Annotated in this window: 51 protein-coding genes, 1 pseudogene and 2 riboswitches (1 of these 54 running past the window's edge); of the genes and pseudogenes, 39 read left to right on the forward strand and 13 right to left on the reverse strand. The window is 37.6% G+C overall.

Going from position 1 to position 57,671, the window contains the following annotated elements; translation table 11 throughout:
- From ABH968_RS21130 to ABH968_RS21140, 3 genes are all read left to right on the forward strand, one after another.
- Window positions 1-318: hypothetical protein (locus ABH968_RS21130; protein WP_370047176.1), on the forward strand; the 318-nt coding region annotated here is incomplete at its 5' end.
- Between the two features lie 228 nt (window positions 319-546).
- Window positions 547-1,884: an AAA family ATPase gene (locus ABH968_RS21135; protein ID WP_370047178.1), complete on the forward strand. Its 1,338-nt coding sequence runs from the start codon at window positions 547-549 to the stop codon at window positions 1,882-1,884.
- On the forward strand, window positions 1,877-2,608 hold the full coding sequence (locus tag ABH968_RS21140; RefSeq protein ID WP_370047180.1) for a hypothetical protein: 732 nt from the start codon (window positions 1,877-1,879) through the stop codon (window positions 2,606-2,608). The genes ABH968_RS21135 and ABH968_RS21140 overlap by 8 nt, the downstream gene beginning before the upstream one ends.
- Before the next feature lie 637 nt (window positions 2,609-3,245).
- Here the strand turns inward: ABH968_RS21140 and ABH968_RS21145 are convergent.
- Entirely contained in the window at window positions 3,246-8,339 is a 5,094-nt protein-coding gene (locus tag ABH968_RS21145) for a DUF4132 domain-containing protein (RefSeq protein WP_370047182.1), read from the reverse strand.
- An 11-nt stretch (window positions 8,340-8,350) separates the two neighbouring features.
- Complete coding sequence (locus tag ABH968_RS21150; RefSeq protein WP_370047183.1) at window positions 8,351-8,770, reverse strand: hypothetical protein; 420 nt, start codon at window positions 8,768-8,770, stop codon at window positions 8,351-8,353.
- A gap of 156 nt (window positions 8,771-8,926) precedes the next feature.
- On the opposite strand from ABH968_RS21150, the gene ABH968_RS21155 reads away from it, so the two are divergent.
- The 8 genes from ABH968_RS21155 (at window position 8,927) to ABH968_RS21190 (ending at window position 16,488) form a co-directional block, all read left to right on the forward strand.
- The gene (locus ABH968_RS21155; protein WP_370047185.1) at window positions 8,927-9,184 is read left to right on the forward strand and encodes an RNA polymerase sigma factor; all 258 of its coding nucleotides are present in this window, start codon (window positions 8,927-8,929) and stop codon (window positions 9,182-9,184) included.
- A gap of 301 nt (window positions 9,185-9,485) precedes the next feature.
- Window positions 9,486-10,658: a glycosyl hydrolase family 18 protein gene (locus tag ABH968_RS21160; RefSeq protein ID WP_483308128.1), complete on the forward strand. Its 1,173-nt coding sequence runs from the start codon at window positions 9,486-9,488 to the stop codon at window positions 10,656-10,658.
- 135 nt (window positions 10,659-10,793) lie between these two features.
- Complete coding sequence (locus ABH968_RS21165; protein WP_370047186.1) at window positions 10,794-13,016, forward strand: YcdB/YcdC domain-containing protein; 2,223 nt, start codon at window positions 10,794-10,796, stop codon at window positions 13,014-13,016.
- 264 nt (window positions 13,017-13,280) lie between these two features.
- Window positions 13,281-13,457 carry a YusW family protein gene (locus ABH968_RS21170; RefSeq protein ID WP_370047188.1) on the forward strand — a complete coding sequence of 59 codons (177 nt, stop codon included), beginning with the start codon at window positions 13,281-13,283 and terminating at the stop codon, window positions 13,455-13,457.
- 248 nt (window positions 13,458-13,705) lie between these two features.
- A complete protein-coding gene (locus tag ABH968_RS21175; protein WP_370047190.1) occupies window positions 13,706-14,140 on the forward strand; it encodes a MarR family winged helix-turn-helix transcriptional regulator in 435 nt (144 codons plus the stop codon).
- 50 nt (window positions 14,141-14,190) lie between these two features.
- Entirely contained in the window at window positions 14,191-15,174 is a 984-nt protein-coding gene (locus ABH968_RS21180; protein WP_370047192.1) for a ring-cleaving dioxygenase, read from the forward strand.
- 90 nt (window positions 15,175-15,264) lie between these two features.
- Complete coding sequence (locus ABH968_RS21185) at window positions 15,265-15,882, forward strand: nitroreductase family protein (protein WP_370047194.1); 618 nt, start codon at window positions 15,265-15,267, stop codon at window positions 15,880-15,882.
- A 63-nt stretch (window positions 15,883-15,945) separates the two neighbouring features.
- Window positions 15,946-16,488, forward strand: a complete 543-nt coding sequence (locus ABH968_RS21190) for an NADPH-dependent FMN reductase (protein ID WP_370047195.1) — start codon at window positions 15,946-15,948, stop codon at window positions 16,486-16,488.
- A gap of 608 nt (window positions 16,489-17,096) precedes the next feature.
- On the opposite strand, the gene ABH968_RS21195 is transcribed toward ABH968_RS21190, so the two are convergent.
- Window positions 17,097-17,693, reverse strand: a complete 597-nt coding sequence (locus ABH968_RS21195; RefSeq protein ID WP_370047197.1) for a biotin transporter BioY — start codon at window positions 17,691-17,693, stop codon at window positions 17,097-17,099.
- A gap of 172 nt (window positions 17,694-17,865) precedes the next feature.
- Window positions 17,866-18,058, forward strand: a riboswitch (cobalamin riboswitch).
- Between the two features lie 145 nt (window positions 18,059-18,203).
- Here ABH968_RS21195 and ABH968_RS21200 point away from each other — a divergent pair.
- Together ABH968_RS21200 and ABH968_RS21205 are read left to right on the forward strand one after the other, a co-directional pair.
- The gene (locus ABH968_RS21200; protein WP_370047199.1) at window positions 18,204-19,250 is read left to right on the forward strand and encodes a FecCD family ABC transporter permease; all 1,047 of its coding nucleotides are present in this window, start codon (window positions 18,204-18,206) and stop codon (window positions 19,248-19,250) included.
- A 5-nt stretch (window positions 19,251-19,255) separates the two neighbouring features.
- Complete coding sequence (locus ABH968_RS21205) at window positions 19,256-20,050, forward strand: heme ABC transporter ATP-binding protein (protein ID WP_370047201.1); 795 nt, start codon at window positions 19,256-19,258, stop codon at window positions 20,048-20,050.
- Between the two features lie 455 nt (window positions 20,051-20,505).
- Here ABH968_RS21205 and ABH968_RS21210 read toward each other — a convergent pair whose 3' ends face one another.
- From ABH968_RS21210 to ABH968_RS21220, 3 genes are all read right to left on the reverse strand, one after another.
- Window positions 20,506-20,820 (reverse strand): DMT family transporter, encoded by a 315-nt coding sequence (locus ABH968_RS21210; protein WP_370047203.1) that lies wholly within the window; start codon window positions 20,818-20,820, stop codon window positions 20,506-20,508.
- Window positions 20,820-21,173, reverse strand: coding sequence for a DMT family transporter (locus ABH968_RS21215; protein ID WP_370047204.1), 354 nt, complete (start codon window positions 21,171-21,173; stop codon window positions 20,820-20,822). Before ABH968_RS21215 ends, ABH968_RS21210 begins: the two co-directional genes overlap by 1 nt.
- A 62-nt stretch (window positions 21,174-21,235) precedes the next feature.
- Window positions 21,236-21,814 carry a TetR/AcrR family transcriptional regulator gene (locus ABH968_RS21220; protein WP_370047206.1) on the reverse strand — a complete coding sequence of 193 codons (579 nt, stop codon included), beginning with the start codon at window positions 21,812-21,814 and terminating at the stop codon, window positions 21,236-21,238.
- Window positions 21,815-21,960: 146 nt separating this feature from the next.
- Between ABH968_RS21220 and ABH968_RS21225 the strand changes: the two genes are divergently transcribed.
- The 4 genes and pseudogenes from ABH968_RS21225 (at window position 21,961) to ABH968_RS21240 (ending at window position 25,977) form a co-directional block, all read left to right on the forward strand.
- Window positions 21,961-22,131 (forward strand): hypothetical protein, encoded by a 171-nt coding sequence (locus ABH968_RS21225; protein ID WP_370047208.1) that lies wholly within the window; start codon window positions 21,961-21,963, stop codon window positions 22,129-22,131.
- 72 nt (window positions 22,132-22,203) lie between these two features.
- A pseudogene (locus tag ABH968_RS21230) lies at window positions 22,204-23,366 on the forward strand (endonuclease Q family protein).
- A gap of 291 nt (window positions 23,367-23,657) precedes the next feature.
- Window positions 23,658-25,280: an S-layer homology domain-containing protein gene (locus tag ABH968_RS21235; protein ID WP_370047210.1), complete on the forward strand. Its 1,623-nt coding sequence runs from the start codon at window positions 23,658-23,660 to the stop codon at window positions 25,278-25,280.
- Window positions 25,281-25,593: 313 nt separating this feature from the next.
- Window positions 25,594-25,977, forward strand: coding sequence for an ion channel (locus tag ABH968_RS21240; RefSeq protein ID WP_370047212.1), 384 nt, complete (start codon window positions 25,594-25,596; stop codon window positions 25,975-25,977).
- 37 nt (window positions 25,978-26,014) lie between these two features.
- On the opposite strand, the gene ABH968_RS21245 is transcribed toward ABH968_RS21240, so the two are convergent.
- Window positions 26,015-26,302, reverse strand: coding sequence for a DUF2653 family protein (locus tag ABH968_RS21245; protein ID WP_370047214.1), 288 nt, complete (start codon window positions 26,300-26,302; stop codon window positions 26,015-26,017).
- Window positions 26,290-26,751: a hypothetical protein gene (locus tag ABH968_RS21250; protein ID WP_370047216.1), complete on the reverse strand. Its 462-nt coding sequence runs from the start codon at window positions 26,749-26,751 to the stop codon at window positions 26,290-26,292. Before ABH968_RS21250 ends, ABH968_RS21245 begins: the two co-directional genes overlap by 13 nt.
- Window positions 26,752-27,067: 316 nt before the next feature.
- Here ABH968_RS21250 and ABH968_RS21255 point away from each other — a divergent pair, with 316 nt between their 5' ends.
- From ABH968_RS21255 to ABH968_RS21305, 11 genes are all read left to right on the forward strand, one after another.
- Complete coding sequence (locus ABH968_RS21255; RefSeq protein WP_370047218.1) at window positions 27,068-28,081, forward strand: YdcF family protein; 1,014 nt, start codon at window positions 27,068-27,070, stop codon at window positions 28,079-28,081.
- A 59-nt stretch (window positions 28,082-28,140) separates the two neighbouring features.
- Window positions 28,141-29,427 carry an SEL1-like repeat protein gene (locus tag ABH968_RS21260; RefSeq protein ID WP_370047220.1) on the forward strand — a complete coding sequence of 429 codons (1,287 nt, stop codon included), beginning with the start codon at window positions 28,141-28,143 and terminating at the stop codon, window positions 29,425-29,427.
- Window positions 29,428-30,068: 641 nt separating this feature from the next.
- Window positions 30,069-31,358 (forward strand): protoglobin domain-containing protein, encoded by a 1,290-nt coding sequence (locus tag ABH968_RS21265; RefSeq protein WP_370047222.1) that lies wholly within the window; start codon window positions 30,069-30,071, stop codon window positions 31,356-31,358.
- Window positions 31,359-31,618: 260 nt separating this feature from the next.
- Complete coding sequence (locus ABH968_RS21270; protein WP_370047224.1) at window positions 31,619-33,007, forward strand: protoporphyrinogen oxidase; 1,389 nt, start codon at window positions 31,619-31,621, stop codon at window positions 33,005-33,007.
- A 125-nt stretch (window positions 33,008-33,132) separates the two neighbouring features.
- Window positions 33,133-33,232: riboswitch (SAM riboswitch) on the forward strand.
- Window positions 33,233-33,457: 225 nt separating this feature from the next.
- Window positions 33,458-35,305: a bifunctional homocysteine S-methyltransferase/methylenetetrahydrofolate reductase gene (locus tag ABH968_RS21275; RefSeq protein ID WP_370047226.1), complete on the forward strand. Its 1,848-nt coding sequence runs from the start codon at window positions 33,458-33,460 to the stop codon at window positions 35,303-35,305.
- Window positions 35,298-38,729, forward strand: coding sequence for a methionine synthase (gene metH / locus ABH968_RS21280; protein ID WP_370047228.1), 3,432 nt, complete (start codon window positions 35,298-35,300; stop codon window positions 38,727-38,729). Before ABH968_RS21275 ends, metH begins: the two co-directional genes overlap by 8 nt.
- A gap of 65 nt (window positions 38,730-38,794) precedes the next feature.
- Window positions 38,795-39,295 (forward strand): GNAT family N-acetyltransferase, encoded by a 501-nt coding sequence (locus ABH968_RS21285; RefSeq protein WP_370047274.1) that lies wholly within the window; start codon window positions 38,795-38,797, stop codon window positions 39,293-39,295.
- A gap of 760 nt (window positions 39,296-40,055) precedes the next feature.
- The gene (gene desA, locus ABH968_RS21290; RefSeq protein ID WP_370047276.1) at window positions 40,056-41,087 is read left to right on the forward strand and encodes a Delta(5) desaturase DesA; all 1,032 of its coding nucleotides are present in this window, start codon (window positions 40,056-40,058) and stop codon (window positions 41,085-41,087) included.
- Window positions 41,088-41,391: 304 nt separating this feature from the next.
- A complete protein-coding gene (locus ABH968_RS21295; protein ID WP_483308127.1) occupies window positions 41,392-42,540 on the forward strand; it encodes a sensor histidine kinase in 1,149 nt (382 codons plus the stop codon).
- 15 nt (window positions 42,541-42,555) lie between these two features.
- The gene (locus ABH968_RS21300; RefSeq protein WP_370047230.1) at window positions 42,556-43,167 is read left to right on the forward strand and encodes a response regulator; all 612 of its coding nucleotides are present in this window, start codon (window positions 42,556-42,558) and stop codon (window positions 43,165-43,167) included.
- A gap of 173 nt (window positions 43,168-43,340) precedes the next feature.
- On the forward strand, window positions 43,341-43,883 hold the full coding sequence (locus tag ABH968_RS21305; RefSeq protein WP_370047232.1) for a methyltransferase: 543 nt from the start codon (window positions 43,341-43,343) through the stop codon (window positions 43,881-43,883).
- A gap of 237 nt (window positions 43,884-44,120) precedes the next feature.
- Here ABH968_RS21305 and ABH968_RS21310 read toward each other — a convergent pair whose 3' ends face one another.
- The 3 genes from ABH968_RS21310 to ABH968_RS21320 all read right to left on the reverse strand — a co-directional run bounded on the left by ABH968_RS21310 (window position 44,121) and on the right by ABH968_RS21320 (window position 46,656).
- Entirely contained in the window at window positions 44,121-45,095 is a 975-nt protein-coding gene (locus tag ABH968_RS21310) for a proline dehydrogenase family protein (protein WP_370047234.1), read from the reverse strand.
- 80 nt (window positions 45,096-45,175) lie between these two features.
- Complete coding sequence (locus ABH968_RS21315; protein WP_370047235.1) at window positions 45,176-45,928, reverse strand: ABC transporter permease; 753 nt, start codon at window positions 45,926-45,928, stop codon at window positions 45,176-45,178.
- Window positions 45,925-46,656 carry an ABC transporter ATP-binding protein gene (locus ABH968_RS21320; protein WP_370047236.1) on the reverse strand — a complete coding sequence of 244 codons (732 nt, stop codon included), beginning with the start codon at window positions 46,654-46,656 and terminating at the stop codon, window positions 45,925-45,927. The genes ABH968_RS21315 and ABH968_RS21320 overlap by 4 nt, the downstream gene beginning before the upstream one ends.
- A gap of 110 nt (window positions 46,657-46,766) precedes the next feature.
- Here ABH968_RS21320 and ABH968_RS21325 point away from each other — a divergent pair, with 110 nt between their 5' ends.
- Entirely contained in the window at window positions 46,767-47,267 is a 501-nt protein-coding gene (locus tag ABH968_RS21325; protein WP_370047238.1) for a methylated-DNA--[protein]-cysteine S-methyltransferase, read from the forward strand.
- A gap of 91 nt (window positions 47,268-47,358) precedes the next feature.
- Here the strand turns inward: ABH968_RS21325 and ABH968_RS21330 are convergent, their stop codons facing one another.
- Together ABH968_RS21330 and ABH968_RS21335 are read right to left on the reverse strand one after the other, a co-directional pair.
- Window positions 47,359-48,654 carry an ammonium transporter gene (locus tag ABH968_RS21330; RefSeq protein WP_370047240.1) on the reverse strand — a complete coding sequence of 432 codons (1,296 nt, stop codon included), beginning with the start codon at window positions 48,652-48,654 and terminating at the stop codon, window positions 47,359-47,361.
- Between the two features lie 15 nt (window positions 48,655-48,669).
- Entirely contained in the window at window positions 48,670-49,011 is a 342-nt protein-coding gene (locus ABH968_RS21335; protein WP_370047241.1) for a P-II family nitrogen regulator, read from the reverse strand.
- Between the two features lie 311 nt (window positions 49,012-49,322).
- On the opposite strand from ABH968_RS21335, the gene ABH968_RS21340 reads away from it, so the two are divergent.
- The 10 genes from ABH968_RS21340 to ABH968_RS21385 all read left to right on the forward strand — a co-directional run.
- Window positions 49,323-50,783, forward strand: coding sequence for a nicotinate phosphoribosyltransferase (locus ABH968_RS21340; protein WP_370047243.1), 1,461 nt, complete (start codon window positions 49,323-49,325; stop codon window positions 50,781-50,783).
- Between the two features lie 22 nt (window positions 50,784-50,805).
- On the forward strand, window positions 50,806-51,630 hold the full coding sequence (nadE, locus tag ABH968_RS21345; RefSeq protein ID WP_370047245.1) for an ammonia-dependent NAD(+) synthetase: 825 nt from the start codon (window positions 50,806-50,808) through the stop codon (window positions 51,628-51,630).
- 546 nt (window positions 51,631-52,176) lie between these two features.
- Window positions 52,177-52,500, forward strand: coding sequence for an NAD synthetase (locus tag ABH968_RS21350; RefSeq protein ID WP_370047246.1), 324 nt, complete (start codon window positions 52,177-52,179; stop codon window positions 52,498-52,500).
- A 279-nt stretch (window positions 52,501-52,779) separates the two neighbouring features.
- On the forward strand, window positions 52,780-53,145 hold the full coding sequence (locus ABH968_RS21355) for a hypothetical protein (RefSeq protein WP_370047248.1): 366 nt from the start codon (window positions 52,780-52,782) through the stop codon (window positions 53,143-53,145).
- Between the two features lie 44 nt (window positions 53,146-53,189).
- Window positions 53,190-53,828: a nitrous oxide reductase accessory protein NosL gene (locus ABH968_RS21360; RefSeq protein ID WP_370047250.1), complete on the forward strand. Its 639-nt coding sequence runs from the start codon at window positions 53,190-53,192 to the stop codon at window positions 53,826-53,828.
- A 60-nt stretch (window positions 53,829-53,888) separates the two neighbouring features.
- Window positions 53,889-55,160 (forward strand): NosD domain-containing protein, encoded by a 1,272-nt coding sequence (locus ABH968_RS21365; protein ID WP_370047252.1) that lies wholly within the window; start codon window positions 53,889-53,891, stop codon window positions 55,158-55,160.
- Window positions 55,157-55,609: a nitrous oxide reductase accessory protein NosL gene (locus ABH968_RS21370; protein WP_370047254.1), complete on the forward strand. Its 453-nt coding sequence runs from the start codon at window positions 55,157-55,159 to the stop codon at window positions 55,607-55,609. The genes ABH968_RS21365 and ABH968_RS21370 overlap by 4 nt, the downstream gene beginning before the upstream one ends.
- Window positions 55,609-56,421, forward strand: a complete 813-nt coding sequence (locus tag ABH968_RS21375; RefSeq protein WP_370047279.1) for an ABC transporter permease — start codon at window positions 55,609-55,611, stop codon at window positions 56,419-56,421. The genes ABH968_RS21370 and ABH968_RS21375 overlap by 1 nt, the downstream gene beginning before the upstream one ends.
- Window positions 56,422-56,686: 265 nt before the next feature.
- Complete coding sequence (locus ABH968_RS21380) at window positions 56,687-57,364, forward strand: ABC transporter ATP-binding protein (protein WP_370047256.1); 678 nt, start codon at window positions 56,687-56,689, stop codon at window positions 57,362-57,364.
- Window positions 57,365-57,604: 240 nt separating this feature from the next.
- Window positions 57,605-57,671, forward strand: partial view of an AAA family ATPase gene (locus tag ABH968_RS21385; protein WP_370047257.1) — the start only. 878 nt of this gene lie beyond the right edge of the window; the window shows 67 of its 945 coding nt (coding positions 1-67); it begins with the start codon at window positions 57,605-57,607; its stop codon lies beyond the right edge, outside the window.

A 57,671-nucleotide genomic window follows, 5' to 3' on the forward strand; every position in this document is an offset into this window, starting at 1 on the left:
GGACGTGGTGGATATGGCTGTGGCGGATATGGCTGCGGAGGACGTGGTGGATATGGTTGTGGCGGATATGGCTGCGGAGGACGTGGTGGATATGGTTGTGGCGGATATGGCTGCGGAGGGCGCGGTGGATATGGTTGTGGCGGATGTGGATGCGGAGGACGTGGTGGATATGGCTGTGGCGGACGTGGTGGATATGGCTGTGGCGGATGTGGATGTGGAGGGCGCGGTGGTTGTGGTGGATATGGCTGCGAAGGGCGTGTTGGATACGGTGATGGGTTTAAAGATGGATATGGGCTACCAGAAGGCATAGTAGGGTGAAACGGAATGTTAACATCTACATCTTCGGGATTAAATCCAGGATTGACCAATGAAACACACCTTTCTTCGTTTTTTCTTTTCTAACATATGCCCACTATTATGATTATCATAGGCATTAAACTCGGTGAAAGAGCAATACTTGTGTAATTCATTAAAGTATAAAATGTTATAAAATATATCAAATTTAATTATAATAGAAGAAAATATCATTAAAGGATGTTTAAATAAATGGCCATTATAAAAATCAAGAAAATAAAAGTACAAAATTTACGAAATGTACGACATGGTGAAATTGTGTTAGCGGTAAATTTCGAGACGTTTCTTAAGGCAAATGTTGTAGGTCTATACGGACAAAACGGTTCCGGGAAAACAACTATTGTTGATGCATTTGGCTTGTTAAAGGCACTTATCTCCGGCTGGATTGCTGAAATTAAATTACCATCTCAGGAAAAGAGATTAATTATGGCAGGGGAGGATACGGCAAGTATTGAATTCGAGTTTCTAGTAGAAAATCAATTTGGCACATTTTTTCTCAATTATTATGTAGAGTTACAAGAAGATGAAAATAGACTGTACACAACGGTTGAACGTATAGCTTACAGAGAAAACGAGAAAGGGAAGCGTTCAAAGGTTCTAATTAATGTGACAAAGGAAGACATACAACTACGTAAAGCAAATCTTTCTGATATGAATGAAAAAACGCGTATCCAATTACTAGTCATTCATCAACTATCTAAAAAACAATATATGTCCTTTGTCTTTCATAAAGATTTAAAGCCATTATTACAGGACAGGCTGTCAGAACTAGAAATGCAATTGCTTCATAATTTAGCAATAGATTTTAATCGGGATTTACATGTCGTTAATAATCAAAATATCGCACCATTATTTGAAGAGCGCAGTATGCCCTTTAGTATCCATTTAGAAAAAACTCGTGGTTCTATCCCTTACAATTTGAAGGGGCCAGCGTTATTGCCAGAGGATACGTTTTATGTGTTATGTGAAGTAATAGAGCAAAGTAATCGTGTATTATCAGCGATTATTCCAGGCCTGACTATAAAGATTAATGTACTAACAAAACAAACTATGGATAATGGGGAAAAAGGAATTCGTTTTGAATTTTTATCGCAGCGAGGGGAGCGCGAATTACCACTACGGACAGAGTCAGAAGGAATTTTGAAAATTATTTCTGTACTCAGTGTTCTAATCGCAGTTTATAATAACCCAAATGCTTGTGTAGTAATTGATGAATTAGATTCTGGTGTTTTTGAATATTTGTTAGGCGAGTTGTTAACAGTGATTGATGAGGACGGAAAAGGCCAGCTTATTTTCACGTCTCATAATTTACGTGTGTTAGAGGTGCTAGCTATTAAAAACTTATGGTTTACGACAACGAATGAGGATCGTCGTTATATGCAGCTAAAGGGTATTAAAGAGGTAAATAATGCTCGAGATGTTTATTTACGTGCAATTCAGTTGGGCGGACAGGATGAAGAGGTTTATAAAGAAACGAAGATATTTAAAATTAAGCGTGCCTTTAGAAAAGCGGGTGTCCAGCGTGACTAAAAAGGTTCTTTTAATCATTGTAGAGGGACAGACGGAGCAAATTGTTTTAGAGGATTATCTAGATGAACATTTTGCAAAGTCTACGATTCGCTTCGATGTACAACGGGAGGATATTTTAACGAAGTGGGATGCTAATAAACGGATACCTAATATTAAAAATAGTGTTGCGCGAGTGATTCAGAACTATTTGGAGAAGTATAAGTTTTTAGCGAAGGATTTAACCGCTGTCGTTCATATTACTGATGCAGACGGTTGCTTTATTGCCCCCGAATTTGTCAAGGTAAGGGAAGATATTGAGCGAAATTTATATTATACAGAAGATGCCATATTGGTGAAATCTGAGAAGCGCAAGGAGCAAATCGAACAACGAAATGAAATGAAGGCGAATAATGCCAAAATCCTTATGGCGAATGATCATTTTAGTATTCATCGATTAAAAATACCGTATCAGCTATTCTATTTTTCTACAAACTTAGAGCATGTACTATGGAATGAGCGTAATGAAGTAGCGACGGAAAAGGTGCAAAAGGCTGAGGAATTTATGGAAAGTTTATCGAGCTCCATAGAAGAATTTTTAAAAGAATATCTCCCAGTTAACTCAGCGCTGCCATATAAAGAAAAAATGAAAATGAGCTGGTCATTTTTAATGGAGGGCTGTAATTCGTTACAGCGCGGAACGAATGTACCATTATTATTTGAAATGATTAAATCAGATGTACAATAAAATGCCCTCCGATGTTCAGTGGAGGGCATAGATGTTGACTATCATTTCGATGAGATTAAGGTGTCATAGTATAGCGCTTCGGCAAAACGAGGGGTTGATTTCCGTTCCGACTGGGCGCTTTGTAGCTGCCGCTTCGCTTTCGCGCAGATAAAACATTTGTAGCTGCCGCTTCGCTTTCGCGCAGATAAAACATTTGTTGCTGACGTTTCGCTTTCGCACAGAGCAAAGCTTCCTGGGGGCATCCGATGAGCCGCTTGGGCCAACACGATGTTGGTCACGAAGGCGTTATCACAGGACGTGATGCTTTTAGCCTTCGTTCCTCTATCGCTGATCCCCAAGGAGTCGCCCTGTCTCCACTCCAATCAACCACTTCACTTAGCATGTCACTCTAATTCATAGGGAACTTCAGCAACAATTCTGTGCGAAAGCGTAGTGCAAGCAACAACAAATGTGCGAGTAGCCTGGGACGGAAATCACCTTTATTTAAAGAGCCACAACATTCACAAAGAACTCTCTGACCATTTTGTTTTCAACACTATAAATGCCCTCCAATATTAAAACGGAGGGCATTGGAAATTTAAAAACTGGGGAGGAAAATCAACTAGCGGCCGTTCCCTGTTTTTATGCACAAATGTCTTTAGCGCATTTGCTCATAACTGCGAATATGTCCTAAAATAGCAGGATCTTTTATTTTTGTATCTTCACTTAGCAGTAAAAGCTTTGACATGATTTCGGCTGTGCGTGGGTCGTCATCTACCATTGGTAAGAAAATGCGTCCACGGTGCTGAGAGGGTACGGCGATTATTGGAATCATTGAGCCGCCCACTTGATGGACAACACCACTACCTAAGTGCAGTGTATAGCTAGCAAGTTTGCCTTCAATAAGCGCATGTTGTTTTTTCACTTCAACATTCGTTAGCTTTAATAATTTCGCTAATTCCTCCACAATGAAACTGCGCATATCAATTGTAGAATGGCTTGCCTCAGGGTCGACACCGCCAACATGTGCAATACTTACAACGAGGTCAATATCCCGCATCACTTCAGAGAATATCGTTGCAGGAATATCATCTAATGCTATGTCTTTACCTGTTAAACGATTGTAGAAATAGACCCCCTCAATTGCTGGTGCTTCAATATCTGCTGGCGTAAACCAATCTGCTTGCGTATACAAGGAGGCAACGATGTTTTCCTTGTAATACACTTTTCGTGGTCCTTCATTATGACTAATTTGCCATCCTCGTGTTTTTAGAAGTGCAACCGTTTGAGACGGATTGACTTGATGTCCCGCATAGCGCAATGATCTTTTTTGCCCTTTTTCATCTGCATTCATCACATACAGCTCGCGGAAAATTTGCTTAAATGGCTGTTTTATTTTCTGTTCAAACATAGAAGTTTGCCATTGACGCCATTGACCGCTTTCGAGTAGGTGATATGGATGGGCAATCGTTAATGTTGCTGTCGGAGCAAGTGAAACTATCTCATTCGATAGTAGCTTTAAACCATCCGCAGTTAGTAGTCCGAAATGCTCTTCATTTTTAAAGACGAGTTTTTGAAGAAGCGGTGCTAAAATCGGATGCTCTAATAAATTGATCAGTTCTTCGGCAGAGAATTTAGTTTCAAGCTCCATCGCCTGTTCAAGTGCTGGGCGTGCTCGTTTATATTGCTCCAGCAATTCTTTTCTCGCCTGTTGTAATGCTAAAACTTGCTCCTGCTTTTTCAGTGCAGCAGGAATATTTTTTAATTGTTTTCCGTTTTTTTCGACGATAATCGTAACATTTGCATTTTCTTCAATTTGCAGATGTGCAGTAATATATTCGATCTGTTGTGCATGGAATAAATGTTTTATATCGGTAAAGGCTGATAGCTCCATACGCCATGTGAATCGTGTTGTTTCACCATCTCCTGCATTTCTCGCTAAATTTTCAAGCGCAATGCTAGCTGCACGTGCTTCGCTCGCACGACGCTGTGCTCCAAACTGTTTGCTGTCCTTTACAAATTGCTGGATGAATTGATAGCGTGTTAATGCATCTTTTTGATCCGATTTTTTTAATGGAATAAGACCGAGCGCACGTAATTTATCTTTATTACGTTTATCACGAATTTCTTCCATTAACGGTTTAGGGCTAAGTTTACCTATTGCTGTATCTGCATAAAGCTGTGCTCGACGGTGGTTAGCTCCCTCCGATGCGTATTTTGCTGCATCATAGACGAGTTTGAATTGTTTAGCACCTAGTGTTTGATATGCACTTTGGAACCAAGCTAAATCAAAGGCACCATCACGAAAATCATCAGCAGTAATACTTGAGAAAAGGGCAATCTGATCTTTAGCAAAATCCGATAAATAGTCGGTCGTATGGGCGATAAAGTACCAAGCTGATTCTTTTAATCCTTCCCAGCCAATTACTTCACTAACAAGGTCTATCCAATGCTGGTTATACATCATTGCTTCAATTAGGCGCTCTTTTGAAATATCTGTTTTTTCCCATGCATTTTTTAATTGCTGTACAGTTTCATCTTTTTTAGGATAGCAGCTTGCAAGGAGACGAGAAAAAACATCCTTCTTCGTTTCAGCCTGCCAAATATAGCCACGAGCAAGCTTTTCACCGTCAAGTGCTTGTAAAATTTTTAAGAAATAATCAATACCCTCGACATAGGAAATGCTACTAGTGAGCTCCGTTACTGCTGTAGGAATATCACCGCGCATAAGCTCTATTTCTAAAATTCGATCAATGGCCTGCTCACGAACAGCAAAGAATTTCGATAAGTCTTCAAATGACTCTTTATAATGCTCTATTAATTTGTTTGGAGCAACCAATATCTCAGACGCTAGCGTATTCGTGAAGATGGCTTCAAATAAATGATCCTGAGTGAATAAACCTACATTAAAAGCATCTAAATATTGGGATAATTTTAGATTGAAAATACTCGGGCTATATTGCTCTTTCTGCATCCTCTTTGATAACTCTTCATTAACGGCCAGCATTTTGACATATTCACCGTAAGTCGTATAGGCTAAGAAACATCGATCAACAAAGGTATCAATAACATCTAAATCTACTAATGTTGAAGTAGAGCGATAAAAATAGTCCTTATCTCGTACCTCTAGCTTCCACTGTTCAGCAGGTATTTGCGTTAAAAGCTGAAGCATAATACCGATGGCTTGCTCAAAAGCATTAAATTCTGGCGAATGCTCTTCAAGTAATGCGACAGCCTTTTTATGAAGCGCCTGTTCGCCAACAATATTATTTAAATCAAGTGTGAGGACAGTAAAAATTTGTTTCATTGTTCGCTGATATTTTATTGCATGGAACTTAGTAACGAGATCTTTTATTTCTACATAATTAAAGAATGGCGTGATTAAGGTTTGTGCTGCTTCGCTCAGCTCGTGTGCCGCAGGATATTCAGAGAGATTGTTGTAAAAGTTAAAATAAGCTAAATCCTCTGCACTCAATTTTGATGTCTTGATCCACTGAAGAATTTTATCTGGTATCGGATATACATCAAGACTTGCGTTTCGATTATTTTCTGCTTTTGACGCAACGACATTAAATGTTTGTCCTAATGTTGTTGTGATTGGCGTATCATCCCATTGATATTGATATGTCTCATACTCATATTGGGCATTAGCATCTAATAGTTGAATGAGCTGCTCGAGCTTTAATAAAAGCTTCTCTATATCATAATCAAAGAATTTTTCTAGTGGCATTGTTTCTTGTAAATATAAAGGAACTAGTTGCTGCCATGCTTCCACGCCATTCATCTTTATATCTGTTTTTGAAATGTTGTCATATTGAATAGGAGGATGTGGCGTATATAAACCAAAGCCATTGTCTTCGTTATATTCTGGTACATCACTAGTTAACAATTGATCTAACAACACTTGCTCAGTTTTTGTTATTTTTGGAAGCTGGTCGCATAATGCTGTTATTTGCTCGCTATTTAGGTGATATTCTTTAGAGGCCTCTAACAACAATTCTAGCCCTCCAAGTCGCTTCAACTGCTTCTTGTCCTGAATAAGTCGCTCAGCACATTGTAATATTTTCTCCTGCGACTGTAGCTTTAAGAGGGAAATAGCTTCCTTACGAAGTGAACCTGATTTATTCGCTAAAAGGTCCTCAATTTTTAAAATTTCATCGTCTGTTGGTGTTAGTGATTGTATTTTTTTCAATGCAAGGGAACGATTAATGGAGCTTCGATCTCGTAGAGCGCTAAATAGAAAATCACGTCTTCCTTGCGTAGTATTATCAAGACAATAAATATTAAGAAGGCCGATTCTACTTGTAGGAGAGTAAGAATCTGCATTCGCAATTATACGTTGAAATAGCTCTTCATCTTGTAAATGATTGGCCAAAATTATTTGTGTGGAAATTAAATCTTCTAATGACAAGTGTGCATAGACGAATGATAAAGGTTTTCCTGCAATCGTTATACCATCTTTCGTAAGTTCACTCTTTGCCCATTCAAGCTGTTCAAATAGAAGGTATTCAGTGCCTTGCAGCTGGGTATTTTCCTGCAAGAACTTTTGTATATCCGTAATCCAATCGTTAGCCCAAGCATATTCACTATTAATATAGTTATTTGCGTTTAGGAAATTCCCCCAAGCAAATGTAAATAGCTCAATATCCTTTGTTGTTAAAATGAGACCCTTAACAAACGGAGCAGTGAAGGAAACTTTCCCTAGATTTTTCATAAATGCGAGTGTTGTCAGCTGAATATGCTTTTCGCGTTGTAACAACTCTGGCAAAATAGTATCGAGCTTCGAATAATCCTTCGTTGAAATTGTCCATAGTGCTACGTAAATATCAATCGTTCGTTCACTTTTTAATAGCTCAAAGGTGAAATGATCGTCTTCAATTGCTCGAATCGCTAACGACAATACTTCCTCTGTTACTTTTTGATTTTCAAAGCTATTGTAGCCAAGCCCCATCCAAGTATCGACTGCGCGAATAACTGAGGAGAAACGAGTTAGCTGATGCTCCTGAATAAGCTTCATAATGGTAAGCTGTGCCTCTAATGTGCCATGATCAATATTTTCAACAATGGCTTGGCGTAGTCCCTCTTGACGTGCAGCAGCAACTAATAGTTTACCGAGTGCCTCATGAAGACGAGTATTTGTCGATTTGAAAATACCTCTTATTAGTGGATATCCAAAAAAGCTGCCCTGATGCTCGTCAAATAATATATGTTCAATGGCTTCTTCCATAGCGGGGTTTTCTAATGACAGTTCTTCAGCAAGCATTTGTTCAAAAACATTAAAAGACATTACCCTCGTATTCTCATTTTTAACCACAAAGCAGCTGTAGTTAGGGTATGAACCATGCTCATATTGATTGTGATTCATCAATAATTCCTGTAGATTCATTTCTTCAAATGTCAGCATTTCTTCAATTAATCGTAAGCATTGAAAAAGGTGGTCCTGTATTTGTTGTGTAGATCGAAATGATCTACGCATAATGTCAGTCTGAAACATTGTTGTATCGTAACGTAATACCAATTTCTTAATAGTTAGTGCACGTTCTTGCGATGAAAATAGCGTTAGTACATCGAAAAGGGGTCCGGTAAATAGCTCCTCAAGTGTCGTGATCTTCAAATCAGCAATTTGCTGCTCAATGTCACGATCACGATCATCCATATATTGAAGTAATGCTGTAGCCATTGGTTGAATGGCTTTTGGTGCAGTATCTATTTTACTTTGGAATTGTTTTTTTTGATCGTTTGATAGTGTCATGGAAATCCTCCTTACCAAATTCGTCCTGCTAGCATTGTCAGTTTAATAAATGTAAAAACATCATCTTCTCGTATTGCTAAAGGTTCATTAAGTGAATTTAACTGTTCTTCGTTCTGTAATACTAAAAAAAGTTCGTCTTCAAAGGCTTGAAAAACTATGGATATTGCTTGATCTACAGACTGCGTAGAGGCATTTTTTTTCTCACCAAAATGTACTTTGCCGTGCTGTGCTGCATCCTCCAACTGCTGATCAGTTATATAAATATGAAGCGGAGTATCCACGGCCTTTTCGTTATAATTATGAACCTCTTGTGTGACGAGTTGCTTAAGTAAATCTTTTAAAGTATGGACAGGTTCTTCAATCGTAAATGGGATCTTTTGAAGTTTACGCGATTTTTTGCCGATCATTTTTTGTTGGTAAAATAAACGCAACCTAACACCTCCTTATAGTAATTTCATTATACAAGAGAGTACACAATGAAAAGAATGAGGCGTTTTACACTAGTTGTGTAAAAGAAAAATTGGGAAAAGTGTAACAAATAATTTGTTGCGACGACTTATTAGGGAGTGTAGAAAGTGGTGTGAAGTTTGCATCATGATATATCAAAAATAGAACGTTTGTACGATTGTTATCATCGTGATGTGTATCATTTTGCGCTGTATTATACAAATAGCAAACAAGAGGTAGAGGATATTACGCAAGAAACGTTTTTTAAAGCAATGAAGAAGTTAGACAATTTAAAGGATAAAGATAAAGTAAAAACTTGGATTTTATCAATTGCACGAAATACAGCAGTGGATATACATAGAAGGCAGAAAATAAAGCGTCTATTTTATTATTTATAAACCTTTGTCGAACGTGTCATAAATATTATAAGAAAATTAAAGAAAATAAGGTCCATTCGCTAGAATAAGCGATGGATCTTTTTTGTTTCAGGGAATTTGTTCTTGCTGAGCAATGACATCTTTTCCTTTCCTAATTCATAAGCTTTACAGGTGTGATTTTATCAAGCTAGAAGGAGGCACTGACATTCAAATACATGTTGTACGGGCAGGAGAGTCCTTATGGGGTATTGCGCAGGCATATGGGACAACAGTTCAAAGTGTTGTAGATGCCAATAAAATTCCTGAACCAAATCGATTAGTTATAGGGCAAGCGCTTGTGATACCGATTGTCGGAAATTTCTATTATGTGCAGTCAGGAGATAGTTTATATTCAATTGGCCAACGCTTTGGCATTAATTATTTAACACTTGCTCAGGTGAACAATATTAGTCCGAGTCAACCTTTATCGATTGGTATGCGACTTTATATTCCACCTCAAGCCAAAACAAGGGCTGAAACATTGGCATATTTAGAGCCGAAAGGGACATTCGTTAGTGAGGCATTACTGAGTCAAGCAAGAGAAGCAGGTCCATTTTTAACTTATCTTGCTCTATTTAGCTATGAGGCAAGGCGAGATGGAACGCTTAAGATACCTCCGAGTCAAGGTGTGACACAAATTGCAAATGATACAGGAGCTTCTCTAGCGATGGTTGTTTCAAATTTGGAGAATTTTAGTTTTAGCGGTGATTTGGCGAGAGATATTTTTCAAAGTATAGCAGTACAGGATCTGCTTTTTAATAATATTCTTGAAGAGGCAAAGCGCTTAGGAACCGTTAAAGATATTCATTTTGATTTTGAGAATTTGCCGGGCGATCAACGACAAGCGTATAACAACTTTTTAAGGCGAGCTGTGAGTCGATTCCATCCACAGGGATATACCGTATCGACAGCGCTAGCTCCCAAAACAAGTGCTAGTGAGCGAGGTCCGTGGACAGAGGGGCATGATTATAAAGCACATGGAGAAATAGTGGATTTTGTTATGTTAATGACTTATGAATGGGGGTATTCAGCAGGTCCGCCTATGGCAGTATCGCCACTTCCAGAGGTAGAAGCGGTTGTTAAATATGCAATAAGTGAGATACCTCGGAACAAAATTATACTTGGACAGAATTTATATGGGTATAACTGGACACTGCCTTTTGTACAGGGGGGGCCAAATGCAGAAGCAGTTAGTCCACAAAGAGCAATCGAGATTGCTAAGAAATATAATGCTGCTATTCAGTTTGATTTGAGATCTCAAGCACCGTTCTTTGAATACTATGATGAGCAAGGTAAAGCACATGTGGTGTGGTTCGAGGATGCAAGATCCATTCAAGCGAAGTTTAATTTAATCAAACGGTACAAACTCCGAGGAGTAGGCTATTGGAAGTTGGGTCTACCATTCCCTCAAAATTGGTTATTAATCGGGTCAAATTTTGATGTAGTGAAGAAATGAGAATCTTCTGGAGCAATAAAAAGTTGCTCTATGTCCATTCTATTTTCTTAAAAACATAAATAATACGAAAACATCATTTCCATTTCTGGTAATCTATATTATAATTATGGTAAATGATAATCTAGGAGGGATATTTTGGTAAAGTTTAAAAAGTTAGGTATCATACTAACATCTACTGCATTTTCTGTTAGTGTACTTTCGCCAATGGCACAAGCTTCAGCAAACGTAAAAGAACCGCAAGAGAGAGTTGCAATTCAAGTTTCTTCAACAGAAACAAAAGTAACAAAAAGTATGCTTATTAAGCAATTGAATACAATATTCCCAGACAAGTTCAATTTTGTAACAGAGAATGATTTCGATATGGGACAAGGGCATTACTATAATGATGATAAAACGGTACGCTATGAATTAGGCTTCCATAAGAAAGTCAATGGCAAAGATGTTTATGGTGGTTTTACTTTTAAAGGCGACGATTTAGCATTAGAAAGCTTCCACTATCAACCTGCCAATATAGCGGATGCAATTTATCCTGCTAACTATTCAAAGGCTGAGGCAAAAAAAGTTGCCGAAGACTTCTTGAAGAAAATGCCTAATACTGCCAATTACAAGCTTCGTGAAGATTTAGGGGATGATGATTTTAGTTTCAGTAGACCGATATCTGAACCAATTTCGTATTCATTCGCTTATTCGCCAACTCATAATGGTGTGCCATTTAGTGATGAGAGTATGTCTATTGAAGTTCTAGCAAATGGTGAAGTTGTGAGTATGTATCGTAATACTGGGTCAACTAGTAAAGCAACATTTGACAGCTTAGAACAGAAAAAGAATGAGGCAGACATACTTGCACAGATTCGTGAAAACTTGTCAGTAGAGTTACGTTATTTAATTGACTATAACTACCGAACAGATGAAGCAATTGCTAAGCTTGTGTACATGCCGACAAGCTTCATGGGTGTAAATGCTTTAAATGGGCAATGGCAAACAACAAATGGTTTTACTTCACAAGTACCAAAGACAAAAGGTGTGGAAAAACTTTCAGCACAACCGCTTGAGCCTAGAAAGAAAAATATGACATTAGCTGAAGTTGAAGATTTAGCAAAGTCTCTCTTAAAAGTTGATTCAGACAAAGTAAAGCTGCGAATTGAATCGATTGATGAAGGAGAAAATGAAAATGGCGAGCCAATTTATTCAGTATATTACATGTACGAGTATAGAGATGGTGGAACAGGTACCAGATTTGTAGTGAACAAAGCAACAGGCGAGATTACAGACTACTGGGATATAAGCAGAGAGTTTTCAGAGACAAATGATAAAGTAGAGCCAATCTCAAAAGATGCTGCGTTAGAAAAGGCAATAGGCTACTTAAAAGAGTGGGCTCCGTCATATCTTCATAACTATTCAAAACCATTAGAAGATGCAATATATGATAAGCGTAGTGAGCAATATTACTTCTCGTTCCCACGTATTGTTAATGGCATTGCTGTAATGGGGGATGAAATTTCTGTTAATATCAGTACGGATGGGAAATTACGTGGTTTAACTGTAAATAATCACAAGATTGATAATTGGCCGTCTGTAAACAAGGCTGTTTCTGCTGATAAAGCAAAAGCAATGTATAGCGATGGGTTAAAATTGAATCTACAGTATTCAAAACAGGGTGAAGAGGATAAAAACCATTATGATTTAGTATACTCTCCAGTTTATAACGGAAGCTTGTTCAATCAGATTGATGCAACAACTGGCGAATGGCTACAGAAAGCGAATGATACTAAAGAAAAACCAGCCATCTCACATCCAACAGCTGGTGAAGAACTAACTTATTTACTACGCCAAAATGTGTTAGACGTTAAAGACCCAGCAAACTTTAATGCTGATACAGCTGTAACAAAAGGAGAAGCTTTGAAAATTTTAGTTAAATCATTATCATATGGATATTCTGATTTTGGTCCTTATGGTAGAGAAAATGAGAAGCAATCCTTCAATAATATTGACAAAAAGCATCCATTATATGGAGCCGTTGAACAAGCTGTACGAATGGGTATGTTACAACCGGCGGATCAATTTGCAGTAGATGCAACATTGACTCGTCAAGAGCTTGCAGAATGGTTAGTACGTGTACTGGATTTGGAAAAAGTAGCGAAACATGGTGACATTTATAAGTTAAACTTCACTGATGCAGGCTCGATTGATCCAGCGTATGCAGGCTATGTTGCTTTAGTAAGCGCAATGGGATTAATGGATGCACAGCAAAATAAATTTAATGCTACTGAGAAAGTGACATATGCAGATTTAGCTGTTTCAACAGTTCGTTTAGCAAAAGTTATTAACGAAAATAACAGTGGTCGTAATTACTGGTAATCGATAATGAAAAGGGTATCTCCTATTAGTTGGGGATACTCTTTTTTGTTTGTAGGCGATTTGGGAAATAATATTTAAAGAAAGGAGTGTCAAGATGAGAATGAAATTAGCATTAGTTGTTTCGTTAATGACAGTAGGACTCTAGGGTTGTAATAAGGAAAAAGTACAAGACGTCACTGCCAATGCTCCGACTAACAAAATGCTGGACAGCAGGTGGGTGATACTGCCACTGAACAAATAACATTTAATTTTTTGGAGTTTTCATTGGCTGTTGATTATTCTGCAACTGAGTCTTATGAGGTGGAATATGAAAATAAAAAATCTGGCGTAGAGGCGAAGTTAAAGGATGAACGTAAAAATGAAAAGCTTAAAGGTGATGCTTCCTATACAAAATTAGAACCATTGTTCAAGCAACTGGCATTACTCCAAACGCTGAGGTAATAGATCAGATAATATTAGTATTTAATATTGCTTAAGACTTCCAATCGATTGAGGTTGAAGTGGAGTTTGCTGGCTCTTTTAATTTCGCTAGATTATCGTCTCTCATGTAAGGGCACGAATAAATGAGCCAACATTGTACTTTAGATGATTACAGTAAAACAAAAGGATTGCTGTTTAGAAGCTTATATGTTATTATTATCTCGAATTAAAGATAATTGAATTCGAAGTAAATGAAAAGAGGGAGTCGTATGAAGGAAGACAATCGTAATTTAAAAGCTTTTACGGTAATGTTCCGGGCGTATCAAACGATTCAGGATGCAACAAAGAGAGATTTACTTCAATACGAATTAAATCAAACCGAATTTTCGGTACTTGAGTTTTTATATCACCATGGTGAGCAGCCAATTCAAGTGATTGGAAAGAAAATTTTAATCGCGAGTAGTAGTATTACGTATGTTATTGATAAGCTTGAACAAAAAGGTTTTGTGTATCGACGTGCTTGCCCGAAGGATCGTCGTGTGACATATGTTTTATTAACATATGAAGGACAGACGTTGATGGAAGAAATATTTCCAAAGCATGAACAAAAAATTAACGAGATTTTTGAAGTATTAGATCAACAGGAGATGGACACAATGATTCTGTCTCTGAAAAAGGTTGGTTTGAACGCAGTTAATAAATAAAAAATTTTACGCAAATATCTCGAATTCGAGATAAATAGGAGGAACAGAAAATGAATCATTTAAAAGGAATTCACCACGTTACTGCTATTACAAGCAGTGCTGAAGAGAATTATAAATTTTTTACTTATGTGTTAGGGATGCGGTTAGTGAAAAAAACGGTTAATCAGGATGATATCCAAACATACCATTTATTCTTTGCAGATGATAAAGGTAGCGCTGGTACCGATATGACATTTTTCGATTTCCCAAACATTCCAAAAGGTGTGCATGGAACAAATGAAATTTCCAAAACTTCATTCCGCGTGCCAACAGATGCGGCATTGGACTATTGGGTAAAACGTTTCGATCAATTAAATGTTAAACATACAGGTATTAAAGAGCAGTTCGGCAAGAAAACTTTATATTTCGTCGATTTTGACGATCAGCAATATCAACTTATTTCTGATGAAAACAATACAGGTGTTGCATCAGGAACTCCATGGCAAGATGGACCGATTCCTCTTGAATATGCAATTACAGGCTTAGGTCCGGTTTTTGTGAGAGTTGCTGAATTTAAATATTTCAAAGAGATGCTAGAAAAAGTGATGCTCTTTACAGAAATTGCGGAAGAAGGGGATTTCCACCTATTTGAGGTTGGCGAAGGTGGAAACGGTGCACAAATTGTTGTAGAACTTAACACAGTTTTACCAGTAGCTCGTCAAGGCTTCGGTACAGTACATCATGCTGCATTCCGCGTAGAGGATCGAGCAGTACTAAATGAATGGACTGAACGATTTGAAAGCTTTGGCTTCCATACTTCCGGTTACGTAAATCGTCATTTCTTTGAATCCCTTTATGCACGAGTTGCACCACAAATTTTATTTGAGCTAGCTACTGATGGCCCAGGATTTATGGGGGATGAGCCTTATGAAACTTTAGGTGAAAAATTATCGTTGCCACCATTTTTAGAGCCAAAGCGTGCACAAATTGAAAAGCTTGTTCGCCCTATTGACACTGTAAGAAGTACGATTAAGTTCGATAAAGAATATGAGTAATATTTTTTATTTCATTCAGCAGAGATACACAAGCCTCTGTTGAATGGAAATTACATACTCTTAACAGAAAAATGATTGGAGGTCAGTTAGATGGAATTTGCAAAGGTAATAGATAAGCGTCGTTCTGCTAATAACTTTATAGAGGGCATCAAGATGAGCGAAGAAGATATGCGTCCCATTTTGGAGGATGTTAAACTTGCTCCATCAGCCTTTAACTTACAACATGCCAATTACATCGTTGTATTAGATGAAGAAAAAAAAGAACAAATAAGAGAGGCGGCATACGGGCAGTATAAAGTGCACTCTGCCTCAGCAGTTATACTTGTTTTAGGAGATAAAGAAGCCTATAAAAACACCGCTAACCTTAATCAAGGGATGGTAGACTTAGGCATTATTAATGCTTGTGAGTTAGAAAATATTGTCGATGAAAATACTAAATTTTATGAAGAACGTGGCGAGGAATTTAAGAAGGAGGAAGCTATTCGTAACGCTTCACTTTCAGCTATGTTATTTATGTTGGCAGCTAAAAATCGTGGATGGGATACATGTCCAATGATCGGCTTTGATCAACAACAAATGAGAGCACTTTTTAACGTGCCAGAAACACATGAAATTGCACTAATGATTACTATAGGTAAAGAAAAAGAAACTAGTCGCCGTTTACGTGGTTATCGTAAACCAGTTGAGGAATTTGCAACCTACTATTAGGTCGGTATAAAATAAAAGTGCTTTACAAAAAATAAATTTAATGCACATTTAGGAGGAAATATTGTGAAAGTAGTAGCAATCGTAGGTAGTATCCGTAATGAATCTTATAATTTGCAATTAGCGAAATTTATTCAAAAGCGTTATGCAGAGAAATTGGATCTTGAAGTATTAAGCTTAAAAGACCTACCAATGTATAACCAAGATATCGAAAATGAAGCACCGCAAACAGTATTAGATTTTAAAGCAAAAGTAAAAGAGGCAGATGCAGTTCTTTGGCTGACTCCAGAATATAATGGCACAGTGCCAGGTGTTATGGTTAACGCCATCGATTGGTTATCTCGCGTTGATAAAGTAATGATTGGCAAGCCATCATTCATGATGGGGGCATCAATGGGTAACTTAGGTACTGTTAAGGCACAATTACATTTACGAGATATATTATTCTCACCTGGAGTAAATTCACCATTACTTAGTGGTAATGATGTTTATATTGGCGCAGTACACACTAAATTTGATACTGAAGGCAATTTAACAGATGAGGGTACTATCAAATTCCTAGATGTAGTTATTGATAACTTCTTAAACTGGGTGAAAAAATACGTTTAACTTTTTTCAGCATTCATCTCCCACCTCTGTAGGTGGTGAGATGAATGCGGGTTTAATTTACTTTTTCAGTGGGTGTCCAAACACCTGCTGAAATAGAGGAACTCAGTCTAAGAACGCCACGTCCTGTGGCAACGACTGAGTGACCAACATCATGTTGTTGCCGCTGCCGCTACGCTTTCGCGCAGATGAAACCCTTTTGCTGTCGCTTCGCTTTCGCATAGATGAAACCCTTTTGCTGTCGCTTCGCTTTCGCACAGATGAAACCCTTTTGCTGTCGCTTCGCTTTCGCACAGACAAAACACCTTGCTGTCGCTACGTTAGCACTACGCTTTCGCACAATAAACATCTGTTGGCCCAAAGCCTCTGGCGGATGTCACGGAATTATGCCGAGGTATAATTGATAAATAAAAAATGTCCCATAAGTATGCAATATACTTATGGGACATTTTTTTATTTATTGGGTTTAAGATAGAGGTTAATACCCCGACACTCCTGCAGAAAAACTAGTTAGTCAACTGAAGCGACGGATAGAAGAGCCATAGCGACAGAAAGAACAGGAGAGCGCCCAGTCGGAACGGAAATCAACTACATGTTATGATGATGACCCTTTATTTAATCGGAATTATTTTTAACACCTTTTGAAGGCGATGTGCAAAAATACCCGCAAATATAGCTAAAATAATATCCTTTGGTAAAGGAGGCATCATCCAAAGCCATGCTACCTTATAAGTGAAAGCATCAGGAGCACTAGCCCATAGCTTGTAGGCAAAGTACATCCAATTTGTGCCTAGTAAATAATTAATAGCTGTTGCAACTAATGCTGCAACTACATAGCTTTTCTTCGTTCCACTGCGTTCTACAATAAGCCCTGCGACAAATGCAGCTATTATAAAAGAGACAATAAAACCAAATGTAGGACTTATAATTTGTCCAAAGCCTCCATTGAATCGTGAAAATACAGGTGCACCTGCTAAACCGATACACATATAAACAGTACAAGCGAGTGCCCCTTTTCTACTACCAAGAATAAGCCCTGCTAAAATAGCAAAAAATGTTTGTAATGTGATAGGTACTCCACCAACCATCATGAAAGGTACAATGGACGTAATATTAGCTCCTATCATCATCAATGTTGAAAATAGTCCAATGTATGCAAGATCGACTGTTCTTAATTTGTGATGCGTGTGTTCCGCAACTGTTGTCATTAGTTCACCCCTAAAAAGTAATGTTGATAATATTAGTGTAAAAAAATAATGATTTTGTGTCAACTTAATAATTATTATTGGTTAACGTAAAAGTATTTTTCCTACTTAACTTGATAAATAATGGTTAGTTATAGACTAACTATTAAAATATATGATAGAATCGTCATAATTTTAAATATTCGATGCTAATGGTGTGACATCTTGTACAATGTGTCACTTAAAAGGGAAGTTGGTGCAAATCCGACGCTGTCCCGCAACTGTAAAGAGGAGTTCTATGATGATTTAGCCACTGTTCTAGAATGGGAAGGCAATCATAGTAACGTTGATTCGAAGCCAGGAGACCTGCCAATTAGTAATTCCTGTAATGCCCACGAGGATGAAAGCAATTACGGACAATAGTAGAAGGAAATCTTTCTGATGTTGTTTAATCAAGGGTATTTCTATGCGCATTTGCATAGAATACCCTTTTTGTTTCTTCATTTATTTTAATGAATAGGAGTTAATAAACAGATGAATAAAAAATTTATACTACTATCAATGACTCTATTTCTAGTACTTATCATTTCAATGACAATTGCGATTATGGTTGGATCGGTTTCCGTTACGCCACTTTATGTATGGAAGGTCATCCTTTCTAAAATCCCAATTATACAAAATTCAATCGAAGAAGATTGGAGTCGCGCACAGGAAATTATCATTTGGCAAATCCGAGCTCCGCGTGTATTACTCGCTGCTATTGTAGGAGCAGGCTTGGCAATTGCTGGAGCAGCCATTCAAGCACTTGTTCGTAATTCAATTGCAGAGCCATATATTTTAGGGATTTCCTCTGGAGCGACGGTTGGTGCTACAGCCGTCATCATTTTAGGTGCTTTTTCATTTCTAGGCGTTTATGCTCTTTCTGTATCTGCATTTTTAGGTTCTCTCACGGCAATGGGGTTAGTTTTCTTCTTATCACGTGTTGGAGGTAGGATTTCCGTCTTTCGGCTTTTACTTTCAGGGATGGCGGTATCTTTTATTTTATCTGCTATTTCAAACTTTATATTAATGACGTCGAAGCAAGAAGGCGGAATGAAGGCGGTCATGTTTTGGATGCTAGGAAGCCTAGCTGGTGCTAAGTGGGGTAATCTTTTAATTCCTACAATTATTTTTATTGTAGTATTTGCCTTGTTATGGCTCCACTATCGAAGCTTAAATTTATTACTCCTTGGGGAAGAAGCAGCAGTCACATTAGGGGTTAACTTACAACAATTCCGTATACAGCTTATTTTATTAGTTTCATTATTAACTGGTGTGATTGTTGCTGTAAGTGGCTCAATCGGATTTGTCGGCTTAATCATTCCACATATTGTACGGCTAATTGTAGGTTCAAACCATAAATATGTCATACCGATTAGCGCATTATTAGGAGGGATTTTCTTAGTTTGGGCAGATGCACTTGCTCGAATTTTAATTGCCCCTGAGGAAATGCCAATTGGAATTATCACAGCTTTTTGCGGAGGTCCATTTTTCATTTGGCTGCTACGTAGTAACAATTATTCATTCGGTGAAGGAGATTAAAACATATGACATTAGAAGCGAAACAAGTATCATTCTCCATTTCTGATGAACGTATATTACATGAAGTAAGTATTCGAATAAAGGACAAGCAATTTGTTGGTCTAATCGGTCCTAATGGTAGTGGGAAGTCAACGCTATTAAAGAATATGTATCGTTTATTAAAACCAGAAAGTGGAACAGTATTATTAAATGAACAGGATATTTTAAAGCAACCGAGTAAAAGCATTGCTCGAAATTTAGCAGTTGTGAGTCAAGAAACACCAGTCTTATTCGATTTTACAGTACATGATTTAGTGAGTATGGGGAGAACACCCCATAAAAAACTATTGGAGCTTGATCAAGAACGAGATTTTCAAATTGTAAAAGATGCACTGAACCAAACAGGTATCGCTCATTTAGAGAAACGTAGTTTTAGCTCTCTTTCGGGTGGAGAAAAAAAGCGTGTGATGGTTGCTCGTGCCCTCGCTCAGCAAGCGCAGGTGCTGATTTTAGATGAGCCAACAAATCATCTAGATATTCAGCATCAATTACAGCTCATGGATTTAATCCAAACCTTACATTTAACAGTTGTTGCTGCAATACATGATTTAAACATTGCAGCTATGTATTGCGATCAAATTTATGTTTTACAACAAGGTCGAATTGTTTGTTTTGGAACACCAGAAGAAGTACTTACACCGGCATTATTACAAGATGTATTTGGTGTTTATGCCGATATTCAAACACATCCACTTACAGGTAAACCATATTTAATGTATATCCCAGAGCAATTCGCGAAGCAAGCTTTAGAAACTACATGATTGATACATATTGAAATAAATTTTTTAAATAAATGCATCTAGAGGATTGTTTATCACTATAAATTATAGTGATATGCCAGAAGATACACGCTAAGCGAAGTGGTTGATTGGAGTGGAGACTGGGCGACTCCTTGGGGATCAGCAATAGAGGAACGAAGGCTAAAACCATCACATCCTGTGATAATGCCTTCGTGACCAACATCGTGTTGGCCCGAGACCCTGCAGCGTAGCGGATGTTTTCTGTGCGAAAGCGAAGCGTCAGCAACAAATGTTTTATCTGCGCGAAAGCGAAGCGGCAGCGACAAAGCGCCCAGTCGGAACTGAAATCAACCCCTCGTTTTGCCGAAGAGCTGTACTTTATTTAATAGACACCTATAGTTATAAAATAAAGTTTCAACGAAAAAGTTAATTTCAAAAGGTATATCCACAATATAAAGAAATGAAATCAAATCAAATTAAGATACTGCTTTTAAGCCTGCCACACCAATAATAATGGCGATGATACTAATAATTCGAGTCAGGTTTTTAGATTCACCGAAGAATATAATATTCACAAGAACAGCACCAACTGTACCAATACCAACCCAAACTACATAGGCAATGCTTAGCTGTAAATAGTTAAAGGATGCATATAAAAGCACAAAGGACATTCCGAAGCCGCCTATATATATTAATAAATTACGTATGTTTTTTTCCTGACTATAAAAGCGTAAACCTACAACACCGATAATTTCTGAAATTGCAGCTAGTAAAACAAGTAACCAACCCATTATGCATTAGCTCCTTTCTTTTCATCATGATCTCTTGAAGGGTTATCAGCTAAATTAAGACCAATAACACCCAGTACTAAAATAAACATGAAAATGCCTTTAATAGCATTAAACTCACCGTCAAAAATAAAAATGTCCATTAATGTAGTACCAATTGTTCCGACCCCAGCAAAAGTGGCATAAACGGTGCCAGTAGGTAGATTTTCACAAGCCTTCGATAAGAAATGAAAATCCAACGCAATTAAGGACACAATAATAATCCAGTGCCACCAAGAATCGGCAACATTAAAGCCAAATATCCAAAACAATTCAAACAAACTAGTTAATCCAACATAAATCCAATCTTTTTGCATAGTTAATTTCCTTTCTGTTATGACTGACATTCAGTCATTTTCGATGTAAAAGAGAACGTCACTTAGGCGTGACGTAAACCGAGTGCATGATGTAAAAAGTCGATTAGCTCAAGCTTTTGAAGTCTAATTGATTCTTCTTCACTGTCGTCATACAAATAAATTTGTTCAGCGGCAGATTCTACTAGACCGATTATAAGTTTAGAAGAACGTGTAGTATTTAGAGAAGCACGTATCGTTCTTTGTTGTTGAGCTTCATATAAGAAATTATTCATCCATTCGTAATAGGGAGCATATATATTTTCCCATTCTTTCATATGCTCAGTTTGTGTAATACCGGCATAGATAAGTGCAAATACATCTCGATATTCCTCTGTTAGAGAAAAAATTATATCTACTACTTTTTCAAGTTGCTTTGCAAAAGGCTCCTGTTTTGAAATACCATCGTTAATAGCAGCAATAATTTTCTCAACCATAACTTTCGCAATGGCTGGCATAACTGAAAGCCTAGATGGGAAATAAAGATAAAATGTCCCTTGCGCAATACCTGCAGCTTTTACGATATCAGAAACCTTTGTCTTTTCAATTCCTTTTTCACGGAAAACTTCAATTGCAGCTTGAATAATTTTCTCTTCTTTTGACATGAAATCCCTCGCTTTTAGCCTGCTTATTTAATATGTTACAAAAAATCTGAAATAAAGTCAAAGAAAAATGACTGACAATCAGTCATTATTTTTGTGTATATATGTTCTTATTTGGGGAATTTTATTCGTGAAAGGATTTGATGAAAATGGAAGAGATAAAAATTGCCCAACTAGATCAGCAACAGCTTGAAAAAATTAATGAGCTAGAAAAGAACATGGGAGTGACATTAGTGGCATATGATTCTTCGACAATGCCATCACAGGGCTCGGGTGCCTTTGAATCAAATAATAATACTCACGGCAATCATCCATCATAATTTAGAATAAAATGCCTTGCAGCAATGTGAGGCTTTTTATTTTATCTAAAAAAATAATAGGGGGTTACAATGATGCAGGATTTCTATGCAGATTTACATATTCATATTGGACGCACTTCAAGTGGACGTGCTGTTAAAATTACAGGCAGTAAAACGTTAACGTTAGCAAGAATTTTAGAGACTTCAAGTGCAAGAAAGGGACTAGATATTATCGGAATTATTGATTGTCATTCACCAGAAGTACTGGATGAAATGGCAGAGATGATAGAGCAGGGTGAAGTGAAGGAGTTAGAACAGGGAGGGCTTCGTTTTCAAGAAACAACACTTATTCCAGGTACTGAAATTGAGATTTATGATCAGCATTGCCTTGGACCGATGTACTGGCTTATTTTCCAACTCTTTTGCTCATGAGGGAATTTTCAAATTGGATGTCTAATCATATGAAAAATATTCATTTAAGCTCTCAGCGCATTTATTGTGATGGTCCAACAGTGCAGCAAAAGGTTTATAAATTAGGTGGGCTTTTTATTCCTGCTCATGTTTTTACACCATTTAAAAGCTTATTCGGTAAAGGCGTACATCGTAGTTTAACAGAAGTATTTGACCCTCAGCTTATAGATGCGATAGAGCTTGGTTTAAGCTCTGATTCCGATATGGTGAGTCACATTAGAGAGCTGCAAGCATATACATTTGTCAGTAACTCTGATGCACATTCACTTGGGAAAATTGCACGTGAGTATCAAAAATTAAGACTTTCTAATGCAAATTTTACAGAATTAAAGATGGCGCTACATGAACAGCAGGGTCGAGCAGTAACAGCCAATTATGGCTTAAATCCTTTGCTTGGTAAATATCATCAGACTGTCTGTGCAAAATGTGGTGAGCAGCTTGGCAATTCAGCAACAATCTGTACAAACTGTGAAAGCACGCAAATTATAAAAGGTGTTGCAACACGTATTAAGGAGCTTTCAGAGCAAGTTACAGATAAACGTGCACGACCACCGTATATTCACCAAGTACCGCTAGACTTTATTCCAGGATTAGGGCCAAAAATGATGGACCGATTAGTACAAGCATTTGGTACAGAGATGAACATCTTGCATCGAGTTACTCTAGAGCAACTCGAACAACTCGTGCCGCATAAAATTGCCAAGATGATCGATTTAGCAAGAACGGGGCAATTGGCAATCGAGGTTGGTGGTGGCGGCATTTATGGGAAGATTCAACTGAAATAAAAAAGGCTCTTCACCAAAAGTTGTGGATGACATTAACGTATGCCATTTATTAGTTGATTGGAGTGGAGACTAGGCGACTCCTTGGGGATCAGCGATAGAGGAACGAAGGCTAAAAACCATCACGTCCTGTGATAACGCCTTCGTGACCAACATCCTGTTACCCCGACGCACCCAGGAAAGCGCCTAGTCGGAATGGAAATCAACCACACGCTATGGTGAGGAGCTTATTTAACCCATTTTCATTCTCTATATATTAAACTAGTAATTAGTAAAAATTGGAGGAGTGGGTGTATGCAATTATCAAAGAAATTTCGATTTTTAGCGGCTAGCGTTCTGGCATTACAACTAGTAGTACCAATAGGTGTAAATGCTGAGGAACAAAGAGACTACATAGCGCCAAGTTGGGTAGTTCAAGCAGATTATGTAGCACTGGGCGATTCCTTAGCACATGGAATGAATGAGGTTGGTATAATCGGGTTAGGTTATACAGATTTTGTTGCACAAACTTTACAGCAAGATGGTTTAATCACTTCTTATAATAAGGGATTTGCTTATTCAGGCTATACAACGAAAGATGTATTCGAAGATATACAAAATAATGTGGAAAAGCCAGTGGTAGGATTCGGTTATCAAAGTGAAAAGGTAAAGCTTCGCACATCTATTAAAGAGGCTGAAATCATTACTTTAACTGCCGGTGCCAATGATTTAATACCTATTTTAAAAGAGTCTCAGACAACTGGTATTAGTGCAGCAGCGATGTTAAAGGCTTCCCAAGAGGCAATAAAAAATATTGCTGCTATTTTAGAAGAAATTAAGAAGCTTAATCCGAACGCTCAAGTTTATGTGATGGGTTATTATAATTCTTTTCCTTATTATAGTGAAGATTTACAGAAACAATTTATAATGCTATTAAAAGTTATGAATGCAACGATTAAAACAACAGTTGAAAAAGCGGGTGCCGTCTTTGTACCGACGTACGATATTGTAGCAAAAGATGTTCCAAGTTATTTACCTAATCCCGAAAATATTCATTTAAGTGAAGCGGGCTATTTAGCAGTAGCGAACGAGGCGTTTTTACCAGCGATTAAAGCAAGTACGTTATGGGATGTATCAAAAACGATCCAAGCAAATATGAAGGATAGCACAACTGTAAAAATAAGCTGGCAGGAAGCGACGGATAATGTAGGTGTCACTAGTTACAATGTATATGTCAATGGTAAGTTAACATTCACACAAAATGCTGAGACCACTGCGATAACTTTAGATAATTTAACAGAGAATACAGCATACACGGTAGCTGTTAAAGCGGTTGATGTAGCTGGTCATGAAAGTATTCAAAGTCCAACAGTTACTTTTACTACAGGAAGAACTTTAAGCTTTACTGATATAGAGAATCATTGGGCAAAGGAGTTTATGCTGAAGGCAGCTGAAGAAGGTATTATGAAAGGTTACGCAGATGGTACGTTTAGACCTGAGCAAAATGTTACTCGTTCACAGGCCGCTACGATGCTTGTTAGAAATCTAGGCTTAACAACGAAGGAACAGGCACCATTTACTGACATAGCAAGCTATGATATCGGAACTCAGTCAGAAATTGCAGCAGCTTATGCGTATGGGCTAATTAAGGGAACCAATGGGAAGTTTAATCCAGGACTACCAGTTACTCGCGCTCAATTAGCAGTAATGATTAATCGTGCTTATGAGCATCAACAAAAGCAACCTTATGCTGTAAAAGGAAAAGCACCATTTTCTGATATCGCCTCTTACAATGAAGAAACAAAACATGCAATAACAATGTTATATGAGCTTGATATTGTTAGAGGTAACGAAGGGGAATTTTCACCTGAATCTCCTACAAAACGTAGCCATGCAGCAAAAATATTTGTGAATTTTAACAGTCTATTAAAGAAGTAAAATAATTTAAGGTAGAGATTGTAAATAGAAATCTCTACCTTTTGACGTTTACATATGTTATTTTTATTGCGATGAATATCTTGTACAATTTAGGGGTTCATCATCAAAAGTTGGGGATGACAATTGTTAAAATATATACCATGTGGATAAGTTGATTGGAGTGGAGGCTGGGCGACTCCTCAGGGATAAGCGGCTCATCGGACGCCCCCAAGAAAGCGCCCAGCCGGAACGGAAATCAACCCTACATTATGGCGATGAACCAAATTAGAATTGTAATAATGCTGAAGTGAAAATTGATCAAAAGGAGAATGGGATGCTGTCATTTATTTTATCTGCGAAAAGATTGTTAGTAGGCATGTGGAGGTCATTCAAGCGTCCGCAGTTTCTATCTCTGTTTACAACATTATTTTTTATCATTTTTTCAGGAACTATGTTTTATAAAGGGGCGGAAGGTTGGTATTGGCTTGATGCCATGTATTTTTCAGTAGTGAGTTTAATTCCAACAGGTATTGAGACCGGACTGTACCCTACTAGTCATTTTTCAAAGATATTTACGATGATTTATTTAATCGTTGGAACAGGCGTCATGTTTATTACGCTATTAATGCTCGGTCGATCAATAGTCGATTTTTCGATTGAGGAAGAAAAGAAAGAACAAGCAAAAAAAGTCTTGGGAATTAACAAAGCAGATCAATAAATCTTTAAGATTTATTGATCTGCTATTCTTTACTTATTTACGATAGGTTAGCCATGATGCCTTCTTCATCGTCTAGGACGAGTTCGATGCCTGTTGAAAATGGATCACCATGTAGGACATCTTTAATCCATACACGTAGTGCGCCAATCATTGCTGCTGTATCGAACATCTCGATTTTACCATTAACTTCAACTTCTGCACCAAAGCCTGTGTCATCATCGTATGTTAGTTCAACAAGTACATCCTCAGGGCGAATGTTTTTATAGTAGGCTTGTGATAAGCAAATTGCATTTATAATATCTTGCTCATTAATTACTTGTGCCATTGTGCTTCCTCTTTACGTTTTTTATCTTTAAACATATTAACAATTTTTACAACTAGCATTACGATAACCATGATGGCTGCAACGTTAATTAATAAGCCTAAAATATTACCAAGCATACCCATACCACTGAAAAGACTTCCGAAAAGTAAGCCAGCTAAGCCACCAAGCATTAAGCCTTTCATAAGGCCGCCTGAGAAGAAGCCACCTTTCTTAGCTGTTGAATCCGTTTTGTTTGTGTTTTTATTTGTTGTTGCATTATTTTGGTCTTTAGATTTATCCTGAGATTTTTGGAAATTTGAGCTATTGTTATTATTATTGTTTGAGAAGCCTTTTTTACCTGACTTATAGGATTTAGCTTCTGCAGTTGGTGTATCTGAGATGAACAATGTTGCACCAACAGTCGCAAACATAAGTGTCGCTGCAAAAAGAGCGGCAAGAATTTTTTTCATTACTTACATTCCTCCAATATAATTTTTAGTTTTGTCATAAACTAGTTCTTATATAGTAATTTTACATGAATCATCCCGAAAAATAAAATAATCGCTTTTATTAATTTAGGTATAACAACAAATTTGAACAATTAGTGTCAGTAGAAATTGGTAAAAAATGATTATCGCCAAAAGTTGAACATGCGCTTATAACGTATGCTATGTAAATAGTTGATTGTAGTAGAGGCTAGACGACGGGCTCAGGCGGAACGGAAATCAATTTCGCTTTATGATGATAAGCCCTAAAAATGGTATATAAAAAGAAAGGAGTGAAACGATGATTTCAACATTATTACTATTAATTTCAATTTTTTTAATGTTATATATAACGGAAAAAAGACGTTTTCTAAATGCAGTAGTTCTTGGTCTTTTAGGGATGTTTATTTTAAGCGCAATAATTAGTCACCCTTTATTTCTCCCGAATGAGCAGGGAATTATGCCGAAGATGGGTATTGTCATTATACTTGGAAGTTTCCCGAGTATGATGTTTATTTTATCGATAGCTACGTTTTTTAATAGTAAAGTTTTACTTGAAAAAGAAGGACGTAAAGTTCGTAATCTATTGTTAGCTGTTTTTGGCTTGAGCTTTTTTATCATGATGATTTGGTATGTATTTGTAATCTTTACGAATATCGAACATGAAATTTGGCATATTCTTTTCTTCTATGCGTTTTTAGTTTTTGGCTATACAATGTTTTTATATACAAGCATAATGGCCTATGCCACGCTATATCATTTTACGCCTATCCTTTATGAGCCTAATTATATTATTGTGCTAGGGTCAGGACTAATCGGAGATAAAGTGCCACCACTTTTAGCTAGCCGTTTAGATGAGGCAGTAAAGCAATTTCAAAAATATGGTGAACGACCTTACATTATCGTCTCAGGTGGACAGGGCAGTGATGAGAAAGTATCAGAAGCATATGCTATGAAAAAATATATTGTTGACGAACATCAAATACCTGCTCAAAAAGTATTAATGGAAGATCAATCTACAAATACTGAACAAAATATGGCATTCTCCAAAAAAATTATGGATAAGCATGCTCAAGGAAAAAAATATCGATCCTTATTCGTAACGAATAATTTTCATGTTTTTCGTGCAAGTATTTATGCCAAAAAGGCGAAGCTTGATGCACAAGGTGTTGGTTCGAAGACTGCCTTTTATTATGTACCTAATGCATTTACGCGTGAATTTATCGGCTTATTAGAAATGTATAAATGGATTCATGTCACTGTCTTTTTGTTCATTACATTGTTTATTGGATTAATCTTGAGAGCATATGTGTAACCAATTTAGAACTGTCTTCCATATAATAGTGGCAAGATAGAGTGCAAGGGGGAAAACAAATGTATGGACAATTTTTAGCAAAACAAAATAAAGAGCGAATTGTATCCCTACAAAAGCTCACGCAAACACAAGATACATGGTTTGTGCAAAACATTAATTTGATAACAGTCGAACAAGTACAATTAGCAGCCTTGCACAAAATATTATATCAAGTTGTTCGAGGACTTTTGAAAAAAAATCAACAACGACACTTACAAATTATACATCCAGAACAGACACAGTCAGTACAGGAGAATGTGCTAACGCTTTTAGCTGAATATGATGATTTATTGCGTGATGCAATTCCACTCCCTATCTATATTTTTATTTGGCAAATTTCTTCGCTGGAAAAGTTATCCAATTACAATGAAGTTGTTGATGATGTACTTGATATATTGGAATGGTATTTTGTTCACCAAAATGAACAGGTTGAGGCGTTTGACGAAGAAGATCTAGATCATGAGGTAATCATTGACTTATACAAAGATGCCATCGAGGAACAGGATGCCGATGCACAATTTCAGCTTGGAGAATATTATAGTGCAATTGACGGCGAATATTTCCAACCAGAAAAGTCAGTAAAGTGGTTTGAGTTAGCAGCATCACAAGGTAATGCCGATGCACAATATGCACTTGGTAATTTTTATTTTGAAGGTATAGGCGTTCAAGAAAACTATAATATGGCTTTTTCATTGTATGAAGCTGCAGCGAAGCAAGGGCATCCAGATGCTGCAAATAATTTAGCAGATATGTATTTTAACGGTGAGGGGGTACCAGAAAATTTGGTACTTGCGAAGAATTGGTTCGACTTCGCCGCTCAAAAAGGTGTGGCAGAGGCCATGTTTACACTCGGAATTATTTACGAGCAGGGATTAGGAACCGACAAAGACGAGGAGCAAGCATGTAGCTACTATAAAAAATCTGCAGAAGCAGGCTATGTTGAGGCACAATACAGGCTTGGAGGAATCTATTTAGAGGGATACTTAGGGCGACCTAAAGATGTGAACCGTGGATTATATTGGTATGAAAGAGCTGCAGAGCAATATCATGTCGATGCCTTTTATGATTTGGGCTATATTTGGAGCCAAGGGTTAACAGGTATACGAAATATTGAAAAGGGTATTCATTGGTTTAAACAGGCTGCTCTTCAAGGTGATTTGGAGGCTAAATTACAACTAGGGCACATATACAATAAAGGGGAAGGAATAGCTAGAAATATTAAAGAGGCTATAAAGTGGTATGGACTTGCAGCAAATGCAGGAAGTGAGGAAGCTGCAAATTTACTGCAAGAATTAAAAGGAATGTAAGTGTTTTTAATTAAAAAATAATAGGCATTTAGATTCGAATATCAACTTTTTTGTATAAGCCTTAGGTATTCTTTTCGAGATATAAGATAGGTGTATATTACTATTATTAACTGATTGTAAAAATAGTAATATAATAAAGCGATAGTACTACAAACTAAAACAAGGAAAAAATAAGCATAAAAAAAACAGATATGATGTAAATTGGCTACCCAAAAGTATTGTGGTAGCTTTTTTTTCTACTTTGGACACTAAGTAAGACAATAGGTATTTTCGTACAATTAATGGTAAAAAATGTATATATAAAAATTGACAGCTATTTATAAAATGTATAAGGTATATGAGGGATTTTGAAAGGGTAGTTAGTAACAGTATCTATTAAATTGTAGCCTGAAACAGAAATCAGCGTCATAAATAATGTAAATAGTTAATGATGGCTAACGAACAACCTGGGCTTATCACCAAAAGTTAGGGATGACATTTATTAAAACATATACTATATATAAGTTGATTGGAGTGAGGTTAGGTGACTACTTGGGGAATAGTGTCACAGATGGAGCCTTCCTGACCTCTTATATTTTGGGTGACGGAATTAGATTTTTCTCAGCTTTTCAAAAGTACACGGCATGAAAGAGGGTAAATGTGTGATTTTTCAAAAACAGAGAAAGACAACCGCGTTAGATTTAGAGCAATACATTGTAAAAATGGATATAGCGAATTGCCATTCAATAAAAAAGCAAATTGATTTACTTAAATTGACAAAGCGGGATTTACAATATTTAAAAGCCTTTCAACCTTTTGTAGAAGGCACTATTGATAATATTGTTAATCGTTTTTATGAAATGATTGTAACTGAACGTAGTTTAGTAGATATTATTAATAGACATAGTTCCGTGGAGAAGCTGAAAATTACATTACGACGTCATATTATTGAAATGTTTAATGGTACGATTGATGATGAATTTTATCAAAGACGAATTAAAATTGCTAAAGTGCATGTCCATATCGGGCTTAAAACACAATGGTATATTTGCGCCTTTCAAGATTTAACAGCATCATTTATTGATTTGGTTGAAGAACATATTAATCATCCAATGGATCAGCTTAATACAATTCGAGCCATCTCAAAAATTTCTAATTTTGAGCAACAGTTAGTTTTAGAGGCGTTTGAGCACACAATTGAACAACTTCATGAAAAAATGGAACGTAGAAAAGAAGCGATAGAGCAAGAAATCGTAGAGTCTTCGGAAGGTCTTGCCACAATATCTCAGGAAACGAACAATTCATTTCATCGCTTAAGTGGACAATCAGATGAGATTAAACAACTAGCGAAAAAATCACTTCAAGTGTCGACTATGGCTGAGAGTCAGGCATTAGAAGGTCGTGAACGGTTAAAGAGTCAATCGCAAAATATGAGTAATATTATTTATTCGCTTGATGATATAGCGGAAAATATTGCACAGTTAACAGATATGTCAAAGGAAATGGAATCGATTATGAATGTTGTGACAAATATTGCTAATCAAACAAACTTGTTGGCTTTAAATGCGGCAATAGAAGCGGCTCGTGCTGGAGAAGCGGGTAAAGGCTTTAGTGTTGTTGCAGATGAAGTACGGAAACTATCGATTCAAACAAAGGAATCTGTCACATCGGTAGCGACGTTACTACATAAAACGAATGAGCGGACAGATAATCTTGTTCATTCGCTTAGTAATATTCAAGAAGAGGTAGCCTCTGGTGAGGAAAATATGGTTCAAACGGAAGGACAATTTACTAACATATTAGAAGCTATGACCGAGGCTAAAGATCAAAATGGTCGGATGGAAAAAGAAGTACAAGCAATAGTAGAAGTACTAAGTGAATTAGGTATTGCTTTTAACGAAGTGAAAAATTCAGCTGGAAAATTAGCTAGCTTTACACAAAATTTAAGTTAGAGATAAGCAAAAGGCAAAGAAAAATGTTGTTTCCTATTTCTTTAGGCGCTACACACTTTAGGGCACAAATAACACTATATCAACTGTCAATATATAATATCCTTTAGGTAGAAAAACGCCTCTAGCAAATATATAGAAAAAAATGGAGCTATCCAATGCGCTGGATAGCTCCATTTTTGCTAAATTTGTAAAGGGTTTAACGTAATTTTCGATAAAAAAAGTTTATACTGAATAAAGAACTAAAAATAGGGGCGGTTAATATGAAAACAGTTGTTGTATTAGGTGGCGGAATTACGGGATTGTGTACGATGCATTATTTACAACGCCAAGTTCAGGAGAAAAACTTAGATGTAAAACTTGTACTTGTTGAAAAAAATACGTACCTTGGTGGCAAGCTTCACTCTGCATATGAACAGGGATTCATCATGGAAACTGGAGCAGATTCTATTGTAGCGCGTCATAAAGGTGTCATGGAGTTAGTAGAGGAACTAAATTTCGAACAAAATCTTGTGTACAACGAAACAGGTATTTCGTATATTTACACAAATAATGAGCTACATGCCATCCCCGCAGACTCAACGTTCGGTATTCCTATGAGCTTACAATCACTTGAGGAAAGCACACTTGTATCAGAGGAAGGCAAAAAAGAAGCATTAAAGGATTTAACAATGCCAAATGAAGAGTTTACAAAGGAAAGTTCAATTGGGGAATTTTTAACGTATTATTTAGGTGAGGAGCTTGTTCAAAACCAAATAGCACCCGTACTTGCAGGTGTATATTCTGGAGATCTAAATCAACTTTCAATTGCTTCCACTTTACCGTATTTAATCGATTACAAAAACGATTACGGTAGTATTATTAAAGGTTTCGATGCAAACAGAGAACAATTCGTGAAAGCTGCCAATAAAAAATTTATTTCATTTAAAAATGGTTTATCATCACTAATAGATCGACTTGAAGAAACATTAACGGATGTAGAAATTATAAAAGGAGTTGCCACTATTAGTGTTAAAAAGCAGGAGAATCAATATTCTGTTACTTTAGCAAACGGTAAAATGATGGAAGCAAATCATGTTGTAATGGCACTGCCAAATGAATCAGTACAAAGCTTATTACAGGATGCATCTTTGAACAGATATTTTGAACAATTCAATACTGCATCCGCCATTACAATTTACTTAGGATTTGATGTACCCGATAATAGATTACCAGCAGATGGAACAGGCTATATTGTGTCACATAATTCGGGTGTTATTTGTAATGCAGCAACGTGGACAAGTCGCAAGTGGAAACACACCTCAGCAGAAGGAAAATTACTTGTACGACTTTTTTATAAGAGCATTAACCCTGAGTATGAGAGATTACGTGTGATGACAGATGAAGAGTTAGCAACTGTTGCCCTAGAGGATGTAAGAAAAAGCTTGGGGATTGAGGAAACGCCAACTATTGTTGACGTGACAAAATGGATCGACCAGATGCCAAAGTATGACTTGGCACATCGTGAAGCGTTGCAAGGTCTTGTACAAGAGCTTGAGAAAAACTATCCAAATTTAACTATAGCGGGATGCTCTTATTTTGGAGTAGGCATAGGTGCATGTATTCAAAATGGTAAAAAAATTGGTGAGGAACTTGCTGGAAAACTATCGTAATTGTTTAAAATAAATCAAAATATAATATTTTTCGTAAAAATTATCCTTTGTTCTGTGAAATAGTCTTGACTCAATCATTCGTAAAGGATATGATTCTTTTAATTATTTAAAAAATTCATACTAAATTCTTATCAAGAGAAGCTGAGGGACTGGCCCTATGAAGCTTCAGCAACCAACTTATTGTCAGGTGCTAAATCCAGAAGACCGTTGTGTCGAAGATGAGAAGGAAAAACAATTACGAAACGACGTAAAAGCCTTCTTTTTTTATAAAAGAAGGCTTTTTTATTTTAACTTCTTTCAGCGGGTGTCCAAACAACCGCCGAAAGAAGTTAAAGCCTCCGGCGGATGTCACGGAAATCGGAAAGGAGTTCTTTGTGCAAGCACAAAGCCGATTCCAGACGCAATTATGCCGAGGCATAATTGATAGATAAGGGAAGAGAGGCTAGTTTTATGGGATTGCTTGAAAGGTTAAAAACGCATGTTCTTACAGCAGATGGCGCAATTGGTACGGTTTTATACGGCTATGGCTTGGAGTACTGCCATGAGGAAATGAATGTACAGAGACCTGAATTAATTGAAAAGATTCATAGAGAATATATAGCAGCTGGTGCCGATATTATTCAAACGAACACTTACGGAGCTAATGCCATAAAATTAGCCCGTTATGGATTAGAATCTTGTGTGCAGCAGTTTAATGAAGCAGCTATAACGATTGCAAAACGAGCAGCGGCAGATGGTGGACAATTTGTCTTAGGTACTATTGGGGGAATCCGTGGTATTCGTAAAAGTGATGCAACGTTAGAGGAAATTTTAGCAACGGTTGAAGAGCAGGCAACTGTTTTACTTGCAGGAAATCCAGATGGCCTTTTACTTGAAACATATTATGATTTTGAAGAGCTAACAGCGACTTTAACAATGCTACGAGCTAAAACGAAATTACCGATTATTGCTCAAGTTTCTATGCACGAACCCGGAATTTTGCAAAATGGAATGAGCTTAAATAACGCCTTACATAAACTTGAAGCGCTAGGTGCTGATATCGTAGGTGTTAACTGTCGCTTAGGCCCTCACCATACTATACAAGCATTCGAAGGAGTAGAGCTTCCTAAGGAGGCATTTATGTCAGCATATCCGAACGCCTCTCTCCTTGATTTGGAGGATGGGCGTGTCGTTTATGAGTCGGAGGCAGATTATTTTGGTCGAGCAGCTGTAGAGCTTCGTGATCAAGGGGTACGTTTAATTGGTGGCTGCTGTGGTACGACACCAAAGCATATTGCCGCAGCGAAAAAGTACTTAGAGGAGCTATCCCCGGTCGAGGAAAAGTATGCAAAGCCAGAAAAAGTAGAGGTTGTCCGTGAGGCAGAGCCAGCAAATTATGAGCCATTACATGTAAAAGTAAAACGTGAACGCTCAGTGATAGTGGAGTTAGATACACCAAGACATTTAGAAATCGAAGGCTTTATTGAAGGTGCAAAAAAAATATATGCGGCTGGTGCAGATGTAGTCATGATGGCAGATAATTCACTTGCTTCTCCGAGGATTAGTAATGTCGCAATGGGTGCCTTACTGAAAGAAACACACGGGGTACGCCCGTTGACACATATAACATGCCGAGATCGTAATTTAATTGGTCTTCAATCACATTTGATGGGATTAAATGCACTAGGGATTCATGATATTTTAGCAGTTACTGGAGATCCGACAAAGGTAGGTGATTTCCCAGGGGCCACTAGCGTTTATGACGTCTCTTCAATGGAGCTCATTCAATTAATAAAACAGTTAAATGAAGGTGTATCGTTCTCAGGGAAACCACTTCGTAAAAAGGCGAATTTCTCTGTAGCAGCTGCATTTAATCCTAACGTACGTGTGCTCGATCGCGCTGTCTCTCGATTAGAAAAGAAAATTGAATATGGGGCAGATTATTTTATTTCACAGCCTGTTTATTCAAAGGAAAAAATCGTGGAAATTTACGAGGCGACAAAGCATTTAGAAACACCAATTTATATAGGCATTATGCCAGTAACGAGCTATAAAAGTGCGGAGTTCTTACACCATGAAGTGCCAGGCATCAAACTATCTGATGATGCGTTAGCACGTATGAAGGCTTGTGGCGAAGAAAAGGAACGCGCAACACTAGAAGGAATTGCAATTGCCAAGGAATTAGTAGAAGTAGCAACGGAATATTTCAATGGTATTTACCTCATCACACCATTTTTACGCTACGATATGACACTAGAATTAATGAAATTTATTGAGCAATTGGATGAACAGAAAAAAGGGGTAAGTATAAATGGCTAAGCACTTGATTGAAGAGCAACTAGAGAAACGAATTTTAATTCTTGATGGCGCAATGGGTACAATGCTACAAAATGAAAATTTATCAGCAGAGGATTTTGGCGGCGAGGAATATGATGGCTGTAATGAAAATCTCGTGCTAACTAGACCAGATGTGCTTGAAAAAATTCATGGAAAATATTTAGAGGCTGGAGCAGATATTATTTGTACAAATACATTTGGAAGTACTCCACTTGTATTAAATGAATATGATCTTGGTGCGAAAGCTGAAGAGATTAATAAACGCGCTGTAGAAATTGCACGCAAAGTAGTGGATGAGTTTTCAACATCCGATTGGCCACGTTTTGTAGCGGGGGCTATGGGACCAACTACAAAAACCTTGTCGGTTACAGGTGGTATTACATTTGATGAGTTAGAGGAAAACTTCTATGTTCAGGCAAAGGCATTAATCGAAGCCGGGGCGGACGTTCTGTTGCTAGAAACTAGTCAGGATATGTTGAACGTTAAGGCAGGAACATTGGGGGTATCTCGTGCCTTTGAAGCAACGGGAAAAGAGCTACCTGTGATGATATCGGGAACAATTGAACCGATGGGAACGACACTGGCTGGTCAAACAATTGATGCTTTTTACATTTCTATCGAGCATATTAAACCATTGTCAGTGGGCTTAAACTGTGCGACTGGACCAGAGTTTATGACTGATCATATTCGTTCACTAGCAGAGCTTTCAACAGGCTATATTAGCTGTTATCCGAATGCAGGTTTACCTGACGAGGAAGGCTGCTATCATGAGTCACCTGAATCGCTGTCACAGAAGCTAAAAGGCTTTGCAGAAAAGGGTTGGCTGAATATAGTTGGGGGATGCTGTGGTACAACGCCAGCACATATTGCTGCTATTCGAGAGGTGCTAAAGTACGAAAAGCCTCGCCAATTACCAGATGCAACACATGGTCATGTAGTATCAGGCATAGAGCCATTAGTATATGACGATTCTATGCGTCCATTATTTATTGGAGAACGGACAAATGTCATCGGCTCTCGTAAGTTTAAAAATTTAATTATTGATGGGAAGTTTGAGGAAGCAGCGGAAATAGCACGTGCCCAGGTGAAAAATGGAGCACATGTTATTGATATTTGTTTAGCAAATCCTGACCGCGATGAACTAGCGGATATTCGTGGCTTTATGCAGGAAGTTGTAAAAAAAGTAAAAGTACCTCTTGTAATTGACTCAACAGATGAAAAAGTAATTGAGGAAGCACTTAAGTTTTCTCAAGGGAAAGCCATCATTAATTCTATTAACTTAGAGGATGGCGAGGAGCGTTTTGACGCAGTTTTACCGCTAGTGAAAAAATATGGGGCCTCTTTAGTAGTGGGGACAATTGATGAGCAAGGCATGGCGGTTGATCGACATCGCAAGCTAGAGATTGCTGAGCGTTCCTATAAATTGTTAACAGAAAAATGGGGTATTGCTCCCGAAGATATTATCTTTGACCCATTAATGTTCCCAGTAGGTACAGGAGATGAGCAGTATATTGGCTCGGCACTTGAAACGGTGGAAGGAATTCGCCTCATTAAAGAAAAAATGCCGCGTACATTAACGGTGCTTGGTGTAAGTAATATTTCTTTCGGATTACCACCAGTAGGTCGTGAAGTATTGAATGCCGTGTATTTATATCACTGTACACTGGCTGGTTTAGATTATGCAATTGTGAATACGGAGAAGCTAGAACGTTATGCATCTATTCCTGAGGCAGAGATTAAGCTAGCAAATGATTTACTCTTTCATACAAATGATGAGACATTAGCCGTCTTCACGGATTTCTATCGCGATAAAAAGAAGGAAAAAACAGAGGAAGATATTCCGAAAACAGTAGAAGGTCGCTTAGCTTACTATATTTTAGAAGGTACAAAGGAAGGGCTTATTGAGGATTTAGAGGCTGCTCGTGAAATTTTCGAAACGCCGCTTGCTATTATTAATGGACCTTTAATGGATGGAATGGCAGAGGTTGGCCGCTTATTTAACGATAATCAGCTCATCGTAGCAGAGGTATTACAATCAGCAGGGGTTATGAAAGCAGCGGTAGCACATTTAGAGCAATTTATGGAGAAAGATGAAGAGAGTGCTGGCAAGGGGAAGATGGTTCTTGCAACTGTAAAAGGCGATGTGCATGATATTGGGAAAAACCTTGTTGATATTATTTTAAGTAATAATGGCTATAGGGTGATTGATCTTGGTATCAAAGTAACACCTGCCCAATTAATAGAAGCGATTCGCAAGGAAAAGCCAGATTTCATCGGGCTTTCAGGCTTACTTGTAAAATCAGCGCAACAAATGGTTATTACAGCTCAAGACTTCAAGGAAGCAGGTATTGACGTACCTATTTTAGTAGGGGGAGCGGCATTATCCCGTCGCTTTACTGAAACAAAAATCGCCGGCGAATATAATGGACCTGTCATTTATTCAAAGGATGCGATGCAAGGATTAGAGCAGGCAAATCGGTTAATGGGGACAGATACACGTGCAGATTTCTTAGCTGAAATTAAGGAATCTCGTGAAAAACGCTTAGAGGCAGACGAAAAAAGAGCGGCTCGCCCTGCAAAAGAAGTAACTGTAAAGCCTGTACGTACGGTAAAGGAAGCTTCTATCTTTCTTCCAGCTGATTTGCGACGCCATGTAAAGAGAGAATATGCTGTTTCGCATTTATATCCATATGTTAATATGCGGACATTACTAGGACATCACCTAGGTTTAAAGGGTCAAGTACAGCAATTACTTGATGCTGGCGATGCAAGAGCAACGGAGTTAAAAGAGTTAGTCGACGATTATTTACAAAGTGATCTATTGAAACCATCAGGTATGTATCAGTTTTTCCCTGCACAAGCCGATGGGGATGATGTAGTCGTTTATGATCCAGCAGATAGCAAAACAGAAATTGAACGATTTACCTTCCCGCGTCAGCAAGTTGAACAGTTTTTATGTCTTGCAGATTTCCTAAAAACAGTTGAAAGCGGTGAAATGGACTATATTGCCTTAATGGTGGTAACGGCAGGACAAGGGGTTATGGCGAAGGCTCGTCAGCTAAAAGAGGAAGGGAAATTCCTTGAAAGTCATGCATTACAATCTACAGCCCTTGAGCTTGCGGAAGGCTTTGCCGAACGCATGCACCAAGAAATTCGTGACCAGTGGGGCTTCCCAGATGCGACAGAATTTACGATGCGTGATCGTTTCGCGGCAAAATATCAAGGACAGCGCTTCTCATTCGGCTATCCAGCATGTCCGAACTTAGAGGATCAAGAGAAATTGTTTGGCATATTAAAACCAGAGGACATTGGTGTGCATTTAACGGAAGGCTTTATGATGGAACCAGAAGCTTCTGTTTCAGCAATCGTCTTTGCACATCCAGATGCTCGATATTTTAATGTATAATGCTAGAAAAAGTGGTGTAACTTTATTATAGTAATTAGCCCTTTTAAAGTTGGGACGTGAGCATGATGATTCGATTAATGGAAGAAAAAGATTTACCTGAGGTTTTAGATATTTACAATGAAATTATTTTAACGAGCAGAGCCGTTTATCGATATGAAACACAATCGTTAGAAGAAAAAAGACAATGGTTCAAGGAGCAGCAAACAATCGGTAATCCACTGCTAGTCTTTGACGAAAATGGCAATGTAGCCGGCTTTGCAACATATAGTCAGTTCCGTCCATATCCGGGTTATAAGCACACAATGGAGCACTCTGTATATGTGCATAAGGATCATTATCAAAAGGGGATAGCGTCACAATTAATGCTTGAGCTTATTCGAATTGCTAAAGAGCAAGGTGTGAAGACACTCGTAGCGGGAATTGATGGTGAAAACAACGGAAGCATTAAAGTACATGAAAAACTAGGCTTTGAATATGCAGGTACAATAAAAAATGCAGGCTATAAATTTGAACAGTGGCTAGATCTTGTATTTTATCAGCTACAGTTAACTGGACCAAAAACATAGAAAGGGTATGACATGTCTATCCTTTCAGACAGAAGACAAACTCTATGTTATTTGCATAAAGCAATATAATAATTTAATTGTGAGACCCCGACATTCAGCATTTTGTGAGGAGCGTCGAAAAGTATTATTTTCCTCCCTAGTGAGGCTTACTTATTAAGCGAATCTATATGATATTTTAATCATAGCAATATTCTTTTGGTTCAGCTTTACTACTTAAACTAAACTATTGATGAGGAGCTGTTGATTTTTCACGGAGAGTGGCGACTCCTGCGGGATGAGCTTGCACTGAAAGCCCCGACTCGGAGTGAAAATTAACCTTTGTTAATTCTACATTTTAAAGGCTATTCGCCAAAAGCTGGGGGATGACATATGCGATGATGATAATAAGTTGATTGGAGTGGAGGCTAGGCGACTCCTTGAGGATCAGCAATAGAGGAACGAAGGCTAAAACCATCACATCCTGTGATAACGTCTTCGTGACCAACATCGGTGCTGCTGCCGCTTCGCGTTCGCGCAAAAAACATCTGTTGGCCCAACATCCTGTTGCCCCGACGCCCCCAGGAAAGCGCCTAGCTGGAACGGAAATCAACCCCCACGTTATAGTGATGAGCCATGTTAATTTATATTTATTTTCTTTGCAGGTAAGCTGAAAGGATATGACAAATGTCATATCCTTTTTGTGATGTTTGCGTCTGTTGCTTGATTATACTCTTGTTTTATGATGAGGTCATAAGGAAAAGGAAACGAGGGAGTAAAAATGATGGCAACAGATAAAGAAAAAACAAAAAGACTGCGCCAGGATGTAGCGCCTTTTGCGAAATCTGATACAGTTAAAAGTATTTTTCAAATGGTGAATACGATTGTACCTTTAATCGCTCTATGGATAGCTGGCTATATGTTAATGGATATTTCACCATGGCTAACAGTTGGGTTAAGTGTAATTTCTGCTGGCTTTGTTGTACGAGTATTTATTATTTTCCATGATTGTACACACGGTTCATTTTTCAAAAGTAAAAAAGCAAACGACTGGGTTGGTTTTGTAACTGGAGTGTTAACATCATTCCCATACGAAAAATGGAAGCGTGAACATACAATTCACCACGCAACTAGTTCGAACTTAGACAAGCGTGGTATCGGTGATATTGATATGATGACAGTAGAAGAATATTTACAAGCATCTAAAGGACAACGTTTATGGTATCGTTTTTACCGTAATCCGTTTGTGATGTTCGGTTTAGGCCCATTATTTATGGTGTTAATACTAAACCGTTTTAATCGTAAGGACGCTAGACAGAAGGAACGCTTTAACACATATTTAACGAATGTCGTTATTGCCGGAATTTGTATATCTTTAGTTTACTTTATGGGTTGGCAAGCATTTTTATTAGTACAGGGTGTAACATTATTTATTGCTGGTTCTCTTGGTATTTGGTTATTCTATATCCAACATACGTACGAGGATTCTTATTTTGAGCATGATAAAGAATGGGATTATGTAAAGGCTGCTGTCGAAGGTAGCTCATATTATAAATTACCAAAGTTATTACAATGGGCTACAGGCAATATCGGCTTCCACCATGTACATCATTTAGCCCCACGTGTACCAAACTATAATCTTGAAAAGGCGCATAATGAAATACCGCCATTACACACTGCAACGACTATTACGTTACGTACAAGCTTAGAATCATTACGCTATAAGTTATATGATGAAGATCAAGGTAAGTTTGTCACTTTTAAAGACGTTAGTGAAATAATTAAACGAAAAGCAAAAGGCAGTGTTGCTGCTTAGTAGAATTTTTTCAGCCATCTCTTCTAAGGGATGGCTGTTTTACATAAATGAGTTGTATATTGCAGATGAAGCAATTATTGGGCTCATCACCAAAAGTTGTGGATGACATTTTTAAGACGTAGCTTGTATATAAGTTGATTGGAGTGGAGACTGGGCGACTCCTCGGGGATCAACCTCACGTTATGAAAATGAGCCAATTACTACAAGGAGTGTCGTTATATGGATAATGCCTAAGTAACCATATGCAGGCATAAAATTAATTTTCTTGTTATAATAAGGGAAAAGTAGGGAAGAGCGTGAGATTATGTTGAGGAAATCGCACAGTATTATTCCAAATAGTCCGATGCTCAGTATATATTTATGGATTATTTTCTGTTTCCTACCGTTTTTCTTCATTTTTAGAAAATCATCCTATATAGAAATATCTATAGGTATTACATTTCTAATGCTATATTTTATTTTCTATCGGTTTTCCATGAATTCGAAAAACGGTCTTGTTTATATGTGGATTAGTTTTGAAATGGTCATTAATATCGTTATGACCATATTATATGGCTATGTGTATTTATCAATTTTCACAGCTTTCTTCATTGGAAATATTCGTAAACCTGTTGGCTTCTATATTATGTATGGACTACATATTGGCTTTACGGTTATTTCTACAGGTGTTGGCTTTTTCGTTGAGCTACACTTATTTTTATCACAACTACCATTTGTTGTTTTAACAATTCTAGCGGTTGTGCTTCTCCCGCTAACGATTTATTCAAAAAATAAACGCGAAAATTTAGAGGGTCAGCTTGAGACTGCTAATGAACGAATAGCTGAGTTAATTGTTTTTGAGGAACGCCAACGTATTGCTCGGGATTTACATGATACACTCGGTCAAAAGTTATCGATGATAGGCTTAAAAAGTGACTTGGCTTCAAGATTAATTGAACGTGATCCACAGCAAGCTCTGACAGAGATTAAGGATATTCGTCAAACGGCGAGTATCGCATTAAAAGAGGTACGTGAATTAGTATCGGATATGCGAACAGCTAGGTTTGAGGATGAGATTATGCGTATTTCTCAAATATTAAAGGCTGCTGAAATGGAGTTTGTATTTGAAGGTGATAAAGATTCTTTACAAGTTCCACCACTTGTAGAAAATGTATTATCTATGTGCTTAAAAGAGGCAGTTAATAATGTCGTAAAGCATAGTGGTGCTACAAAATGTGAAATTGCCTTCCATCAAAATTTTAAGGAAGTATATTTAGTTGTTCGTGATAATGGGCAAGGAATCACCAAAAAGCAAGCTTGGAAGACGGGTAACGGATTAAAGGGAATGCGAGAACGTTTAGAGTTTATAAACGGTTCTTTTAAAATCGAAAGTGAAGAGGGCACTACATTAACAGTGTCGATTCCAGTGGCGATTACGCATCAGAAGGTCAAAGAAAATCTGAAGAACATATAGAAAAGAGGGTATGACATGATACGAATTGTAATTGCTGAAGATCAGGGTATGCTATTAGGCGCACTTCGTTCATTACTTAGTATGGAGGATGATATGGAGGTCATCGGCTTAGCAAAAAATGGTGAAGAAGCATTGGCGCTTGTTGAAGAGTATCAGCCTGACATTTGTGTTATGGATATTGAAATGCCAGTGAAAACTGGATTGGATGCTGCCGAGGAACTTCATTGCACAGGTTCTGATTGTAAAGTGATTATATTAACGACATTTGCAAGGCCGGGTTATTTTGAGCGTGCAAGAAAAGCTAGTGTTCGTGGCTATCTCCTAAAGGAAAGCCCGATAGAAGAATTGGTCAGCGCTATTCGCACTATTATGGACGGCAAAAGAATATATGCGCCTGAACTCGTTGATTTTGTTTATGAGGATGATAGTGAAAATCCTTTAACTGACCGTGAGAGCCAAGTATTGACACTTGTTGCAGAGGGGAAGACGACAAAAGAAATTGCCGCAGAATTATTTTTATCGGCAGGGACTGTCCGCAACTATATCTCTACTATTTTAGAAAAATTAAATGTTGGGAATCGTATTGAAGCCATTGCACGTTTTAAGGAAAAAGGGTGGAATAAGTAATCATACACTTATACCTAAGAAAAAAATAAGAAAAAAATAGACAAAAGGCATTGAATGATTTAAATTCAGTGCCTTTTGTAATTATAAAAGAATAATTGATATTGTATATTTTGACTACTAATGATAATATTTAGTGAATCTAAAACGTTTTAATGGGAAGGATGGAAATAATTATGGGAAAAATCACGAAAATTACTTCAATAGCTTTTTTAGCAACAACATTTGTCGTGACAAGCGCAAATCCTTCAGCCGTTTTGGCTGCAAGCAAAGATATAGTTGAGACAGAGTCATCTATCCCATTAGAAAGTAGTATGGATAAAGCTGTTCAGGCAGCATTAGTTGGACCTGAAATCAAAAAACTAAATGTACTAGGTCATGAATTTAATATGAAACCTGTTTCAATTACGAAAAAGGATCATCTAACAGTTGTAAATGGGCAAATCTCCCATCACTTAAGCTGGCGTCCAGATGATCAGTTATACTACCGCATTGAAAAAGAAAATGGAGAAGTAAAACAAGTGGAGATCAAAATTGATCGAGGCGGATGGACAAGTTTATCTGCTCCATTTATTGCTACATTGGCGCAAAAAAATGATATCCCGATTACGCTAGAAATGATCCAAGAGCTTGGGCAAAAATTAGGTAGTCTTATTGATGGTAAATGGGAGTATGCGGCAGAAGCCATTGTTTCAACCATTGCTTTACATGTTGAATAATATAAAACTTTAATCAGTGGGGCTTTTCATCACCCTCACTGATTTTTTTTATTACACGTTTTTAACGGACTTCTAATAAATGGAATTGCTCTTGCGAGAACAACAGATAAACTGAGAATCTGAAATAAAGCAGTGAGTGAGGGAAGCGGTTTAGTGTTTGCCTGTGGAAAGTACGTTCTTGAAAGAATAAAGCCAGAAGCTTATTCAATTAAGCTTCTGGCTTCTTTATGTTAGACCTTATTTTTTACGTTTTGTTAAACGTCCAAGAACGAATGCACCTGCTGCTACAGCAAGGACTGTGTTCGTTTTTTTCGTAAATACTTGTTTTGTAACAAGATTAAGATTTTGAGGACGCTCCGCTAAACGGCGCATAAAGTAGCCGTACCAATCTTCGCCGAATGGTACATATACACAGAAGTTATAGCCTTCTTTTGCAAGCTCTTTTTGCATATCTGTACGGAAGCCGTAAAGCATTTGGAATTCGAATTTATCAAGTGGAATATTATTGTCAGCTACAAAACGTTTTACGTGTGCAATAACATTATGGTCATGTGTTGCGATGGACGTAAATTTACCATGTAGTAAATGATATTCGATTAACTCGATGAAATTTAAATCAATATCTAATTTATCTTGGAAAGCAACCTCTACAGGTTCCTTATAAGCACCTTTTACGATACGAAGGCGATAGTCCTTGAATTTTTCGATATCATCCTTAGCACGGTAAAAATAAGATTGGATAACAGTGCCAACATTATTAAACGCTTTGGATAGCTCTTCCACCATATCAAAGGATGTTTGTAAACGACCGTAGTCTTCCATGTCAAAGTTAACGAATATATCATATGCTGCTGCTTTTTCTACAATTTCATATAAATTATCGTAGCAAAAATCAACATCAATATCTAAACCTAATTGAGATGGCTTTAATGAAATATGTGCATCAACGCCGTTTTCATGAATAGCCTCAATAACAGCAAGGATTTGTTCTTTAGCTTTTGTTGCTTCTTCTTCAGTTGAAACGAATTCCCCTAAATTATCTACTGTGCAAGAGATTTTATGTGCGTTAAGCTCTTTGATGCTCGCAATCGTTTCTTCAATATTTGTACCAGCTACTACACTTTGTGCTCCTAATTTTAGTCCGTATTTTTTTGCAGTACTATTTAATAGTTGGTTTTCAGATAAATGGATGAAAAAATCGCGTAATAACATGGTCATTCTCCTCACTGCATTTCTTTTTTTTCTTTATTATAACATAATTTAGAATATAGATATTGTTTTTACTATAACAATTATTTCAAATCAAGTAGTTGCATGCGTTCGTTAAAAAGTGCAGGATAGCTTAAAAAACCTATCATTATGCTCGATAATGTCGCTGCTGTTAGCAGGCCGAAAATGATTAATAATTGGAATTGCACCGCTTGAATAGGGTCTGCTCCACCAATTATTTGGCCACTCATCATACCCGGTAATTGAACAAGGCCAATTGTTTTTTGGCTTTCGATTGTAGGAATCATACTGGCTTTTATCGCATTCATTAGCTGTCGATGAATGGCCTGTTTTGGTGTGCCGCCAAGCGATAAAATTAACTCAATGTCGTTCTGATGACTTGCAATTTCCGATGTGAAACGATTTAAAAATAGAACCGATAATATCATTGAATTACCAATCATCATACCGCTAATTGGAATAATATACTGTGCTGTTGCTGGTACAATATCAAAACCAAGCAATACGCCTTGCGTAACAAATTCTACTACAATGAGAGTTAGTGCTATTTTCCATGTAATACCTTTAATACCTTTCCCTTTTTTACGAGCATTTAGTGTTGCTACTATAATCATTAAAGCAACCATAAGGAAAATATAAATATAGCTTTGAGCATCAAAGACAAATTTTAAAATGTAACCGACGGCAAGTAGTTGAATAATAGAACGAATAGTAGCGATGAGTGTATCTTTTTCAAGTCCTAGCTTTAAGGTTTTTGACAATAGAAGAGGAATTAAAACAAAAATTAACGTTAAGGAAAGCGAAGTATACGTCATACATTCACCCCCTGTACAAATTCAGCGACACGTGGATTTTTAGGTGCGTTAAGTAAGGAGCTTTTTCCTGTTTCGATTAGTTCTCCATCCATCATGACCCAAGTGTAGTGTCCGATTGTCAGTGCTTGCTGTAAATTATGAGTTATCCAAATGATTGTGACATTAAACTTTTTATTGATTGTAGCAATAAGTGTCTCAATTTCCTGCACAGATTGACGGTCTAGTGCAGATGTGATTTCATCTAGCAATAAAATGGTGGATTGATTAATAAGTGTTCTTGCTATAGAAACTTTTTGTCGTTGTCCACCTGATAATTTATGCGTAGGGCGTTGTAAAAAGCTTTGATCGAGTCCGACATCTCGTAAATATTGGATAGCTTCTTGCTCTGTAAGCTTTTCTCCTTGTAACGAACGAGAAAGTGCAAGATTGTCAAATACAGTTCCTTCTATCATAGGGGCCGCTTGAAGAGCCATACTCACATGTCTTCTTAAAGCGGTTGGCTCGTATGCAGAAATGTATTGATTATCAATTAATATTTGACCATCTGTAGGGGATAATAGTCCATTACACAATTTAAGTAGAGTTGTTTTGCCAGCACCTGAAGGGCCGACTAATGTAGTGATTTTTCCTTTTGGGAAAGAACCAGTAATCGATTTTAATATCATCTTGTCATTCGATGAAAAGGTGACCTGTTGAAAATGAATAGCAGGCTCATATGATGTATTCATAAAGTTAAAACTCCTTTATACTAATAGGTAAAATAACTGTAGCATGAAACAAAGAGAAGCTAAATAATATTTTACAGGTAATAGGTAAATTAAGTTAAGGGGGATAGAGAATGGATGTATTATATGTAGATACATTAACATATGCACAAGGTAATATGTATATCGTTGCTTCCGATGAAGGACTTGTATATATCGGAACACCGAATGCACCATTTGAAGAGGTGGAAGTGTGGGCAAAAAAGCCATTTAAAGGCTATCGCTTTGAAGAGAATAAAGAAAAGTTACAGCAATATGTTAAGCAATTAACGGCTTATTTTAATAAAGAGCTTACTGAATTTGATGTGCCAATACATGTCAAAGGGACACCATTTCAACTAGCAGTATGGGATGCGTTGAAGGAGCTACCATATAGTACAACGACAACGTACTCAGATATAGCACACCGTATCGGTAATCCGAAAGCAGTAAGAGCTGTAGGTAGTGCAATTGGTGCCAATCCAATATTGGCGATTATTCCTTGTCATCGTGTAATTGGAAAGGATGGTAAGTTAACAGGCTTTCGTAGTGGACTAGCTATGAAAGAATTTTTACTGGAGCTAGAGAGAGCGTAATAAAGAATCCGCATACCTTTTGGGAAACAGCTCGCCAAAGGGATTGCAGATTCTTGTTTTTTGTATTAAAGAAGCCGAAGATCATTAAACACTATACATGTTCCTCTTGGACATTGTTATTTGTTTTACCGAAATGAGTTAAACGATGAGCAAATGTTTCTCCTCGTACGGCAGAGCCTTTGAAGATATCCTGAAACTCATAAGCCGGAGCACCATGTTCGATGACATCTAGGCCAGTGACTTCTTCTTCAGCAGAAACACGTAATGGCACAAATGCTTTTATAATAAGTAAACCAGCTGCTACTGAAATGCTAACCCAGGCAATTGTAGCAATAACCCCTATGGCTTGCACTCCTAATAGGCCAAACCCTCCTCCATAAAATAATCCTTGACCACCAATATCAAACAAGCCAACTGCTAGAGTACCCCAAATACCACAGATACCATGGACAGCAATCGCACCAACAGGATCATCGACTTTTAATTTCCATTCAATGAAGCGGACGCCCTCGACCAATAATGGAGCAGCAATTAATCCGATAATGATTGAACCGACAATACTAACATTAGCGGCACCAGCGGTAATACTTACAAGCCCTGCTAAAGCACCGTTTAATGTGAGTGAGCCATCGATATGGCCATATCGAAATTTCGTATAAAGGGCAGTAACCACAACTCCTGCAGCAGCAGCGAAAAATGTATTTGCGATTACGCTAGGAACAAGTTTAGGGTCAGCAGCTAATGTTGAAGCACCATTGAAGCCAAACCAACCAAACCAAAGTAAAAATACGCCTAAAGCTCCTAATGGAATACTATGTCCTGTAATAACGTTAACACGACCATTTTCATATTTACCGAGACGAGGACCGACCATTACCGCAGCTATAAATGCCGCAACTGCACCTGTTAAATGAACAACGGTAGATCCAGCGAAGTCGATAAAACCAAGATTTGTTAACCAACCTTGGCCACTCCAAACCCAATGACCAACAACAGGATAAACAAGTGACGACATGAGAATAATAACGCCAATATAAGCAAAAATATTAGTACGTTCTGCTACTGCTCCTGATAAAATCGTTGCTCCAGTTGCTGCAAACATCGTTTGGAAAATAAAGAAGGAAAGATCATCTACTCCATTTAAGGCAAAGCCACTTGAACCGAAGATACCGCCAGCTGTATCACCAAACATAATAGCGTAACCACAAAGAAAATAGACAATACCGCCAAGTGAAATAGTTAGGAAGTTTTTCATAATAATATTGACTGCGTTTTTTGAGCGTGTAAAGCCAGCTTCAACCATCGCAAATCCCGCATGCATAAAGAAGACTAAAATTGTACCGAGCATCACCCAAACTAAATTTATAGATAATGTTATTTCATCCATATATATATCGCCCCCTTATTCTACTGCAATTGATCCGACTTCTTTTGTGCGGATACGAATTGCTTGTTCTACTGGATAAATGAAGATTTTACCATCACCGACCTTACCGGTTGCTGCTTTACGTAACAAAACTTCAACAATAGGATCTACTTTTTCATCATCAACAATCATTTCTAATTTCAACTTCGGTAAAAATTCAATTTCGTAGGTATTTCCGCGAAATAAACCTGTACGTCCTAATTGACGACCGCAACCAGCAATTTCTGTAACACTGAGCCCTGCGATACCTTCTTGTGCAAGTCCGTCTCTGACAGCGCCGAAAACTTCGGGACGGATGATTGCTTCTATTTTTTTCATCAATATCAGCTCCTTAGTAAATTTAATTTACATGTTAAAACGCTATGAAAAACGGCGCAATCATTTTTTGAATATTCATGTTATATTTTATTACATGATATATTTCGTCTTTCGTAATAGTTTGCTGAAAAGGTTTTTAAAAAGGGAATGAAAGCGGTACTAAAAAGTGTGTCTAAAATGTGAATGGTTCAAAATTTTCTGACTATTCATGTGAGGAAATCTAACATTAAAGTAGGAGGATGTGATACGCAAGAATTTGGGTATATAGTGTATACTAGGACTAATTATCAAAGCGGAAGAAGGGGTTTCTTGTGAGATCAAACTATGCAGATGATAGCTTAGCGCTACACACGGACTTGTACCAAATCAATATGGCAGAATCGTATTGGGCTGATGGTATACATAATAGAAAAGCAGTTTTCGAACTATATTTTAGAAAATTACCTTTTGGCAATGGTTATGCAATTTTTGCGGGATTAGAGAGAATTCTTGAGTATTTACGTGATTTTCGTTTCACTGATTCGGACATAACGTATTTACGTGAAGAGGTTGGTTATAAAGAGGATTTTATTGAGTATTTAAAAGATATTCGCTTTACAGGGGATATGTTTTCGATGGTGGAAGGAGAAACGGTTTTCGCTAATGAACCAATTATCCGCATTGAAGCACCTTTAGTGGAAGCGCAGCTAATTGAAACCGCATTACTTAATATTGTGAATTACCAAACCTTAATTGCAACAAAAGCGAGTCGTATTAAACAAATTATAAAAACTGAAGTAGCGATGGAGTTCGGTACACGACGTGCTCAGGAGATGGACGCGGCAATTTGGGGAACGCGTGCAGCGTTTATTGGTGGTTTTGCTTCAACTAGTAATGTACGAGCAGGTAAACTCTTTAATATACCAGTATCAGGTACACATGCACATGCACTTGTTCAGGCTTATAAAAATGATTATGATGCATTTCACTCCTATGCAAAACGTCATCGTGATTGCGTATTCCTTGTAGATACTTACAATACGTTAAAATCGGGTGTGCCAACAGCGATCCAAGTGGCTAAAGAGCTTGGTGACAAAATTAATTTTATTGGAATTCGTTTAGATAGTGGGGATATAGCGTTCTTGTCAAAAGAAGCACGTCGCATGTTAGATGAGGCAGGTTTCCAGGACGCTAAAATTATCGTATCAAATGACTTAGATGAATACACGATCTTAAACTTAAAGGCTCAAGGTGCAAAAGTGGATGTGTGGGGAATTGGTACAAAGCTTATTACAGCTTATGACCAACCTGCTTTAGGGGCTGTTTATAAAATGGTCGCTATTGAAAATAACAATGGGGAATTAGAAGATACGATTAAAATTTCAGCGAATGCTGAAAAGGTAACGACGCCAGGTCTTAAACATGTATATCGCATTATTGATAGAAAGAATGGCAAGGCAGAGGGAGATTACATTACGATGCAAGATGAAAATCCTCAATCAGAGAAACGAATTAAAATGTTCCACCCTGTTCATACATTCGTATCAAAATTTGTAACGAACTTTGAAGCTAAGAATTTACATCATCATGTGATTAAAAAAGGTGAAATAATTTATCAAAATCCTACTTTGGAAGAAATGCGCGATTATGCAGCTGATAATTTAGAGTTGTTATGGGATGAATATAAACGTGCCATGAATCCTGAGGAATACCCGGTGGATTTAAGCCAAAAATGCTGGAATAATAAAATGCGCAATATTGAAGAAGTAAGTGAAATGGTCAATCGATTGTAAAACGTAAGGAGTGAAGGACAAAATGACATTACAGCAAGAGATCATTAAGGAATTACGTGTATTACCTACAATTGATGCGCAGGAAGAGATTCGCAAATCCATTGATTTTTTAAAGGAATATGCTCGTCGCTATAGCTTTGTAAAGGTATTTGTTCTCGGGATATCAGGTGGGCAAGACTCCACGTTAACTGGAAAATTAACGCAGCTTGCGGTTGACGAGTTAAATGCCGAGGTGGGAGAAGCGGAGTACTCGTTTTGGACTGTTCGTTTACCATATGGTGTCCAAGCAGATGAAAAGGACTGTCAGGATGCGATTGACTATATAAAACCTACGAAAACGTATACGGTAAATATTAAAGATGCAGTCGATGCTAGTGTTAAAGCATTAACGAATGCGGGTATTGATCTAAGCGATTTTGTAAAAGGGAATGAAAAGGCACGTGAGCGAATGAAGGTGCAGTATTCTATTGCTGCTATGAATAATGCTGTTGTGCTAGGGACAGATCATGCTGCGGAGGCAATTACAGGTTTTTACACAAAATTTGGGGATGGTGGTGCGGATTTAATGCCAATCTTCCGTCTCAACAAGCGTCAGGGTAAGCAGTTATTAGCTGCGCTTGATTGCCCGGAGCACTTATATTTAAAGATGCCAACTGCAGACTTAGAGGAAGATCGTCCTTCATTACCAGATGAAGTAGCTCTTGGTTTAACGTATGATCAAATTGATGATTATTTGGAGGGTAAGGAAATCCCTGAAGAAGCTCGTAAAACATTAGAAGGGCATTATTTACGCTCCCAGCACAAACGTCATATGCCAATTACTATATTTGATGATTTTTGGAAGTAATATACAGCTATCGCCATAGCGTGGGGTTGATTTCCGTTCCGGCTGGGCGCTTTGTCGCTGACGCTTCGCTTTCGCACAGATAAAACATTTGTTGCTGACGCTTCGCTTTTGCACAGAGCAAAGCTTCCTGGGGGCGTCCGATGAGCCGCTTCACTCGCGTTGCTCGCTCCAGGGTCTCGGGCCAACAGATGTTTTTTGCGCGAAAGCGAAGCGGCAGCAGCACCGATGTTGGTCACGAAGGCGTTATCACAGGATGTGATGGTTTTAGCCTTCGTTCCTCTATTGCTGATCCCCAAGGAGTCGCCCAGCCTCCACTCCAATCAACCTATATAATGGAATACGTTTTAATAAATATCATTTCCAACTTTTGGTGATTAATACATAAATATTTAGGGAAAGAGTTATCAGAAAAAGTGAAAAACATTTTTTCTTATAGCTCTTTTCTATTTTTTTTAAGCAATTTGGTTCTGTATTATTAAGTTCAAGCATATAATGTCGATATATATACCTACAAAGTTGATAAAAAATAAAGGAGGGTAATTATTTATGAGGACTTCTAGAGTAAGTGCGACGACTAGTAGTATTTTTCGCAATGAACAACAGTATCTACATGCCGGGGATTTAAGTCATAATTTCGGACAAAATCCGAAACAACAGTTTAAAAATAGTCTGCAAAAGAATAAAGATAAAAAGCATATAAGTAAAACTAGACAAATTCAAGAAAAACAACGTCCTAATAAAATAGCGGCTAGTTATGTGGACAGTTCTTACGATTTACAAATACGCAATAATTTAAATGAAACTGCCGTTAAGCTAAGTCTTGTCAGTAAGCAAAAGAAGCTTCTCAATAGTTACCGCTCTTCTATATAACATCATACGAACTCTCTACATCATTCTGGATGTAGAGAGTTTTTTATTGTGATGAAAACCAAAATGGTGTCAATAAAATCTTTACGAATTGTGAGGCACTTTGAATAAGGGTGACTTCTGTTCCAGGCCACTTACTTTTCTGTAGACTAAGAAATCATTTGTTTCTGTCGCTATGCTTTCGCACAGATACATTGCGAAGTTCGGTTTGAATTTAGAATGGCATGCTAGAAGATACATGCTTGGTGAAGTGGTTGATTGGAGTGGAGGCTGGGCGACTCCTTGGGGATTAGCAATAGAGGAACGAAGGCTAAAACCATCACATCCTGTGATAACGCCTTCGTGACCAACATCGGTGCTGCTGCCGCTTCGCTTTCGCGCAAAAAACATCTGTTGGCCAGAGACCCTGGAGCGCAAGCGAAGCGGCAGCGACAAAGCGCCCAGTCGGAACGGAAATCAACCCCTCATTTTGCCGAAGAGCCATTAAATAGGATCTTAATTTCATTGACCCTGAATGCAAGTTGCAGAAAATGGAAAATATATATTCTTCATTCGAAATATTTGAAGTCAAGATGTTCAATGAATATTCAAGGAAATTTTTCCAATACTTCACAGCTATTTTCAACTTATTTCACAACTTACCTGTAAAGTATTTAGTAGCAATAGAAAAAAAGAAATTGGGGGAAGCAATTGTGAAAAAAATATGGTTACCTGTACTAGCAGTATTACTTTTACTCGCGGCTTGTGGTACAGAAAAAGCACAAGTTAAAAAAGAAGAAACGAAGCAAGATGTTGCAGCAAATGAAGCAGAAGCAAAGGATAAAACTATGCAAGTCGCTTCTTTAGTTGATCCACGTTTACAAGAGCCAAAAGAAGGCACAATGTGTGAAATGTGTAATATGAAAGTATATTTGAAGGACGAAGATATGGGTGAATTCTCTACCCAAGCAATAAAAGAAGATGGAACAGTTGCCTTTTATGATGACATAGGCTGTTTAGTAAATGCCGAGGTTGCAAATAATGAAACGAACGAAAAATTTGTACGTGATTTTATCACAAAAGATTGGGTAAAGGTGGACGATGCAACTATCGTCAAAACAGACCTAAAATCTCCAATGAACTGGGGCTATATTTATTTCACCAAAAAAGCCGATGCAGACAAATATATCGCTGACAATCCAACTGCACATGTAGAGGAATTACAAAAAATTAAAGACGATGCATTAGAGCGTCGTAATAAGAAGATGAAAGAAAAAGCTGAAAAAGAAGCCAATGGTAAATCTGACTCTATGCATATGGAAGAGATGAATCAGAACGGTCATAGTCATTAGTCGAATGGACTAGGGGGGAATCCTCTAGTCTTTTCGTGCTGAACTAGGAGGTAAGGGTTGGTGAAAAAAATAGGGTTTGCCTTATTATTTTTTCTATTCATGAGTCAGGCAGTATACGCCGATTTTGATGTACAGGAGGCAATTAATGGAGCAAAGCCAGGGGAGACCGTTCAAATTCCTGCTGGTCGTTACCAAGGTAATTTTATTGTGACAAAACCGATAACGCTACAAGGTGAAGAGGGAACGGAACTTATCGGTGAAAGAGACAACCCCACACTCCGAATTGAAAACACTGCTAATGTCACTGTGGAAAATATAACGTTATTAGGGAAAAACAAAGCGATCGTTGCTAGTACTGTAGATGGACTTGAGCTACGTAAGTTACAAATTAAAGATGTTCATACAGGTGTCCATATACAACGTTCCAAAAATGTACACATACATGATATCAATGTGACTGGTATCGAAGGTCATTATTCAAAAAAAGGTAATGGAGTGGCTGTTTTTAAGAGTGAGGATATCACCATCGAAGGCAATACTATTGAGCAAGTGCAGGATGGAATTTATATAGAAGAGGTCAAGCATATTGTTGTTCAACGTAATAAGGTGACGAGCGGTCGTTATGGTACGCATTTTATGTATACAAGTGATGCTGAAGCACTTTTTAATACATATGATCAGAATGTGACTGGCCTTATGATTATGATGACAACAGACATATTCCTTGAAAATAATATAGTAGCTAATCATTTTGATTTTAATGGCTACGGTATGCTGCTGTATGATGTGCAGCAAGCCAAAATTAAACATAACACGATCAAAAATAATCGAACTGGTGTTGCCATGCAGAAAAGTGCAAATATCCAAATTGAAACAAATGATTTTCAGATGAACCAAACAGCCATAGAAGGTACAAAGGTAAGTGACGACACAATGGCTAGTAGTAATAACTTTACAGGTAATATTTTAACGGCGCGCTCCGATAAGCAAGGCTTTCAACTAGTAAGTAATTATTATGATGATTATTCAGGAATTGACTTAAAAGGCAATGGTATCGGTGATATTCCATATGTGGCTGTGTCAAGCTTTGGTCAATGGATGGTACGCCAACCTGTTTATCAATATTTCGTGGCATCTCCAAGCGTCATTTTACTAACATCGCTGGATCAACAAATCAATAAAATCGAAAAGAACATGCTTGTTGATAATACGCCAAAATTGGCAATAACGCATGTAAAAGAGAAGAACGGGATGAATGTGGTGCAAATTCTATTAGGTTTATTCTTGTCATTAAGTAGTTTATGGCTATGGAAAAGAGGAATAACAGAATGAAAAAATGGATGATGATTGTAATGCTATGTTGTGGTGTTTTGATGGGGTGTAGTGAAAAAACATATGAGCCTCGTGAAATAGTTAGTGAAACTGATGTTTGTAAAATTTGCAATATGAGTATAGTCCATAATGCATATGCTGGCCAGATTGCATTGAAGAATGGTGATTATGAAATTTTTGATGACATTGGCTGTCTTATGGAATATATGAAAGCGAATGGGGAAGATGAGGTTGGAGCAGCCTTTATTAAAGATGCAGCAAAAAATGAATGGATTGACGTTTTTAACGCTGTTTATGTATACAACAAGGATTATTGGACTCCGATGAATTATGGGGTAGTTGCGCTCGATTCGAAGGAAGCGGCACAGGAGTGGATGACTACAGAGGGAGAAGGTCAGCTGCTTGCCTATAAGGATTTACACGATTTTAAATGGGGGATCCATAAGTGATGTATAGCATGCTTATTAAACTAGAATTAAAGCAAATGCTTAGAAGTCGTTGGATGCAACTTGTAGGCATACTTTTCACATTCGTTTTTATAGCTATCATTGTCATTCAGCAAATGGCATTACCTGATGTAGAGGGTTTTACAAGACAGACAGCCTCGTTTTTAAATGTATTGTTGTTTTTATTGCCCCTGTTCATATTAACGATCGGTAGTATGAGCGTCGCTGGTGATGTGGAATCAGGCTGGTTTTCATTATTAAAGACATATCCGATGACACGTACGCAATATATTGCAGGAAAGTATATTGCCTCCGTGCTTGCCTTCTTATTGGTCGTTGTCGTGGCGTTTGGAGTAGTATTAGCGCTTGGTGGATTTCTTGGTGGTGTACGTTTGCCATTTATTTTCATTATTCTAACTATGCTATGTATCTTCATTTTTGTATCATTGGCTATTGCTGTGGGAGCTTTTGCAAAAACAAGATTATTTGCACTATCGTTATCACTTGTATTTTGGTCCATTTTTTTATTGCTAATCTCTTACGCTTTAATGGCTATTGGAACTGTCGTGGCGGGGCATATTCTTCAAAAACTGACGATTATAGCGATACATATTAATCCTGTGGAGTGGCTGCGCTTTGGTTACTTTATTTTTACAGATCAGGCTAGTGTGCTTGGACCAGCATTTTTTAAAGTAACGCAGTTTTATTCGACACCACTAGGTTACGCAGTATACGTAGCTGTGACACTACTTTGGATAGTATGTCCGTTAGCTTATACTAGCTTGCTTTTATCTTCTTTCAGTGAAAGAAGATAAAGCCTCCGGCGGATGTCACAGAATCGGAAAGGAGTTCTTAGAGGATGTTAGCCTAAAATCATCGCATCCATGCGAGAACGGCTAACTGACCTGCATCGGTAAAAACGCCACGTCCTGTGGCATTACCGAAATGACCGACATCGTGTCGGCCCTCACGCAGGCCTAAGCACAAAGCCGATTCTGGACGCATTGTTTATCTGTGCGAAAGCGAAGCGACAGCAACAATTATGCCGAGGCATAATTGATAGAAAGGGGACAGAAGATAATGCTATTAGAAACTAAGAAGTTATCGAATATCTATGATAATAATAGAGGTCTTCACGAAGCCTCCTTTTCTTTACAGGCGGGGCGTATTTTAGCGCTTGTAGGAGGAAATGGTGCTGGAAAGAGTACTTTAATTCGCCTCTTAACTGGGCAAGAAAAGCAAAAATCAGGAGAAATAATATGGCATAAACCACAAGCTATTCGGTACATGCCTGACGATGTGGACTTTCCGTCTATGTTAACGGCAGCAGAAATTTTGCAGCTACTTGCTTCTTTAAAGAAAATTGGTAAAAAAGAACAGGAAGATGTACTAAGACGTGTTGCTTTGTGGGATGTTCGAAAGCAAAAAGTGAAGCATTTCTCTAAGGGGATGCGTCAACGGCTTAATCTCGCTCAAAGCTTACTTGGTGAGGGTTCTTTGCTTATTTTAGATGAGCCTACGAATGGTCTTGATCCTTATTGGATTGCAGAGCTGAAAAAAATGATGATAGAGGAAAAAACAAGGGGCTGTACTGTAATTTTTTCTACGCATTTGCTTGCTTTTGCGGAGGAAGTAGCGGACGATGTGTTAGTTTTACATGAAGGAAACATTCTTATTTCTGGTGAATTAGAGGAAATACTTTTACAAGAAAATTCATCTTCCTTAGAGAATTTATGGTTAAAAAAATTAAATCTGTAACATTTTGATAGGTAATGACGTTATACTAAAAGATAGGTTTGTTTGAATTGTATTCAGGCAAGCCTTCTTTTTCATGTTGAAGTATTACTACTTTTCTCGCTAAGTGCTCGAACTATAGGGATAAAGCAATAGAGGAACGTTTCATATAATTGTGTTACTAAACATATTTCGTTATTCTTAAAGAAGTTATCATGCAATTCAAACAATTGTTGAAAATGAAATAGGAGGTTTTTTTGATTTATGAATTCACAAATACAAGATGTATTAGAAAATATAGAAAAAGTAATGATAGGCAAAAGAGAGGTTG

Source organism: Lysinibacillus sp. RC79 (assembly GCF_041262405.1).
GTDB lineage: Bacteria > Bacillota > Bacilli > Bacillales_A > Planococcaceae > Lysinibacillus.

Excerpts from the sequence above, each read along its gene's own strand:
- ABH968_RS21300 (WP_370047230.1), top strand. The coding sequence starts at position 42,556 with ATGATACGAATTGTAATTGCTGAAGATCAGGGTATGCTATTAGGCGCA.
- ABH968_RS21215 (WP_370047204.1), bottom strand. The coding sequence starts at position 21,173 with ATGCAAAAAGATTGGATTTATGTTGGATTAACTAGTTTGTTTGAATTG.
- ABH968_RS21205 (WP_370047201.1), top strand. The coding sequence starts at position 19,256 with ATGACATTAGAAGCGAAACAAGTATCATTCTCCATTTCTGATGAACGT.
- ABH968_RS21240 (WP_370047212.1), top strand. The coding sequence starts at position 25,594 with ATGCTGTCATTTATTTTATCTGCGAAAAGATTGTTAGTAGGCATGTGG.
- ABH968_RS21315 (WP_370047235.1), bottom strand. The coding sequence starts at position 45,928 with ATGACGTATACTTCGCTTTCCTTAACGTTAATTTTTGTTTTAATTCCT.
- ABH968_RS21195 (WP_370047197.1), bottom strand. The coding sequence starts at position 17,693 with ATGACAACAGTTGCGGAACACACGCATCACAAATTAAGAACAGTCGAT.
- ABH968_RS21225 (WP_370047208.1), top strand. The coding sequence starts at position 21,961 with ATGGAAGAGATAAAAATTGCCCAACTAGATCAGCAACAGCTTGAAAAA.
- ABH968_RS21305 (WP_370047232.1), top strand. The coding sequence starts at position 43,341 with ATGGGAAAAATCACGAAAATTACTTCAATAGCTTTTTTAGCAACAACA.
- ABH968_RS21375 (WP_370047279.1), top strand. The coding sequence starts at position 55,609 with ATGTATAGCATGCTTATTAAACTAGAATTAAAGCAAATGCTTAGAAGT.
- ABH968_RS21200 (WP_370047199.1), top strand. The coding sequence starts at position 18,204 with ATGAATAAAAAATTTATACTACTATCAATGACTCTATTTCTAGTACTT.
- desA (WP_370047276.1), top strand. The coding sequence starts at position 40,056 with ATGGCAACAGATAAAGAAAAAACAAAAAGACTGCGCCAGGATGTAGCG.
- ABH968_RS21210 (WP_370047203.1), bottom strand. The coding sequence starts at position 20,820 with ATGGGTTGGTTACTTGTTTTACTAGCTGCAATTTCAGAAATTATCGGT.
- ABH968_RS21145 (WP_370047182.1), bottom strand. The coding sequence starts at position 8,339 with ATGACACTATCAAACGATCAAAAAAAACAATTCCAAAGTAAAATAGAT.
- ABH968_RS21245 (WP_370047214.1), bottom strand. The coding sequence starts at position 26,302 with ATGGCACAAGTAATTAATGAGCAAGATATTATAAATGCAATTTGCTTA.
- ABH968_RS21260 (WP_370047220.1), top strand. The coding sequence starts at position 28,141 with ATGTATGGACAATTTTTAGCAAAACAAAATAAAGAGCGAATTGTATCC.
- ABH968_RS21250 (WP_370047216.1), bottom strand. The coding sequence starts at position 26,751 with ATGAAAAAAATTCTTGCCGCTCTTTTTGCAGCGACACTTATGTTTGCG.
- ABH968_RS21275 (WP_370047226.1), top strand. The coding sequence starts at position 33,458 with ATGGGATTGCTTGAAAGGTTAAAAACGCATGTTCTTACAGCAGATGGC.
- ABH968_RS21350 (WP_370047246.1), top strand. The coding sequence starts at position 52,177 with ATGAGGACTTCTAGAGTAAGTGCGACGACTAGTAGTATTTTTCGCAAT.
- ABH968_RS21380 (WP_370047256.1), top strand. The coding sequence starts at position 56,687 with ATGCTATTAGAAACTAAGAAGTTATCGAATATCTATGATAATAATAGA.
- ABH968_RS21185 (WP_370047194.1), top strand. The coding sequence starts at position 15,265 with ATGGAATTTGCAAAGGTAATAGATAAGCGTCGTTCTGCTAATAACTTT.
- metH (WP_370047228.1), top strand. The coding sequence starts at position 35,298 with ATGGCTAAGCACTTGATTGAAGAGCAACTAGAGAAACGAATTTTAATT.
- ABH968_RS21310 (WP_370047234.1), bottom strand. The coding sequence starts at position 45,095 with ATGTTATTACGCGATTTTTTCATCCATTTATCTGAAAACCAACTATTA.
- ABH968_RS21175 (WP_370047190.1), top strand. The coding sequence starts at position 13,706 with ATGAAGGAAGACAATCGTAATTTAAAAGCTTTTACGGTAATGTTCCGG.
- ABH968_RS21370 (WP_370047254.1), top strand. The coding sequence starts at position 55,157 with ATGAAAAAATGGATGATGATTGTAATGCTATGTTGTGGTGTTTTGATG.
- ABH968_RS21270 (WP_370047224.1), top strand. The coding sequence starts at position 31,619 with ATGAAAACAGTTGTTGTATTAGGTGGCGGAATTACGGGATTGTGTACG.
- ABH968_RS21285 (WP_370047274.1), top strand. The coding sequence starts at position 38,795 with ATGATTCGATTAATGGAAGAAAAAGATTTACCTGAGGTTTTAGATATT.
- ABH968_RS21320 (WP_370047236.1), bottom strand. The coding sequence starts at position 46,656 with ATGAATACATCATATGAGCCTGCTATTCATTTTCAACAGGTCACCTTT.
- ABH968_RS21255 (WP_370047218.1), top strand. The coding sequence starts at position 27,068 with ATGATTTCAACATTATTACTATTAATTTCAATTTTTTTAATGTTATAT.
- ABH968_RS21295 (WP_483308127.1), top strand. The coding sequence starts at position 41,392 with ATGTTGAGGAAATCGCACAGTATTATTCCAAATAGTCCGATGCTCAGT.
- ABH968_RS21220 (WP_370047206.1), bottom strand. The coding sequence starts at position 21,814 with ATGTCAAAAGAAGAGAAAATTATTCAAGCTGCAATTGAAGTTTTCCGT.
- ABH968_RS21335 (WP_370047241.1), bottom strand. The coding sequence starts at position 49,011 with ATGAAAAAAATAGAAGCAATCATCCGTCCCGAAGTTTTCGGCGCTGTC.
- nadE (WP_370047245.1), top strand. The coding sequence starts at position 50,806 with ATGACATTACAGCAAGAGATCATTAAGGAATTACGTGTATTACCTACA.
- ABH968_RS21235 (WP_370047210.1), top strand. The coding sequence starts at position 23,658 with ATGCAATTATCAAAGAAATTTCGATTTTTAGCGGCTAGCGTTCTGGCA.
- ABH968_RS21180 (WP_370047192.1), top strand. The coding sequence starts at position 14,191 with ATGAATCATTTAAAAGGAATTCACCACGTTACTGCTATTACAAGCAGT.
- ABH968_RS21325 (WP_370047238.1), top strand. The coding sequence starts at position 46,767 with ATGGATGTATTATATGTAGATACATTAACATATGCACAAGGTAATATG.
- ABH968_RS21135 (WP_370047178.1), top strand. The coding sequence starts at position 547 with ATGGCCATTATAAAAATCAAGAAAATAAAAGTACAAAATTTACGAAAT.
- ABH968_RS21330 (WP_370047240.1), bottom strand. The coding sequence starts at position 48,654 with ATGGATGAAATAACATTATCTATAAATTTAGTTTGGGTGATGCTCGGT.